At 60.4% G+C, this 56,874-nt stretch carries 52 protein-coding genes and 2 pseudogenes (1 of these 54 only partly in view); 31 read left to right on the top strand and 23 right to left on the bottom strand.

The features are described from left to right. Positions 1 to 1,824 carry the 3' portion of a hypothetical protein gene (locus HCK86_RS21510; protein WP_176086546.1) on the top strand. 1,335 nt of this gene lie to the left of the window's left edge, so the window shows 1,824 of its 3,159 coding nt (coding positions 1,336-3,159); the start codon falls outside the window, past its left edge; it ends in the stop codon at positions 1,822 to 1,824. A gap of 6 nt (positions 1,825 to 1,830) precedes the next feature. On the opposite strand, the gene HCK86_RS21505 is transcribed toward HCK86_RS21510, so the two are convergent. Beyond that, positions 1,831 to 3,078, bottom strand: a complete 1,248-nt coding sequence (locus tag HCK86_RS21505) for a HipA domain-containing protein (protein ID WP_176086545.1) — start codon at positions 3,076 to 3,078, stop codon at positions 1,831 to 1,833. Next, positions 3,071 to 3,379, bottom strand: a complete 309-nt coding sequence (locus HCK86_RS21500; RefSeq protein ID WP_176086544.1) for a helix-turn-helix transcriptional regulator — start codon at positions 3,377 to 3,379, stop codon at positions 3,071 to 3,073. The genes HCK86_RS21505 and HCK86_RS21500 overlap by 8 nt, the downstream gene beginning before the upstream one ends. A 238-nt stretch (positions 3,380 to 3,617) precedes the next feature. On the opposite strand from HCK86_RS21500, the gene HCK86_RS21495 reads away from it, so the two are divergent. After that, entirely contained in the window at positions 3,618 to 3,878 is a 261-nt protein-coding gene (locus HCK86_RS21495) for a hypothetical protein (protein ID WP_176086543.1), read from the top strand. Here the strand turns inward: HCK86_RS21495 and HCK86_RS21490 are convergent. Together HCK86_RS21490 and HCK86_RS21485 are read right to left on the bottom strand one after the other, a co-directional pair. Further along, entirely contained in the window at positions 3,849 to 6,968 is a 3,120-nt protein-coding gene (locus tag HCK86_RS21490; protein ID WP_176086584.1) for an efflux RND transporter permease subunit, read from the bottom strand. The two genes, HCK86_RS21495 and HCK86_RS21490, sit on opposite strands and share 30 nt — an antisense overlap. Before the next feature lie 5 nt (positions 6,969 to 6,973). Further along, positions 6,974 to 8,176 carry an efflux RND transporter periplasmic adaptor subunit gene (locus tag HCK86_RS21485; RefSeq protein WP_176086542.1) on the bottom strand — a complete coding sequence of 401 codons (1,203 nt, stop codon included), beginning with the start codon at positions 8,174 to 8,176 and terminating at the stop codon, positions 6,974 to 6,976. 186 nt (positions 8,177 to 8,362) lie between these two features. Between HCK86_RS21485 and HCK86_RS21480 the strand changes: the two genes are divergently transcribed. Together HCK86_RS21480 and HCK86_RS24145 are read left to right on the top strand one after the other, a co-directional pair. After that, entirely contained in the window at positions 8,363 to 8,992 is a 630-nt protein-coding gene (locus tag HCK86_RS21480) for a TetR/AcrR family transcriptional regulator (RefSeq protein WP_176086541.1), read from the top strand. Between the two features lie 114 nt (positions 8,993 to 9,106). Next, a pseudogene (locus HCK86_RS24145) lies at positions 9,107 to 9,211 on the top strand (IS6 family transposase); the annotation flags it as partial. 13 nt (positions 9,212 to 9,224) lie between these two features. Here HCK86_RS24145 and HCK86_RS21475 read toward each other — a convergent pair. After that, on the bottom strand, positions 9,225 to 9,716 hold the full coding sequence (locus HCK86_RS21475) for a hypothetical protein (RefSeq protein ID WP_176086540.1): 492 nt from the start codon (positions 9,714 to 9,716) through the stop codon (positions 9,225 to 9,227). Positions 9,717 to 10,241: 525 nt separating this feature from the next. Between HCK86_RS21475 and HCK86_RS21470 the strand changes: the two are divergent. From HCK86_RS21470 to folK, 12 genes and pseudogenes are all read left to right on the top strand, one after another. Then, a pseudogene (locus HCK86_RS21470) lies at positions 10,242 to 10,505 on the top strand (hypothetical protein); the annotation flags it as partial. A gap of 189 nt (positions 10,506 to 10,694) precedes the next feature. Then, a complete protein-coding gene (locus tag HCK86_RS21465) occupies positions 10,695 to 11,099 on the top strand; it encodes a type II toxin-antitoxin system VapC family toxin (protein WP_176086539.1) in 405 nt (134 codons plus the stop codon). Positions 11,100 to 11,462: 363 nt separating this feature from the next. Further along, positions 11,463 to 12,500 (top strand): ABC transporter substrate-binding protein, encoded by a 1,038-nt coding sequence (locus tag HCK86_RS21460; protein WP_176086538.1) that lies wholly within the window; start codon positions 11,463 to 11,465, stop codon positions 12,498 to 12,500. A gap of 11 nt (positions 12,501 to 12,511) precedes the next feature. Then, positions 12,512 to 13,372, top strand: a complete 861-nt coding sequence (locus tag HCK86_RS21455) for an ABC transporter permease (protein WP_246739723.1) — start codon at positions 12,512 to 12,514, stop codon at positions 13,370 to 13,372. After that, complete coding sequence (locus HCK86_RS21450) at positions 13,369 to 14,160, top strand: ABC transporter permease (RefSeq protein WP_176086537.1); 792 nt, start codon at positions 13,369 to 13,371, stop codon at positions 14,158 to 14,160. The genes HCK86_RS21455 and HCK86_RS21450 overlap by 4 nt, the downstream gene beginning before the upstream one ends. Before the next feature lie 8 nt (positions 14,161 to 14,168). Next, positions 14,169 to 15,245, top strand: a complete 1,077-nt coding sequence (locus HCK86_RS21445; RefSeq protein WP_176086536.1) for an ABC transporter ATP-binding protein — start codon at positions 14,169 to 14,171, stop codon at positions 15,243 to 15,245. Continuing rightward, complete coding sequence (locus HCK86_RS21440) at positions 15,242 to 16,174, top strand: N-carbamoyl-D-amino-acid hydrolase (protein ID WP_176086535.1); 933 nt, start codon at positions 15,242 to 15,244, stop codon at positions 16,172 to 16,174. The genes HCK86_RS21445 and HCK86_RS21440 overlap by 4 nt, the downstream gene beginning before the upstream one ends. Before the next feature lie 36 nt (positions 16,175 to 16,210). Continuing rightward, positions 16,211 to 16,843: an XRE family transcriptional regulator gene (locus HCK86_RS21435; protein ID WP_246739722.1), complete on the top strand. Its 633-nt coding sequence runs from the start codon at positions 16,211 to 16,213 to the stop codon at positions 16,841 to 16,843. A 2-nt stretch (positions 16,844 to 16,845) separates the two neighbouring features. Further along, a complete protein-coding gene (locus HCK86_RS21430; protein ID WP_176086534.1) occupies positions 16,846 to 18,687 on the top strand; it encodes an adenine deaminase C-terminal domain-containing protein in 1,842 nt (613 codons plus the stop codon). A gap of 3 nt (positions 18,688 to 18,690) precedes the next feature. Further along, positions 18,691 to 19,854, top strand: a complete 1,164-nt coding sequence (locus tag HCK86_RS21425) for an alanine racemase (protein WP_176086533.1) — start codon at positions 18,691 to 18,693, stop codon at positions 19,852 to 19,854. A 121-nt stretch (positions 19,855 to 19,975) separates the two neighbouring features. Then, positions 19,976 to 20,803, top strand: a complete 828-nt coding sequence (folP, locus tag HCK86_RS21420) for a dihydropteroate synthase (RefSeq protein ID WP_176086532.1) — start codon at positions 19,976 to 19,978, stop codon at positions 20,801 to 20,803. Further along, on the top strand, positions 20,800 to 21,651 hold the full coding sequence (folK, locus tag HCK86_RS21415; RefSeq protein WP_176086531.1) for a 2-amino-4-hydroxy-6-hydroxymethyldihydropteridine diphosphokinase: 852 nt from the start codon (positions 20,800 to 20,802) through the stop codon (positions 21,649 to 21,651). Before folP ends, folK begins: the two co-directional genes overlap by 4 nt. Before the next feature lie 13 nt (positions 21,652 to 21,664). On the opposite strand, the gene HCK86_RS21410 is transcribed toward folK, so the two are convergent. From HCK86_RS21410 to HCK86_RS21375, 8 genes are all read right to left on the bottom strand, one after another. Beyond that, a complete protein-coding gene (locus HCK86_RS21410; RefSeq protein ID WP_176086530.1) occupies positions 21,665 to 22,417 on the bottom strand; it encodes an ATP-binding cassette domain-containing protein in 753 nt (250 codons plus the stop codon). Positions 22,418 to 22,435: 18 nt separating this feature from the next. Beyond that, positions 22,436 to 23,287, bottom strand: coding sequence for a sulfate ABC transporter permease subunit CysW (gene cysW, locus HCK86_RS21405; RefSeq protein ID WP_176086529.1), 852 nt, complete (start codon positions 23,285 to 23,287; stop codon positions 22,436 to 22,438). Between the two features lie 2 nt (positions 23,288 to 23,289). Next, positions 23,290 to 24,135 (bottom strand): sulfate ABC transporter permease subunit CysT, encoded by an 846-nt coding sequence (gene cysT, locus HCK86_RS21400; protein ID WP_176086528.1) that lies wholly within the window; start codon positions 24,133 to 24,135, stop codon positions 23,290 to 23,292. Between the two features lie 134 nt (positions 24,136 to 24,269). Further along, positions 24,270 to 25,268 (bottom strand): thiosulfate ABC transporter substrate-binding protein CysP, encoded by a 999-nt coding sequence (gene cysP, locus HCK86_RS21395; protein ID WP_176086527.1) that lies wholly within the window; start codon positions 25,266 to 25,268, stop codon positions 24,270 to 24,272. Between the two features lie 172 nt (positions 25,269 to 25,440). Further along, on the bottom strand, positions 25,441 to 26,739 hold the full coding sequence (locus tag HCK86_RS21390; protein ID WP_176086526.1) for a TRAP transporter large permease: 1,299 nt from the start codon (positions 26,737 to 26,739) through the stop codon (positions 25,441 to 25,443). 4 nt (positions 26,740 to 26,743) lie between these two features. Then, on the bottom strand, positions 26,744 to 27,256 hold the full coding sequence (locus HCK86_RS21385) for a TRAP transporter small permease (RefSeq protein ID WP_176086525.1): 513 nt from the start codon (positions 27,254 to 27,256) through the stop codon (positions 26,744 to 26,746). 2 nt (positions 27,257 to 27,258) lie between these two features. After that, positions 27,259 to 28,236 carry a TRAP transporter substrate-binding protein gene (locus HCK86_RS21380; protein ID WP_176086524.1) on the bottom strand — a complete coding sequence of 326 codons (978 nt, stop codon included), beginning with the start codon at positions 28,234 to 28,236 and terminating at the stop codon, positions 27,259 to 27,261. A 49-nt stretch (positions 28,237 to 28,285) separates the two neighbouring features. After that, positions 28,286 to 29,410, bottom strand: a complete 1,125-nt coding sequence (locus tag HCK86_RS21375) for a glycoside hydrolase family 88 protein (protein ID WP_348641111.1) — start codon at positions 29,408 to 29,410, stop codon at positions 28,286 to 28,288. A gap of 205 nt (positions 29,411 to 29,615) precedes the next feature. Here HCK86_RS21375 and HCK86_RS21370 point away from each other — a divergent pair, with 205 nt between their 5' ends. Next, the gene (locus HCK86_RS21370) at positions 29,616 to 30,401 is read left to right on the top strand and encodes an IclR family transcriptional regulator C-terminal domain-containing protein (protein ID WP_176086523.1); all 786 of its coding nucleotides are present in this window, start codon (positions 29,616 to 29,618) and stop codon (positions 30,399 to 30,401) included. A gap of 364 nt (positions 30,402 to 30,765) precedes the next feature. Beyond that, the gene (locus HCK86_RS21365; RefSeq protein ID WP_176086522.1) at positions 30,766 to 31,422 is read left to right on the top strand and encodes a nucleoside/nucleotide kinase family protein; all 657 of its coding nucleotides are present in this window, start codon (positions 30,766 to 30,768) and stop codon (positions 31,420 to 31,422) included. 8 nt (positions 31,423 to 31,430) lie between these two features. Here HCK86_RS21365 and HCK86_RS21360 read toward each other — a convergent pair whose 3' ends face one another. Next, positions 31,431 to 32,438: a LacI family DNA-binding transcriptional regulator gene (locus tag HCK86_RS21360; protein ID WP_176086521.1), complete on the bottom strand. Its 1,008-nt coding sequence runs from the start codon at positions 32,436 to 32,438 to the stop codon at positions 31,431 to 31,433. A 305-nt stretch (positions 32,439 to 32,743) separates the two neighbouring features. Here HCK86_RS21360 and HCK86_RS21355 point away from each other — a divergent pair, with 305 nt between their 5' ends. The 6 genes from HCK86_RS21355 to HCK86_RS21330 all read left to right on the top strand — a co-directional run bounded on the left by HCK86_RS21355 (position 32,744) and on the right by HCK86_RS21330 (position 41,337). Next, entirely contained in the window at positions 32,744 to 34,033 is a 1,290-nt protein-coding gene (locus HCK86_RS21355) for a sugar ABC transporter substrate-binding protein (protein ID WP_176086520.1), read from the top strand. A gap of 76 nt (positions 34,034 to 34,109) precedes the next feature. Then, positions 34,110 to 34,991, top strand: a complete 882-nt coding sequence (locus tag HCK86_RS21350) for a sugar ABC transporter permease (protein WP_176086519.1) — start codon at positions 34,110 to 34,112, stop codon at positions 34,989 to 34,991. 10 nt (positions 34,992 to 35,001) lie between these two features. Beyond that, complete coding sequence (locus tag HCK86_RS21345; RefSeq protein WP_176086518.1) at positions 35,002 to 35,841, top strand: carbohydrate ABC transporter permease; 840 nt, start codon at positions 35,002 to 35,004, stop codon at positions 35,839 to 35,841. Positions 35,842 to 35,864: 23 nt separating this feature from the next. Beyond that, positions 35,865 to 36,959, top strand: a complete 1,095-nt coding sequence (ugpC, locus tag HCK86_RS21340; protein WP_176086517.1) for a sn-glycerol-3-phosphate ABC transporter ATP-binding protein UgpC — start codon at positions 35,865 to 35,867, stop codon at positions 36,957 to 36,959. Positions 36,960 to 37,044: 85 nt separating this feature from the next. Continuing rightward, entirely contained in the window at positions 37,045 to 38,985 is a 1,941-nt protein-coding gene (locus HCK86_RS21335; protein ID WP_176086516.1) for a heparinase II/III family protein, read from the top strand. Between the two features lie 81 nt (positions 38,986 to 39,066). Beyond that, positions 39,067 to 41,337, top strand: a complete 2,271-nt coding sequence (locus HCK86_RS21330; protein ID WP_176086515.1) for a glycoside hydrolase family 2 protein — start codon at positions 39,067 to 39,069, stop codon at positions 41,335 to 41,337. Positions 41,338 to 41,450: 113 nt separating this feature from the next. Here the strand turns inward: HCK86_RS21330 and HCK86_RS21325 are convergent, their stop codons facing one another. From HCK86_RS21325 to HCK86_RS21290, 8 genes are all read right to left on the bottom strand, one after another. Continuing rightward, the gene (locus HCK86_RS21325) at positions 41,451 to 42,860 is read right to left on the bottom strand and encodes an ABC transporter ATP-binding protein/permease (protein WP_176086514.1); all 1,410 of its coding nucleotides are present in this window, start codon (positions 42,858 to 42,860) and stop codon (positions 41,451 to 41,453) included. Positions 42,861 to 43,125: 265 nt separating this feature from the next. Beyond that, a complete protein-coding gene (locus HCK86_RS21320) occupies positions 43,126 to 43,851 on the bottom strand; it encodes a class I SAM-dependent methyltransferase (protein ID WP_176086513.1) in 726 nt (241 codons plus the stop codon). Beyond that, positions 43,848 to 45,809, bottom strand: coding sequence for a RiPP maturation radical SAM C-methyltransferase (locus HCK86_RS21315; RefSeq protein ID WP_176086512.1), 1,962 nt, complete (start codon positions 45,807 to 45,809; stop codon positions 43,848 to 43,850). The genes HCK86_RS21320 and HCK86_RS21315 overlap by 4 nt, the downstream gene beginning before the upstream one ends. Beyond that, positions 45,806 to 46,651: an HEXXH motif-containing putative peptide modification protein gene (locus HCK86_RS21310; RefSeq protein WP_176086511.1), complete on the bottom strand. Its 846-nt coding sequence runs from the start codon at positions 46,649 to 46,651 to the stop codon at positions 45,806 to 45,808. The genes HCK86_RS21315 and HCK86_RS21310 overlap by 4 nt, the downstream gene beginning before the upstream one ends. Positions 46,652 to 46,722: 71 nt before the next feature. Continuing rightward, entirely contained in the window at positions 46,723 to 46,866 is a 144-nt protein-coding gene (locus tag HCK86_RS21305) for a hypothetical protein (protein WP_176086510.1), read from the bottom strand. Between the two features lie 279 nt (positions 46,867 to 47,145). After that, positions 47,146 to 48,321, bottom strand: coding sequence for an acetyl-CoA C-acetyltransferase (locus HCK86_RS21300; protein ID WP_176086509.1), 1,176 nt, complete (start codon positions 48,319 to 48,321; stop codon positions 47,146 to 47,148). Beyond that, on the bottom strand, positions 48,318 to 48,977 hold the full coding sequence (locus HCK86_RS21295; RefSeq protein ID WP_176086508.1) for a 3-oxoacid CoA-transferase subunit B: 660 nt from the start codon (positions 48,975 to 48,977) through the stop codon (positions 48,318 to 48,320). Before HCK86_RS21295 ends, HCK86_RS21300 begins: the two co-directional genes overlap by 4 nt. Then, complete coding sequence (locus HCK86_RS21290) at positions 48,977 to 49,690, bottom strand: CoA transferase subunit A (RefSeq protein ID WP_176086507.1); 714 nt, start codon at positions 49,688 to 49,690, stop codon at positions 48,977 to 48,979. Before HCK86_RS21290 ends, HCK86_RS21295 begins: the two co-directional genes overlap by 1 nt. Before the next feature lie 82 nt (positions 49,691 to 49,772). Between HCK86_RS21290 and HCK86_RS21285 the strand changes: the two genes are divergently transcribed. Next, positions 49,773 to 50,336: a LuxR C-terminal-related transcriptional regulator gene (locus tag HCK86_RS21285; protein ID WP_246739721.1), complete on the top strand. Its 564-nt coding sequence runs from the start codon at positions 49,773 to 49,775 to the stop codon at positions 50,334 to 50,336. A gap of 7 nt (positions 50,337 to 50,343) precedes the next feature. Here HCK86_RS21285 and HCK86_RS21280 read toward each other — a convergent pair whose 3' ends face one another. Then, positions 50,344 to 50,940: a LuxR C-terminal-related transcriptional regulator gene (locus tag HCK86_RS21280; RefSeq protein WP_210259997.1), complete on the bottom strand. Its 597-nt coding sequence runs from the start codon at positions 50,938 to 50,940 to the stop codon at positions 50,344 to 50,346. Between the two features lie 105 nt (positions 50,941 to 51,045). On the opposite strand from HCK86_RS21280, the gene HCK86_RS21275 reads away from it, so the two are divergent. The 6 genes from HCK86_RS21275 to HCK86_RS21250 are packed head-to-tail and all read left to right on the top strand — an operon-like array spanning position 51,046 to position 56,653. Next, positions 51,046 to 52,248, top strand: coding sequence for a substrate-binding domain-containing protein (locus HCK86_RS21275; RefSeq protein ID WP_176086505.1), 1,203 nt, complete (start codon positions 51,046 to 51,048; stop codon positions 52,246 to 52,248). A gap of 13 nt (positions 52,249 to 52,261) precedes the next feature. Further along, positions 52,262 to 53,026 (top strand): ABC transporter ATP-binding protein, encoded by a 765-nt coding sequence (locus HCK86_RS21270; protein WP_348641113.1) that lies wholly within the window; start codon positions 52,262 to 52,264, stop codon positions 53,024 to 53,026. After that, positions 53,023 to 53,730, top strand: a complete 708-nt coding sequence (locus tag HCK86_RS21265) for an ABC transporter ATP-binding protein (RefSeq protein WP_176086503.1) — start codon at positions 53,023 to 53,025, stop codon at positions 53,728 to 53,730. The genes HCK86_RS21270 and HCK86_RS21265 overlap by 4 nt, the downstream gene beginning before the upstream one ends. A gap of 9 nt (positions 53,731 to 53,739) precedes the next feature. Next, positions 53,740 to 54,732 carry a branched-chain amino acid ABC transporter permease gene (locus tag HCK86_RS21260; RefSeq protein ID WP_176086502.1) on the top strand — a complete coding sequence of 331 codons (993 nt, stop codon included), beginning with the start codon at positions 53,740 to 53,742 and terminating at the stop codon, positions 54,730 to 54,732. Further along, positions 54,729 to 55,799 carry a branched-chain amino acid ABC transporter permease gene (locus tag HCK86_RS21255; RefSeq protein ID WP_176086501.1) on the top strand — a complete coding sequence of 357 codons (1,071 nt, stop codon included), beginning with the start codon at positions 54,729 to 54,731 and terminating at the stop codon, positions 55,797 to 55,799. The genes HCK86_RS21260 and HCK86_RS21255 overlap by 4 nt, the downstream gene beginning before the upstream one ends. After that, on the top strand, positions 55,796 to 56,653 hold the full coding sequence (locus HCK86_RS21250) for an alpha/beta hydrolase (protein ID WP_210259996.1): 858 nt from the start codon (positions 55,796 to 55,798) through the stop codon (positions 56,651 to 56,653). The genes HCK86_RS21255 and HCK86_RS21250 overlap by 4 nt, the downstream gene beginning before the upstream one ends. The last annotated feature ends 221 nt before the right edge of the window (positions 56,654 to 56,874 follow it).

Here is a 56,874-nt window from a genome sequence, read left to right as displayed (position 1 = left end):
ACGTCGGCCTTCGGACACCTGATGGGGGCATTTCCGCTCATGATCCGCTCGGCGCTGGATTTCGGCCAGCCCCTGGCGCCAGTGCTCGCGCCATCCTGCGAGCGTGTTCTTGGCTATATCGATGCCAGTGCCGAACCTTACCGGTCATTGGGGCTGGATGCATTGGCCCGTGCACTTCCTGCCGGCGCTGCGGCCGATCCTGTCGTCGACCAGATGCGCCAGTTCATTGAAGCACGCATGCCCGGCAATCCGGGCGGGCGATGTCTTTCGGCGGATGCTTTTTTCGGTGAAAATGGCCAGGCCGCCGACCATGCAGACTGGGTCAGGCTGCTGAAGAATGTCGCAGGTTTCATCGGCGATACGCATAGCCGCCGGGGACTGGACAATCTGCGGGCCGTGTTTGCGGCAGCGCCCCTCGAAGGCGATCGGCCCGATGTGCTGACGCGGGCGGAACGTCTGGAGATCCTGGCAAGGATCAGGCCAGGCTGCTTCTACCAGGAAATGAACGCAAATCCCTTCGATCAGGACATCAAGGATGGCCTCTTTGATGAGATGCTGGCGCTTTCTGACGATCTCAACAGGCCGGATTGCAGTGGGGAACCCGTGCAGGCATCGCCCTATCAGCCTCTGGCCGGGCGGCTGATCGAGCGTTGCGGCGACACGACGGTGCAGCCGCTGTTTACCGGCGCGACGCAAGAGGCGTGGTCCCGGTTCGACAGGCTGCATGATCGCGTTCTCGCCTCGCGGGGGGATAAAGGGGCGGCGCTCGAGGCGTTGCTCACCTATCTGCGGCCGCACGAGCGCGAGCGGACAGCCATGCCGCGCTTGAACCGGCAGGCTGACAGTCTGGCAGATCTGTCAGATGCCTGCTGCCGGACGGTTCTCCCCGATTTTGTCAGATCGCTCGGTCATGCAGAAGATCGCCTGGGTGCTGACATGTCGCCGGCATGGACGGCCGTGATGGCGCGCGTTGTCAGAATAGAGGATGACGAACAGCGCGATGCCATGTTGCGGTTGATGGCGCGCAGATGGAGCCCGACAGCTCTTCCGGGTCTCCAGCAAAGCAGGCGGCTCATCGATCAGAATGATTTCTGGCTGCAGGAAGCTGACCGTCAGTCAGCACCACGGCGTCATGACTGCCTCAAGCAGGCGGCGCGCAATATCAGCCATCTCGTCGGTCTCTACAGGCGGGAGAAGCAGCAGCTGAACCGGCTTGTGAACGACGGCACTCTGGCCGCAGCGGATGCGGTTTCCAGGCAGAAACACAGCGCGCGGCAGCTGGAGGAGCGCTATCTCGATGCACTGGATGACATCATAAAGAAGGCGGTGGAATTCAAATGGGCCGGCGACGAGGCGGTCATGGCCGATCTGTTCGATACGGTGCTGGCCGAGCTTGACGACAGATGGTGCCGGACGCTGTCTCAAAGCCATCCGTTTTCCGAGACCGGCATGCGTAAGATCCTTGATCGGGCGATAACCTGCCTCGGGCCGGTGACCGTTGCCAACCAGTCCGGTGCTGCCTACCGCGCCCGACGGGCGCTGATCCGGCTGCTGCCCGTCTATGTCGGTGCCTGCGACAAACCCCAGCAGGGTTTTGACGCCTTTTCACAGCGATTGCTGCAGATGGTTGCGGGCTCGGTCGGTCCCTTCCGGTCCGCGCTCAGTCTGGAAATCCTTGATCAGGAGAGGGCGCGGCCTGCGGGGCGTGGCGCCGGATCTGACGGCCGGATGGGCTTCGACCGCACGATCGACACGCGCGCTTATGTCGATGCCGCCCGTGCGCTCCGTGGCGCTGCCGCCGGTGATGCCATCACCAGCGCCTGAGCGGGATCACCGCCTGGCGCAGCCCTGCAAGATGGGCGTCATGGCTTCGACATGGGCATCGATACGACGGCGCACTCTTTCCGGGATGGCGGCGCGTTCGGGAAGGGTCCACCAGCAATCGTTGATCTGTTCCGCCATTTCGGCAACCGTCCGCAGCACGGCGGGTTCGGGCAGGCGGGCGCGATTGGCAAAGCTCTTCCAGCGTTCCACACTCAGCGCCCTGAAGCTGCGCTCGCCGCCCAGCGACAGGGCCAGCCGGTCTGCGGGAAGATAGGGCACGGTCGAAAGCACGTCATAGACCGGGGCCAGTTCCGGGCTTTTGCCTTCGCCGCGATAGATGAGGGACCAGTTTTTCAGATGCATGTCACCATTGCCGGTCAGTGCCATCATTGTCAGGCGGCGTACGAATTCCAGTCCGGCCTCCGGCGAAACCGCCATGCCGAGGGCGGCAGCGATGTCGTGATAGGCGGCGCCGTCATATTTCCGGTTGGGATAGATGCCGAAGACCTGGGCGAAATCCTCGATGTGAATGCGGTGTCCGTCGGCGCGATCAAAGCGCTTGACCAGCAGCACCCGCCCCTCCGACAAAGTGTTGAAATCCTCCGGAATGCCCTCGAAATCGGCTTGCTCCACCAGCTCGCAATCCGGCACTTCCATGCCAAGCCGGCGGGCAAGTGCCAGATTGGCATATTCATTTTCCGAGACACCGGGAAAGGCGGTGGACGGGAATTTGGCGATATATTCGCCCTCGCCATCGCCGAGCGGCACGGTCAGGCCGCCGCCCTTGCCGGTATTCTTCATCACCGAGAGCTTCATCTGGACGCCGGCCAGCGAGAAGCGGGCCCTGGGCCTTGCGGTCGCCACAGGATCCCTCACCATTGCCTCAGCTGGCAGGGCGCGGACCGCACCGGGGAGATCGGCGCCGAGGGCAGCCAGAAGATCGAAATCATTGCCCGGCCGCACGGCGCCGGCATGGTGGCGCTCCATCGCGTCACGTAGACGGTCTTCCGGCAAGAGATTGGCGAAAAACGGTGGCAGCGCACCCGCAAGCGGCTTCGGGTCTCGGCGCAGGCCGCCGGAGGCCGCGCGGAAGGACAGGCTGAGAACCGGGAAGCCGCCCGTTGCCCGGTAGCCGGCGTCGAAATTGAAGGCGTTGAAATCACCCGGCGTCCGAACGATGGTGCCGACCGGCAGTCCGTTGAGCGAGATGGTGAGCGCGCTGATGTCGCGTGCTGGCCTCGGCGTTTCAGCCATTGTCATCCTCGTCGGGCAAGGCAAGGAAGGCCGGGCGGTCGTTGTCGTCATCGGGCTCGATCAGGGCCAGGACAGCGGGGACGACAGCCTGCGGAACCAGCATCATCTCCAGCCCCAGCGCACGGGCGACATTGATCAGCGTCGTCGTCCGTGCCGCCGCAGAGCCCGTCTCGATATCGCGGTAGCGCGGGCGCGATATGCCAGCGCGGCTGGCCAGCGCTTCTTGCGTTAGTCCGGCCGCCAGCCGTGCTTGTCTCAGCGTCTCGCCGATGCTGTGAAGAACATCAGAATCTGTTTTCATGACGATACCTATAGGGATCATGAGGCAATGATATGATCCGCATACATATCATGCCATAATGGATAAACGTTGTGAAGATATGAAAACAGATCAATCATGCGAAAAATGATACGGAAACGGCCCTGTCGCAAAAAAACAGCTGGCAAAGAAGGTCCCTCGTTCTCTGCTGTCTGGCGTCATCAGTCGGACGATGGTGCGTGCGGCTGGCGCATCTCCGAGGACGGAGGAAGGCCGGGCCATGCGGCAGGAACGGTCGCAGCTCAACAGGGTGGCGGATATCGAGCGGCCGTTGCAGATCCTTCAGGGGGCCAATGATCCGCCTGTCAGGCAGGCGCAGTCCGATCGGTGGCTGAAACTGACGGAGGCACCGGGCCCGTCCGGGTCCGATGCCTCCGTGTCATTTGCGAAAGGCGCTGTTCAGGTGGGGGGCGAAGCCCGGCCCGTGGACAGGATCGGGCTTCGGCCCTCGTCAATCTCGCGGCTGGCGATCACGCTGTAACCGGCTGATCGTGACGAAGAACAGCGGTACAAAGTAGATGCCGAGGATGGTGGCCGCCAGCATGCCGCCGACAACACCGATGCCGATTGCGTTCTGTGCCGCGGAGCCTGCCCCGGTTGCCATGGCCAGCGGCAGTACGCCGAGAACGAAGGCAAGCGAGGTCATCACGATCGGACGCAGTCGCATGCGTGCGGCCCGTGTCACCGCTTCAACAATGCTTAGCCCCTGCTGCCTCAGGTCGCGGGCGAACTCGACGATCAGGATCGCGTTCTTCGCCGTCAGCCCCATCGTCATCAGCAGGCCGACCTTGAAATAGACGTCATTTTCCTGGCCGAACCCTTTGGCAAAGAGCAGCGCTCCGAAAATGCCGACCGGCACGGCGAGAATGACCGCAAACGGGATCGACCAGCTTTCATAAAGCGCCGCCAGGCACAGGAACACGACAACCAGCGATACAGCGTAGAGCAGCACTTCCTGAGAACCGGCCAGCCTTTCCTGATAGGACAGGCCGGACCACGAGGCGGTGTAGCCACCGTCCAGCTGGCTGACCAGCCGCTCGGCCTCATCCATTGCGTCGCCCGAACTGCTGCCATCGGCGGCAGAACCGTTGATGGCAATGGCGGCGGTTCCGTTGAAGCGCGCAAGGGAGGGTGAGCCCTGAACCCATTCGGTCGAGGTGAAGGCGGAGAAAGGCACCATCTCGCCATCGCTGTTCTTGGCCCACCAGAGATCGATGTCGCCTGGCTGCATCCGATAGGGCGCGTCGCCCTGAACATAGACCGGCTTGATCTCGCCATCATAGACAAAGTCATTGACGTCGGTTCCCGAAAACACCGTCGTCACCAGACTGTCGATGTCGGAGAGATCGACGCCAAGAGCGGTTGCCTTGTCTTCATCGACATTGATCTTCAGCTGGGATTCCAGTGTACGGGTGTTGCCGCGGATATTCTCGATAACCGCGTTGCCCTTAGCGTTGTCGGCCAGCTGATTGCCGGCAGCGCGCAGCGCGTCCCGCCCCTGATTGCCCGTATCCTCAAGATACATCGAGAAGCCATTGGTCTGGCCCAGCCCCTGAATAGCGGGCGGCGCCACGACGAATACATTGGCATCACGGATCTTGGCGAAAGCGGCCGAGGCACGCTGCATCACCGCCGAAGCCGAGAGGCTGTCATCCGTGCGCTGGTCGAAATCCTTGAGCCGGACAAAGGCCTGAGCCTGATTTTCCCCTGAACCGCCAAAGCCGAAACCAAGTGTCATAAACACGCTTGCGACGGCGTCGCTTTCCTCGTTCAGGAAGTAGTCCTCGACGGTCTTGATGACCGCTTCCGTGCGGGCGGCATTGGCGCCGTCGGGCAATGTGATCTGCGTCATCAGCACGCCCTGATCCTCTTCCGGGAAAAAGGAGGTCGGCAGTTCCCGGTAGAGCCCGAAGGCTGCGACCAGCAGAATGGCGAAGACCAGAAACATGCGCAGCGGACGAACGACAAGCTTCTCAACCGTTGTGGCATAGCGGCCGGTCAGGCGAGAAAAACCCCGGTCGAACCAGCCCAGCCAGCGGGCGAAGAAACCGTCATGGGTGGGGCGCAGCAGAAGTACGCAGAGGGCAGGGGTCAAGATGATCGCGACAAGCACCGAGAGCAGCATGGCGCTGGCGATCGTCACCGAGAACTGGCGGTAGATCACACCGACCGAGCCCGAGAAGAAGGCCATCGGAATGAAGACGGCGGTCAGGACCAGGGCGATTCCGATCAGCGCACCGGTAATCTCGCCCATGGATTTTTCCGTGGCTTCGCGCACCGGCAGCTTTTCATCACGCATGATGCGCTCGACATTTTCCACGACCACAATGGCGTCATCGACCAGGAGGCCGATTGCCAGAACCATGGCAAACATGGTGAGCATGTTGATGGAATAGCCGAGAAGGGCGAGAACCCCGAACGTGCCCATGAGCACGACGGGAACAGCGATCATCGGAATGAGGGTGGCCCGGAGATTCTGCAGGAACAGCAGCAGGACCAGAAAGACGAGGATGATGGCCTCAATCAGCGTGTGGACCACCTTCTCGATCGAAAGCTCGACGAAGGGCGTGGTCTCGTAGGAATAGGCGATTTCCACCCCTTCGGGAAGCGAGCCGGCAAGACTGTCGAGCTCTGCATGAACAAGCCCCGCCGTGGTGATGGCATTGGCGCCCGATGCAAGCTGAACGCCGAAACCAGCGGCCGGCATGCCGTTATAGGTCGAGCTCTGGCCATAGCTTTCCAGCCCCACCTCCACACGCGCCACATCGGCGAGCCGGACAATGGATCCGTCGGATTCCGTCTTGAGAATGATCCTTTCGAACTGATCGGCCGAGGTCATCTGCGTGCGGACAATGAGACTGGCCTTCAGCTGCTGCCCCTTGACCACCGGCGTCGAGCCGATCGAGCCTGCGGCAACCTGAATGTTCTGGGCGCTGATCGCCGATGTCACATCACTCGGCACCAGCTGATATTTCTGCAGCGCCTTGGGATCCAGCCATATCCGCATCGCATAGCCGGAGCCGAAGGACTGCACCGAACCGACGCCGTCCAGCCGCTCGATACGGTCCTCGATCTGGCTGGACATGATGTCCGCCAGCTGATCGGAAGAGTAACGGCCGTCGCGCGAGATGATGTTGCCGATCATCAGAATGCCGGAAGGCGAACGGTTGACAGAAACGCCGGCATCGATCACCGCATCGGGCAGCTGGCTTTCGACGCCGGAAACCTTGTTCTGAACCTGAACCTGCGCCAGATCCGGATCCACGCCGTTTTCAAAGGTGAGCGTGATCGATGCCGAGCCTGTGCTCGAGGTCGATTCCATGTAAAGAAGACCGTCGAGACCCGTCATGGCGCTTTCGATTTTCTTCGTGACCGAGTTTTCGACGGCTTCGGCCGTGGCACCGGAATAGGTGGCGCTGACGCGCACGGTTACCGGCGCGATGTCAGGATACTGGGAGATCGACAGCGAATAGATCGCCATGACGCCCGCCAGCATAGTGCTGATCGCCAGAACAATGGCGAAGACGGGGCGGGCAATGAAGAAGCTCGCAAGGGCATTGCGGCGGGACATCGGGTTCACTGCGCATTCTCCCCGGACGACCCGGCGGCATCGCTGCTGCCGTTCTGTTCGACGACGCCATCCTCATCGATCGTCACCTCGACAGGAGAAACAGCGGCACCTGCCGAGAATTTCTGAAAGCCGTCGACTATCAGCCTGTCGCCGTCCGTCAGGCCATCAACGACGATCCAGTCATTGTCCTGCGTGCCATTGGTCGTGATCGTGCGCTGCTCAGCCTTGTTGTCATCAGAGACCAGATAGACTGTCGCATTGCCGCTTTCGTCACGTGTCACCGCCCGCTGGGGAACGAGAAAGGCCCCGGGGATCAGCCCCATGTCGACACTTGCGGTGACAAACATGCCGGGGATCAGGACGTTGTCGGGGTTGTCGAATTTTGCGCGAACCGTGAACGTACCGGTCGTCTGGGAAACGACCATATCGGCAAAGGAGATCTCTCCCGTCTTTTCGTAGGCCTTGCCGTCATCCAGCGTCAGGGTGATCGGCAGGGGGCCATTGGGTCGCTGCTCCAGCTTCCCCGCCTCAACCCGATCCCGGATCCTGAGGAAATTGGTGCTGCTGTCGACCAGATCGACATAGACGGTATCGACCTTGCGGATCGTCGCCATGGCATCGGTCTGCTCACTCGTGATCAGTGCGCCGACGCTGACTTCTGACGCGCCGATCGAGCCGTCAAGCGGAGCCAGTATTTTCGTATTGTCGAGATCGATCTGGGCGGTATCGAGATCAGCCTGTGCTGCCGCTTCGGAAGCCTGGGCCTGCAACAGGTCGGACCGGGCATCGTCGAGTGTCTGCGTGCTGACCGCTTCCGTCTTTGACAGCTTCTCGTTCCGGTCATAGGTCGTCTGGGCACTCGTCGTCGCGGCCTGCGCCTTTTTCAGCGCGGCTTCGGCTGCGGCGTAAGCGGCTTTGAACTTCCGGTCGTCGATCTGGTAAAGCGCGTCGCCTTCGGCAACGGTTCCGCCTTCGGTGAACAGGATCTGGCGGACAATACCGTCGACCTGCGGGCGGACCTCAGCCACTGCCGAGGCGACAACACGCCCGTGAAGGCTTACGGTCAGGGGAACCGAACCGGATTGAAGCGTGACATAGCCAACCTCCGTGCTGGTGCCCGATGGTGCAGCGGCCTGGTCATCCTTCTGGCTGCAGGCCGCCAGCAAGGTCAGGCAGGCCATGATCGTCAAACCAAATCCCGATTTCATGAGATCTAGAAGCTCCTTGGTTTCGGCAGATTCCGGCCTTAGGCTCAGGCTGCGTGTCATTGATAGGCAGTATTTACAGTAATTACAATTACCCTAACTATAGGCAAGTCATTCATGGCCTTTTTGTGGTGATACATGGATCAGAATTCGGAAAAGAAAAGTCAGCATCCTCAAGGGCAGAACCAGATGCAAGCGCGGGGACGCGGCAGACCGAAACCGGCCTCCGATGAAATCCAGCGCGCGGCAATAGCCGATGTCGCGTCGAAATTCGTGCTCGACTGCGGTTACAAGAAAACGACGATGAAGGATGTGGCCGCCGCAGCACATGTTTCTCTCAGCACCATCTACCGGCTTTTCCCAGCCAAGCCGGAGCTCTTCGGTGCAATTGTCTCGCGTCATCGCGAGACCATCATTGCGCTGCCGGGGGACTACGATCACCTGCCTGTCTATAAGGCGCTGATGGCCATCTTTCGGGTCAATGCCACCCGAAGCGAGGAGCAGGAGCGTGCGACCCTGATGGCGCGGCTCCATCTGGAGAGCCAGCAGTTCCCGGAATTGCGCGCAGTGCTTGATCAGCATGGACCAACGCATTCGCGCACGCTTCTGTGTGGCTGGCTGGAAAGACAGCAACAGAAAGGCCGGATCAGACATGTTCCGGCGCCTGTTCTGGCGCAGATGCTGATGGATATTGTCTTCGGCGCCGCGAGCCTGAAATCGGGCCATGAGCCGGGATGGCCTGGTGGAGAAGACCGCGCGACCTATCTCGAATCGTGCCTGTCCGTTGTCGCCCACGGTATTGCGGTGGCTCAGAGCTGACCTGCATCACCTTTGTCGGCGCAAATCCCTCTTGTCGGAAATCTGAGGGATCGCCCGGTTTCCGACGCGGAAATCGGCGATGATCCGCAATGCAATGCCTGGGGCAGTGCTGGCTCCGTGAATGAGGGTCCGTTCACATCAGATGCCATCGCGCCGTTGAAGGCCGAAGGCAAATGCCCTGATGAACCGGTGCATCGGCAGGTCAAATACCTGAACAATGCCGCCCCCACAGCTACCCTGTCACCTGAACCCCCTGATCGGGAACCTTCAAGTAAGCCTGAAAGCGCATTGCACATCCGAGTAGTGCAGGCTGCTGTAGGAGATTGCCTGCTACGTCATCGGTCAATTGATGAGTTCTTTGGGTATTAAAATCAACGAACCAGGATTCGGGGGAAGCCGATGCTCCATTCTTGTGGAACCATAGGCCACTTGCCTCATTGCGCCGCAGGAAATGGTAGCCGACGTTATTCGCCAGCAATGCGACAAGATATGTACCATCCGTGAATCGTGGGGGCACAGGCATCGGTGATCCGCCAAAACGGACTATCTCGATATGAATATTCTGGGCTGCGCCGTCATTCACAACGCCCGCCGCAAAATTTCCTGTCGCAACAGGTTGTCCTGCAAATTTCCCCGGCCTGGCATTGCAGCCATAACCGCGAGGAGAAATACATTTCATCGCATAGGCATAGCAATTATGGTTGCTATTCCATAGTCCAGCCATATCATCTGCCGCGCCTCGCGGTGCACCACTCTGAACGGCGATGGCCGTGTCGGGACTGCTGCTCGGGCGCCGCCATTGAGCTTCGGTTTGCTCGCGTGTTTCGCCGGAAACGGTGCGGTTAGCGCGCCACGGTGGATTGGTAGGGGCGGGCATATCCGACCTGTTCGATAGTCCGGAAGTGGCCTGAGCATTGGCATGGTGCGCGGACAGAAGAGAACTTAGCGTTTGGTTTCTCTCCGGCGTGCTGGAGCCAACCACCCGGGCAGATTGTCGCGGAGAGGCGTTGCATGGCGAAGGAGAAACCGGGGGCGGAGTGCAACCAAGCGGGCTCCGTCTGTCTGCTTCCGGAGGAAGCGATCTTGATGAATTCACCATATTGGTTGGCCCGGATGCGATCGACTGTCCATTGAAGGCGTGTATCACCCTAGGGTTATCGAGACACTGATGAAGCTTACGCGGCGGCCCGGATTTTGTCGAGAGAGATCGCCGAAAGCTGACGACGCCGGATCAGGCGACGGTTTGAAGTTGGCACAGGCCGTCGCGGGGCATTGCCAAGCTGATTTGGGCTTCCCGCATGAGATTATCGCTTATGCCGCATGGGCCTTTGACCGGTTTGCAATGAGCATCGCCGCATGGGCCTTTGTGGCGGATCTTCTGGCTGAGCGCGGCGTCATCGTCAGCCGTGAAACGATCCGCCTCAGGGCGAACCGCTTTGGTCATCAATTTGCCGGCTGCATCAAATGTGACCGCCCCTTTTGCCGCGACAAATGGCACCTTGATGAAGTCGTGGCCATGATCAATGGCGTCAGGCTCTGGCCGGCCGGGCAGCAGGGTTGATTTCAAGCGCACCGAAGATGGCAGGATCTTGCTGACCACAGAAGCAACCGGTCTGGCAGAAAGCCCGCTGCGCAAGCTGCGCGGCCATGCCGGGGCCGGACTTGATACGGATGCGATCATGGCGTTGACGCGCGGCGAAGAATGACCCTCGTCGATACCAATGTGCTGCTCGATCTGGTGACCGATGATCCCGTCTGGGCTGACTGGTCGATCGATCAGCTGGAAACGGCCAGCCTTGCCGGGCCGCTTTTGATCAATGACGTGATCTATGCCGAACTTGCCGTCCGCTATCAGCAGATAGAGGCGCTTGATGCCTTCATTGATCGGGCCAGCATCCGCTTTCTTCCACTGTCGCGACCGTCTCTGTTTCTGGCGGGCAGGGTTTTCACGCGCTATCGCAGGGCAGGGGGAACACGCGCGGGGGTGCTGCCGGATTTTTTCATCGGCGCACAGGCCGCCGTTGAAAGGCTGCCACTGCTGACCCGCGACGGCGGTCGCTATCGAGGCTATTTTCCGACCGTCGATCTGATCACGCCCGGTCGATGATCCCGAAATGGCTGCAGGATGAGATTGCCGGGATGTGTCACGCCTGAAAGGCGAAAGGACGCGCCTTGCCACCTCGGGACTGATTTTCGAGATCCAGCATTGCGGTGCTCCTCAGGGACGGGCGGGCACCCGGGCGATCCTGGCGCCAACTGAAATCGCTCAGCAAAAGTCGCGCTGAAAATTGTCAGCACTCTTTCGGACAGCGGCAGAATTTTTGCAGCAGAGCCCGGAAACGGATCAATTCACCAGCAGAGATTGCCCACAGATTGTGCAAAAATCGCCTTGCATAAAATTTGACATAATTCGAAAAATTCTCTAGATGGAAAAAAGTTTTCCGATCCGAGATCTAGAGGATTATACTGCATGTCGCAAATGTCCCGCCTTGCTCGTGCAACAGCCGTTGCCGCGCTTCTCACCCTGCCGGCGCTTTCGGCCGAAGCCCAGGATACTTTTGTCGTTTCCAACTGGGGTTATTCGAACGATTTCTATCAGCCCTACATTTTCGAGCCCTTCGAGAAGGCGCATGACGTCAAGATCGTGGTCGAGACCGGCGGTGCGCCGGAGCGGCTCAACAAGGCCCGCATCCGTGGCGGCGTCGATGTCATCCTGCTGACCGACAAGTTCTCCCAGATCGGCATCGATCAGGGCGCCTTCGAGAAGATCGATTCCTCGAAAATGAGCAATTTCGACGAGCTTTACGAATCCGCGCAGCATCCGCAGGGCGATTACGGCCCGGCCTATACATTCGGCCGCTATGGCATTGTCTATGACAAGACCCGCACCGATAAGCCGATCACCTCCTGGTGCGATCTGTGGCGTCCGGAATTCGCCAATGCCATCGCCATGCCGGCCTTCAATACCACCGGCGGACCGCTGACGGTGATGATGGCGGCCAAATGCGCCGGCTCCGATGCCTTTGAAGATCCCGACACCGCCTTCAAGAAGATGGGCGAGCTGAAGCCGAACATCGTCAAGACCTTCTCCTCCGGTTCTGAACTCACCAATCTCCTGTCCACGGGCGAGGCCTATATCGGTCTTGCACAGGACTATGCCTTTCCTGCGATCCAGGCGGCCAATCCGAATATCGGCTGGGCGGAGCTTTCCGAAGGCGACTTCCGGATGATGAACACCTACAACATCCCGAAAAATGCCAAGCACAAGGATCTGGCGCTGGCCTTTATCGATTTCTCAATCTCGCAGCAGGCGCAGAAGGATGCATCGGTTCAGCTTGGCGGCGGCTCCGGCCCGGTCAACAAGCTGGTCGAGCTGACGCCGGAACAGTCATCCAAGCTCGTCTATGGCGAAAAGGCCGTCCTCAGCCTGCAGCCGACGCCCTATGACAAGCTTCTGAAGGTCAATGATGACTGGGAACGTCGCTGGAACGACGTCTTCGGTCACTGACGGATCCGACATTGAAGGCCCGTCTCTCCTTTGCGCAGCGTCTGGCGGCGCTTGGCCCGTGGTTGCTGGTTCTACCGGCAACCGCGGTGCTTCTGTTCATTCTGGTGGTACCTGTCGCCGGCACGCTGGCGGAAAGTTTTGCAAACCCGGCCGGCTATTTCGCCAATTACCGGGATTTCTTCGCTGACAGCTATAATCGCACGGTGATGATCCGTTCCTTCCGCATCGCCTTTCTATCAACGGTCACATCGCTCATTTTAGGCTTCGGCGGCGCCTATATGATCGCCAATGCATCGCTTGGGCTGAAGCGTGTGCTTCTGATCCTGTCCGTCTTCCCGCTCCTCACCAGTGTTGTGGTGCGGTCCTTTTCCTTCATGGCGATCCTTGGCCGCAACGGTGTGGTGAATTCGCTGCTGATCAAGGCCGGGATTATCGATCAGCCGCTGGAAATGCTGTTCACGCAGGGCGCGGTGATTGCCGGTCTTGCCTATCTCTTCACGCCGCTGATGATCCTGTCGCTGGTCGGCGTCCTGGAAAATATCGAGGACGATCTTTATCTGGCTGCCGGTTCGCTCGGGGCTTCGCCGGTTGCCGTCTTCTTCCAGGTGACGCTGCCGCTTGCCGTGCCGGGCATGATGGTCGGCTCGATCCTGGTCTTCACCGGCTCGCTGGCGACCTTTGTCACTCCGACGCTTCTGGGCGGCGAACCGCAGATGACGCTTGCGACGCTGCTGTACCAGAAGGCGATGATCTCCTTTGACTGGGGTGTCGCCAACACGATTGCCGCCATCATGATGGCCACGGCGATCTTCTGTGTTGTCGTGCTCGGCACCATTGCCGGCAGGCTTTCGGCACGGAGGACCATCCATTGACCGGACGTTCCATTCATCCGCTCTCCCGCCTGTTCGGCTGGCTTGTCATCCTGTTTCTCGCCGGGCCGATTGTCATCGTCATCGGCACCTCGATCAGCAATACGCCCTATCTCGCCTTTCCGCCGCAGGGCTTCACGCTGAAATGGTATGCCAATGTTTTCAATCATTCGGGCTTCCTCGATACCTTCATCATCTCGATGGAAGTGGCGCTCGGCGGGACGCTGATCGCACTGGTCACCGGGCTAGCCGCGGCCTATGCGCTGACACGTTACAAGATGAAGATTCCCGGCTGGTATGGCTCGGTCTTCTTCCTGCCTTTCTTCATCCCGGAAATCGTGTTCGGTTTTTCGCTTCTGAAAACCCTGATCGTGCAGCTGCAGCTGCCGATCCTGCCGTCACTGATCCTCGGCCATGCCATCCTGTGTCTGCCCTATATGGTACGGGTCATCGGCGCCTCTCTCTCAGGCTTTGATTTCTCGATCCAGGAGGCGGCCGTCAGCCTCGGCATGCATCCGGTCAAGGCGTTCTGGACCATCGTCCTGCCGAATATCCGCTCCGGTGTGATTGCCGGCATGGTGCTGGCCTTCATCACCTCGCTGAACGACATGGCGGTGGCGCTGTTCCTGACCGGACCGGGTATCTCGACGCTGCCGATCGAAGTCTTCACCTATGTGCAGCAATTCTTCGACCCGACGGTGAGTGCCGTTTCGGTGCTGCTGATGGGCGTTACCATTCTCGTCATGGTGCTGATCGAACGCAGCCTTGGTCTCAGCAAGACCGTTCAATAGGAGTTCCAATGGCTGAAAACGCCGTCATCTTGAACAATGTGACCGCCCATTACGGGGCAACCCAGGTCCTGCATGGTCTGAACCTTTCCGTCGGCGAGGGCGAGCTTGTGTCATTGCTGGGCTCATCCGGTTGCGGCAAGACCACGACGCTGCGCCTTTTGGCGGGTTTTCTGCAGCCGACCGGCGGCACGATTTCAGTGGCCGGGCGCGATGTCACCGGCCTGCCGCCGCACAAGCGCGATGCCGGCATCGTGTTTCAGAACTATGCGCTGTTTCCACATCTGACCGTCGCCGAAAATGTCGGTTTCGGGCTGAAACAGCGAAATGTGGGGGCCGCCGAACGTCAGAAGCGGGTGAGCGATATGCTGGCCCGCGTCGGGCTTTCAGCCTTTGCCGACCGCTTGCCGGCTGCCCTTTCCGGCGGCCAGCGCCAGCGTGTCGCCGTTGCCCGGGCGCTGGCCATCGACCCGCCGCTTCTGATGTTCGATGAGCCGCTGTCCAATCTTGATGCCAAATTGCGCGTCGACATGCGGGTGGAAATCCGCGAGCTGCAGAAGGCAAACGGCCGCACTGCAATCTATGTCACCCATGACCAGGAAGAGGCCTTTTCGATTTCTGACCGGGTGGCGATCATGAATGCCGGCAATATCGTCCAGCTCGATACGCCGGAAGTGCTGTATACGCGGCCGGTCAACGCTTTCGTCGCCCGCTTTGTCGGTTTCGACAATCTGATCGCGATGCATGTTTGCGCAAGGGCGGGCGGCAAGGTCACGGCGCGGCTCGACGACGGGACCGAGATCGTGCTGGATGAGGCCGAGACCGGTGCCCTGCCGGATCGCTTTGTCATCGGTGCGCGGCCAGAGGGCCTGCGGCTGGCCGGTGCGGGAGAGGCCAATACCATTGCCGGGGCGGCGCTGATGCGCTCCTATCTCGGTCGTGCCTACCAGTATAAGGTTGAAACGGCGGCCGGGGTGCTGATTGCAAATGGCGCGCTGCAGAACCCGATTGCCACGGGAGAGAATGTCGGACTGGCGTTCGATTTTGGCCAATGCTGCATTCTGAAGGATGAAGGAACGAAATTATGAGCCGGACAATTGTTGCCGCCGCCGCGCAGATGGGCCCGATCGCGCGTTCAGATACGCGCCCGGCGGTTGTCAAGCGGCTGATCGCGCTTCTGGGCGAAGCGGCATCGCGCGGCGCCGAACTGGTTGTCTTTCCTGAGCTGACGCTGACGACCTTTTTCCCGCGCTGGCATATGACCGACCCGGCGGAGATCGACGCGTTCTACGAAACCGAAATGCCGGGCGCCGAAACGCAGCCGCTCTTTGATGCGGCAAAGCGGCTGAAGATCGGCTTTTATCTCGGCTATGCCGAGCTGGTGGTTGAAGACGGCATCCGGCATCGCTTCAACACATCTGTTCTGGTGGATCGTGATGGCGAAATTGTCGGCAAATACCGCAAGATCCACCTGCCGGGCTGGGACAGGCCGCAGCCGGATCTCGCGGCTCAGCATCTGGAGAAATATTATTTCGAGCCGGGCAATCTTGGCTTCAACGTGTTCAAGACCATGGGCACGCGGATCGGCATGGCGATCTGCAACGATCGCCGCTGGCCGGAAACCTATCGGGTCATGGCGCTGAAGGGCTCGGAAATGATCCTGGTTGGCTACAACACGCCGGATGACCATACCGGCAATTTCGATTTCGACAGCCTGACCCAGTTTCACAATCAGCTGTCGATTCAGGCCGGTGCCTACCAGAATTCCAACTGGGTGGTGGCAACAGCCAAGGCCGGCCATGAAGAAGGTTCGAACCTGATCGGCCAGTCGATGATTGTCGCGCCGTCCGGCCAGATTGTTGCCATGGCGGTCTCGACGGCGGATGAAGTCGTTGTTGCCCGATGCGATCTCGATATGGCAGCCCTTTATCGCCGGACCATTTTCGATTTTGCCCGCCATCGCGAGCCGGATCACTATAGACTGATCGTCGAGACCAGGGGACCGGTGACGGAGTGAGATGTTGATACGGGGCATTCAAAAGGGGATGAGTTCATGAGCCAGCCGGACGCGATGCGCGAAAGCGAGGCAAACGAGGGCGGCTCCATAGCCCGCATCCTCTCCGAACTGCGCCGGGAAAATGGCTGGACGCTGGCCGAGGTCTCGAAAAGAACCGGGGTTTCGATCTCGGCGCTGTCGAAGATCGAGAACGGTCAGAGCCAGCCGGCCTATTCCGTGCTCACCCGGCTTTCCGCCGGCCTGGGGCTGGATTTCGCCGATCTGCTTGAAGGCAGGGGGCAAAGGGCAAGCTTTGCCAGGGCGGCGCGGGCTGTCACCCGTGCGGGTGAGGGCAAACGGCTCACCAATGAGATGGGGCTCTACCGTGTGCTGTCGACCGAACTCGCCGCCAAGGCGCTGACGCCGATGGTGATAGAAGTGCCGCCGCGCGCGGAAGGGGTGGAACCAGCCCGCAGCGCTCATTCCGGCGAGGAGTTTGTCTATGTGCTGTCCGGCGAAGTGGTGTTCGAAATGGCGCCATATGCGCCGATGACGCTTTCGACCGGTGACACGGTCTATTTCGATGCTGCCTCCGAACATGGCTTTTACTCTGCCGGTTCCGGCAAGGCGCAAATCCTTTCCATCTGCTATTCCGGTTCCGGTGAAGCGCCGGACCATCTGACGGTGTGATCATGATCGATGCTAAATCCGAAGTCCGGCTGCGCCAGCAGCTGACCCTTGTCGCGCTCGGCAAGCAACCCGCAGACCGGATCTTGAGGGTCGGGCGGCTGCTCGATACGGCGACACGCACATGGAGCGATAATGCCGAGATCGTCATCAAGGGTGCGCGGATCGCCTATGTCGGGCCGGCCGGCTCCTGGCCCGGCGACTGCGAGATCATTGATGAGCGGCCTGATCTGATGGCCATTCCCGGCCTTGGCGAAGTCCACAAGCATATCGAAAGCTCGCATCTGACACCGGAATGGGAAGCGGCTCTGGTCATGCCGCGCGGAAATACCTGGACCTGCGAGGCAAGCCACGAATTTTCCAATGTGCGCGGGTCGAGGACGCTGGATTTCTGGATGACAGCCCGTCAGCATGGCTCGCCGCTGAAGATTTTCCCGCTGCCGGGCTCTGCCGTGCCGCCAACGGCCTATGAACATGGCGGCGGCTATCTGGGCTATGATGAGCAGCGCGATTTCCTCGCCGGCAGCCTGATGGTGGCAGGCCTGGACGAGGTGATGGACTGGCCGGCCGTCTGGAATCCGGACAATGCCTCCCACGACCGGCTCTGGGGCATGATCGAGGCGACCTTTGCCGCACGCGGCGTCGTCGAAGGCCACGCGGCGGGCCTGAAGGATCTGCCGACCATCAACGCCTTCGCGGCGGCCGGGCTTGCCTCCGACCATGAAGCATGGACGGCAGAGGAGTTCTGGGACAAGCTCACCCATGGCCTTTTCGCCGAGCTGCGGCCGCATTCCATGCCGGATGTCATCAAGGGACTGCTGCAGCGTGGCCTTGCCGACTGGTCGCAGATCGCCTTTGCCACCGATGATCGCAGTGCATCGGAAACGCTGTCCAAGGGCGCGACGGATTACAATGTCCGCCTCGCTATCCAGTCCGGCTTGCAGCCGGAAATCGCCATTCAGTGTGTCACCATCAATCCGGCGCGCCACATGCGGCTCACCCCCTGGGTCGGCACGATCGCGCCAGGCCGGTTTGCCGATGTCGTGCTCCTGTCCGATCTCGAAACATTCACCATCGCCGAGGTCTGGGCGGATGGCAGGCAGGTCTCGAAGGGTAGCGATTATATCCTGCCCGTGCCCGAGATTGACTGGCCCGACTGGGCACGCGATACCGTGCAGACGGGCGGTGCCTTCAACGCGGCGGACTTCGCCATTGCCGCCGAACCGGGCCGGGCAATGATGACGGCGGCCGTCCTGCGCCCCTTCCACTGGGAGGACGATTTCCTCACTTATGAACTGCCGGTCGCAGACGGGCAGGTTCAGCGCGATACGTCACGTAACATCACCAAATTCGCCATTGTCGACCGCTTTTCGGGCAAAAAATCCGTCTCGAAAATGTTCTGGGCTGGCACGGGACCAAAGACGCCCAATTGTGCGCTGGCAAGTTCGCTGGCCCATGACAAGCACAATATCTGGTGCGTCGGCTCTTCTGACGAGGCCATGGCCGAAGCGGTCAATGCGCTTCGCAAGATCGGTGGCGGCTGGGCGCTGGTCAATGACAACAAGGTGGTTGCCACGGTGCGTTACGAGATTGCCGGGCTGATGTCACAACGTTCGGCCGAGGCGCTCGATGCCGACATGCGCGCGCTCTATGCCGAGGGCGAGAAGATCGAGTGGATGTTTGAGCCATCCTCCTCGCCGCGCTGGTGGGCGGGTTTTCCCGAGCGGCTTGCCTTCGCGACACTGACCTGTGCGCCCTGGCGCTGGGTGCTCGTGGCGCCCTCCGACTATGCCCCCGAAGGCCTCGTCAATGTCGCCACCGGTGCAACACATAAGGTGGTCTGGTAGGCGATGACGATTCATCCTGAAATGCCGTCACAACCCGGTTTTGCCGGTGCAGACGCGCTTGAAACGCCCTGTGTCGTCGTCGATACCGCAAGGCTCACCGCCAACATCGCTGCGGTTCAGGCGATTGCCGATGCCGGCAATGTCGCCATGCATCCGCATATCAAGACACACAAATCGCTCGCCATTGCCGGCATGCAGCGCGATGCCGGCGCGCGCGGCGTGACGGCCTCGCATCCGGGTGAAGCGGCCGTCTTCATCCGCGCCGGCTTTTCGCCGGTCACGCTCGCCTATCCGCTGGTGCACCCGGAGCCGGTGGCGGCATTGCTACGGCTCGGGCAGGACCATGGGGTTGCCGTGCGCTTTATCGCCGACAGTGCTGTCGGTCTGGAGGCGCTGGAGCGCGGGGCCATTGCTGCCGGAATTGCGCCGGACGTCTTCATCAAGGTCGATGTCGGCCTGCACCGTTGCGGCGTTGATCCGCTGGCCGCCGGAAGCGTTGCACTGGTTGTGCGGCTGGCCGCCTCGTCGCTCGGCTTTGCCGGCCTGCTGTCGCATGCCGGCCATGCCTATGCCGCAGGCACGGCTGAAACCGTGCGCGCGGTGGCCGAAGATGAGCGACGCTTGCTTCTCGACTTTCGCGAGATCCTCAGGCGGCAGGGCGTCGACGTGCCGAAAATCTCGGTTGGCAGCACGCCATCGCTGATTGCCAATGCCGGCTTCGACGGCCTCGACGAGGTGCGGCCGGGTAATTACGTGTTTTTCGATATGACGGCGGTCAGGCTGGGTATCGCAACCCGCGATCAGCTTGCGCTGGCCGTTTCGGCAACGATCATTTCGAAAAACAGCGATTTCTACATCATCGATGCCGGGTCCAAGACATTGAGTTCCGACCTTGGCGCGCACAGTGTCGGCACGGGCGCAGGCTTCGGCGAAGCATGGAGCAGCAGGCTCGAAGCGCCGCTGAGCGTCGCCAAGCTCTCCGAGGAGCACGGCATGGTCCGGCGTGACGGCAGCGATCTGGCAATCGGCGAGCGGCTGCTCATCTATCCCAACCATGCCTGCGTCGTTGTCAATCTGGCACCGCATCTTGCCTTCCTTGGCGATGGCAGGGCGACCCGGCTTGGCGTCGATGCAGCCGATATGGTGACGCGAAACAGGATCGGCTGACGGGCAAGCCCTGCCCGGCCATCAAAGGCATTGTCTCCGGTTTACAACGTGTTCCAGGGGTCGCCAACGGCTGCGAACTGTGGTTCAAGGCTTTCTCCGGGCAAGCAGGGAAGGGCTTTTGATGACTGACCGTCTGGCAAAACGTGACCGGTTTCTGGATGCGGTGAAGGCCGGTCCCGTGGTGATGGGGATCCTCAATATCACGCCGGATTCCTTCTCCGATGGCGGGCGCTTCAACGGGCCGGACGACGCTGTCGCGCGGGCCGCGGCGATTGCGAGCGCCGGGGCCGCGGTGGTCGACGTCGGCGCGGAATCGACGCGGCCGGGCGCCGATCCGGTTTCGCTGGAAGACGAGCTGGCCCGGGTGGAGCCGGTTTTGGCTGCAATCTGTGCCGCAAGCCCGGTCGCCATTTCTGTCGATACCTACAAGGCGCCGGTCGCGCGGCGATCGGCTGAGCTCGGTGCAGCCATCATCAACGATATCTGGGGTCTGCAGGGCGATCCGGCGATGGCGGCGGTGGCGGCGGCCAGCCAGTGCGCGGTGATCGTCATGCACAACCGGCATGATATTGACGCAGATCGCGACATCATCGATGACATTCTGCGCTTCTTTGAGCAAAGCCTTACGATTGCCCGAAAGGCGGGTATCGCTGAGCATCATGTCATTCTCGATCCGGGTATCGGTTTTGCCAAGACGCCGGAGCAGAATTATGCCGTTCTCGCCCGGCTTGAGAGGCTCAGCTGCTTCGACCGGCCGATCCTTCTCGGCCTGTCGCGCAAGCGCATGATTGGTGAGGCAACCGGCCGTCCGACCGATCAGCGCGTGGCCGGGACGCTTGCCGCCAATATGCTCGGCCTTTGTGGCGGCGCTAATATCATCCGGGTTCACGATGTTGCTGAGCACGTGGATGCCGTCAGGATTTTCAGCAGGACAGCGAGTGCCCGATGAGCGACTGGATCAATATCAAGAACCTCTGTGTCTATGGTTTCCATGGCGTTTTGCCCGAGGAGACCCGGCTGGGACAGCGTTTTTACATCGATCTCGATTGTGCGCTCGATATGACGGATTGCGCTGCCAATGATGAATATGAAAAATCCGTCTGCTATGGTGCCCTGTCCCGCCGGGCGATCGAAATTGCCAGCGGCGCGCCGTTCAAGCTGATCGAGACGCTGGCCTCGCGCATTGCCGATGCCGCGCTTCAGGAATTCCCGCGGCTGGAGCGGGTGGTGGTCCGGGTGCGCAAGCCTTCCGCGCCGGTTGCCGCAGATTTTGATCATGTCGGCGTTTCGGTCGACAGACGGCGCCAGTACCGGGTTGCCATGTCGCTCGGCACGAATATCGGCGACAAGGCGGTCAATCTGAAGACAGCGCTCGCTCATCTTGCCACCGAGGATGATTTCGAGATCACGGCGGTATCGCGCTTCTATCGCACCGCGCCCTGGGGCAACGAGGATCAGGACTGGTTTCTCAATACCTGTGCGATTGCCCGCACAACACGCGCACCGCTCGACCTTCTGAAGGCCTTCAAACGGATCGAGCTGCGCATGGAGCGCGTGCCGGCCGAGCGCTGGGGGCCGCGGCTGATCGATATCGATCTGCTTTACGCCAATGACAGGGTCATCAACTCACCACAACTTTCCTTGCCGCATCCGCAGATGTTCGAACGCGCCTTCGTGCTGGTGCCGCTCGCTGAAATTGCGGGGGATGACGTGGTTCTGGGACGCAAGATCGACGATGCCGTCGCCGCGCTCGACATCGCCGCCGATGACGTCTATCCGGCTGACGAGCCGCGATAGGCGAGGGCAAAGGTCAGATCCCGGCGCCCTGGCTCTGGTAGTTGGCCATGCCTTCGAGGAATTCGGCGACGAAAGGCGTTGCCGGCCGGCGTAGCAATTCATCAGCCGTACCCACCTGTTCGATCCGTCCCTCCGACATCACCGCGATCCGGTCGGCAATCTCGAATGCCTCCTCCTGATCGTGGGTCACAAGAATGGCGGAGATGCCGACCCGCTTCTGCATGTCGCGGAGCGCACCGCGCAGGCCCTTGCGGATCTTGGCGTCGAGTGCGCTGAAGGGTTCGTCAAGCAGCAGCATGCGCGGCTCGATCGCAAGGGCGCGGGCAAGCGCGACGCGCTGGCGCTGCCCGCCGGAAAGCTGGGACGGATAGCGCTTGGCGAGATGGCCGATTTCGGCAAGTTCCAGCAAGTCACGGGCTTTCGCTGCGATGGCCGGCCGTGCTGGCCGAGTGGCGCGCGGGCGCATTTTCAGACCGAAAGCAACATTGGCTTCAACGCTCATATGTTCGAACAGCGCGTAGCTCTGAAACACCATGCCGAAACGGCGCAGGCGTGCCTCAACGCCGGTAATATCCTCGCCGTCGAATAGAAGTCGCCCGGCCTCGGCATATTGCAGGCCGGCAATAATGCGCAGAAGCGTGGTCTTGCCGGAACCGGAGGGGCCGAGAAGGGCAACAAACTCACCGGCGGCGATGTCAAGGCGGACATCGTTCAGGACCGGGTTGCCGCCATAGGATTTCGAGATGTTTTCAATGTTGAGGGCCATTGTGGTCGTCCTTGAAACTCAGTGCGTGGCGGGATGCCGTGCCTCGATCACCGAGCGGAGAATGAGGGTGATGACAGCAATCACGGTCAGAATGGTGGCGGCAGCAAAGGCGCCGGTAACGTTGTAATCGTCATAGAGGAGCTGCACCTGCAGCGGCAGGGTCATGGTCTCGCCGCGGATATTGCCGGATACGACGCTGACGGCGCCGAACTCACCGATGACACGGGCATTGGCGAGGATGGCGCCATAAAGCAGCGCCCAGCGGATATTCGGCAGGGTGACGAAGAAGAAGGTCTGCCAACCGGTGGCGCCGAGCGTCAGCGCGGCCTCTTCCTGGTCCTGCCCGCTCACCTCCATCAGGGGAATAACCTCGCGGGCGACGAAGGGGCAGGTGACGAACAGCGATACCAGCACGATGCCGGTGAGGTTGAACATCAGCTGGATGCCGTAAAGATCGGCATATTGGCCGACAAGCCCGGTCGCGCCATAGACCAGCAGATAGCACAGACCGGCAACGATCGGGGAGATCGAAAAGGGCAGTTCGATCACGGTCATCAGGATGCGCCGGCCGGGAAAGCGGAAGCGGGTCACCGCCCAGGCGGCGGACAGGCCGAAGGCAATATTGATCGGCAGGGCGATCAGCGCCGTCAGCACGGTGAGCTTGATGGCATGCAGCGTTTCCGGCTCGGAGATCGCAGCGCCATAGGTCGAGAGCCCTTGCGAAAAGGCGCGGACGAAAATGGCAAGGCTCGGCAGGCCCATGACGAGGGCGGCAAACAGGATGGCGATCAGGACAAGGGCCAGCCTCTTGGCCCGCTGGCGCCGGATAAGCGCCTTGACACCGGGATGGGTGACGGTCTGGTGTGTCATGGTCAGGCTCCCCGGTTCAGGTGACGTGCGGCCCTTGCCTGGGCGATATTGGCGGCAATCAGCACGATGAGCGCCAGTGCCAGGATCGTTCCTGCAATCGCGCTTGCCGCGGGGAAATCATATTCATCCAGGCGGATCATGATCAGCAGCGATGCAATCTCGGTCTTGTAGGGCATATTGCCGGCAATGAAGATGACGGCGCCGAACTCACCAAGCGAGCGGGCGAAGGCCAGCGAGGCCCCCATGATGAAGCTTGGGAAAAGCTGCGGGAAGATGATGGTGCGAAACACCTGAAAATCGCTCGCGCCCAGGGTGCGGGCCGCCTCTTCGCGATCAGTCTCAAGGCTTTCCAGCACTGGCTGGACGGTGCGAACGCCGAAGGGAACGGAGGTGAAGGTCATGGCGAGCGCAATCCCCCACCAGGTATAGGCGACCTTGATGTTGACCTCGGACAGGAGCATGCCCATCCAGCCATTGCGGTCATAAAGCGCCACCAGCGCGATACCGGCAACGGCGGTCGGCAGTGCGAAGGGCAGGTCGATCAGCGCATCGATCAGCCGCTTGCCGGGGAAGGTGTAGCGCGTGATCACATAGGCAAGCAGCAGGCCGAAACAGGCGTTGAAGACCGTGGCAAGGGCTGCGGCCGAGATCGTCACCCGGAAGGCGGCGAGCGTGCGGTCATTGGAGATGATACGCCAGTAGTCGGCCGGACCGAGCTGACCGATCTGGAAGAACAGCGCGCTGAGCGGCAGCAGGATGATCAGCGCCACGAAGAGAAGCGTGATGCCGAGTGTCAGGCCGAAACCCGGCATGACGCTGCGGCTGGCACGGCGCGCTGCTGATGGCATGAAAAGGCTCATATCAACCCTTGGTGTGAAAGCGCGGTTAAAACAGATGATCCTCCGCCATGACCAGGCGGAGGAACGGCCGTCGAAGACGATCTGCTGCGGGATGGCGGCGGGCCGCGATCTCCCCGGCAGTGTTATTTTGCCAGAAGCTGGTCCAGCACGCCGCCGTCGGCGAAGTGGGTTTCATTGGCCTTTTCCCAGCCGCCGAAGACATCCTCGACGGTGACAAGCTTCACATCCGGGAACTTGTCGGCATATTTTGCCACCACTTCCGGGTTATGGACGCGGTTGTTGAAGGAGGCGAGGATCTCCTGACCGGGCTCGCTGTAGAGATATTCGAGATAGGCCTTGGAAATCTCTTCCGTGCCGCGTTCCTTGGCAACCTTGTCGACAACGGCGACCGGGAATTCTGCAAGCAGCGACATGGACGGCACGACGCGTTCATATTCGTCCTCGCCATACTCCTTGCGGATATTTTCCACTTCGGCCTCGAAGGTGATCAGCACGTCGCCGATGCCGCGTTCGACAAAGGTGGTGGTGGCGCCGCGCCCGCCGGTATCGAAGACGGCGACATTGCCGAGCATCTTGGCTACGAAATCGCGCGCCTTGGCGTCATCGCCGCCATTCTGCTCCAGCGCATAGGCGTAGGCGGCGAGATAGGTATAGCGGGCATTGCCGGAGGTTTTCGGATTCGGGAACACGAGCTGGACATCGTCGCGGGCGAGGTCGCTCCAGTCCTTGATACCCTTGGGATTGCCCTTGCGCACCAGAAAGGCCGGCAGCGAATAGTAGGGCGAAGCATTGTTCGGGAGCGCCTGCTGCCAGTCCTTGGCGACAAAGCCGTTATCGGCCAGAACCTGAACGTCAAGCACCTGGTTGAAGGTGACGAGATCGGCCTTCAGCCCCTGCATGATGGCGCGGGCCTGTTTGGAGGAGCCGGCATGCGACTGCTTGATGGTCACATCCTGCCCCGTCTCGCCCTTCCAGTATTCGGCGAAGGCCGGGTTGATCGTCGCGTAGAGTTCGCGCGCAATATCATAGGAAACGTTGAGAATTTCCACCTGATCGTCGGCCCTGGCGGGCGCGATCATCAAGAGGGCGGCGCCGATGGCGGCGAGGAGGGTCTTTTTCATCGATGAACCGATCTGTTGGCTGTCCTAAAACAGCCACAATCTAGAAAAGTCGATGATTGCAACCAAGAAAACGTTTCGCCGGAATGCGGATTGGAAGAAAAATTTAATTCAATCTTTGGCGGAAATTCGCGTTTTATGCTCTGCGCCATAGTTTGATAGCGCAGAACATATTTTACAGACCTGCGTGACGCGGCAGCCAGAGCGTGAGCGCCGGCCAGTAGGTGACCAGCATCAGCAGAGCGAACAGCAGGATGTAATAGGGGCCGAGGGCGCGGATGCAGCGTTCGACTTTCACCTTGGCGACGCTGGCGCCGACGAAAAGCCCGGTGCCTACCGGTGGCGTGATCGTTCCGATCGCCAGATTGAACACCATGATCACCCCGAAATGGATCGGATCGCCGCCCATCTTGACGAAGATCGGCAGCAGGATCGGGGTGAAGATCAGGATCGCCGGGCCGATATCCATGAAGCAGCCGATCACCAGAAGCAGGGCATTGATGATCAGGAAAACGATGATCGGATTGTCGGACACGCCGAGGATCAGCGCTGTAACGGCGGCGGGAATGCCGGTGAAGGCCATGGTGAAGGAAAGGGCCGCCGAAGCCGCCAGCAGCAGCATGATCGTGCCGGTCATCTGCGCCGTCTCGACCAGAAAGGCGAAGAAGGCCTTCGGCGGACGGGTGCGATGGATGACGAAGGTCAGCAGCATCGTATAGATGACGGCGATGCCGGAGGCCTCCACGGCGGTAAAGATCCCGCTCATGATGCCGCCGATAATGATAACGATCAGCATCAGGCTCGGCAGTGCCTCGATTGTGATCTGCCAGGCGGCGCGCATGCCGACCCAGCCGGATGTCCTGTAGCCGCGCTTCCAGGCGATGAGGCCGGTCAGCGTCATCATGCCAAGCCCCCAGGCGGTACCGGCGACAGCGCCAGCCAGGAAAAGCGCCGCAATCGAGGTGCCGCCGGAAACCAGCGAATAGATGATGAAAGCCGTCGTCGGCGGGATCAGCATGCCGGTCGGCGCCGAGGCGATGTTGACGGCGGCGGCGAAATCACGGTCATAGCCTTCCTCCGCCTGCATCGGCACCATGACGCCGCCGATTGACGTGGAGGCGGCGATCGCCGAGCCGGAAATGCAGCCGAACAGCATATTGCCGGCGATATTGGTCTGGGCAAGCGAGCCGGGAATGCGGCCGGCGATCAGCTTGGCGAAGTTGACGAGGCGCACGGCGATGCCGCCGGAATTCATCATCACGCCGGACAGGATGAAAAAGGGTACGGCCAGCAGCGAGAAGCTGTCGAGGCTGGCGAGCATCTTCTGCGCCGAGGTGAACAGCGCCATGTCGAAGGGGGCGATGAGGACGACGGCCGAAAGGGCGGCGGCCACAAGCGAAACGGCAAGCGGAATGCCGAGAAGGGCCAGAACGCCGAAGACGGCAATCAGGATAAGGCTGGCGGGTCCGGCCATGATATCAGTCTCCCGCGGTCACGGCCCTGTCGATCGTATCCGGCAGGGACCGTTTCCCGGTCATGAGGTCAACGAGGTTTAGCAGGCTGTAGATCAGCATCAGCACGCCGGAGACCGGCAGGCTGGCATAGATGAGGCCCATCGGCACGCCCAGCACCGGGCTGGTCTGATGCGCGGCGATATTGACGCCGCGCATGCCGCCGATGATCAGCACCAGCACCGAGAAGATGATGAAGGACACCGGTACCAGCGCCATCAGCGCCGCCTTTGTCCTGCCATGGGCCATCTCGGTCAGGAGGTCGATGGCCATATGGGTGCCGCGGCCGGTGGAAAAGGCCGCGCCCAGAAGTGAGAGCCAGATCACGCCGAACCGCAGAAACTCTTCCGAAAAGGTCGAGGGTGCATTCAGCACATAGCGGCTGAATACCTGCCAGGCGAGAACCGCCACCATGGCGGAGAGCAGGATAGCCATGGCCGACGCCACGATGCCATCCAGGATCCGACGGATGATCCGCATCTTTACTTACCCGCGTCCGCGCGGATCTCCTCATAAACCTTGTACTTTTCCGGATCCGATTTCAGATCGTCATACATCGGCTGCACCGCTGCCTGGAATTCGGAAACGTCCGGGTAATAATAGGTGACACCGAACTTGTCGGCGGCTTCTTGCTTGGTGGCAGCAACGGCCTCGCCCCAGACGCCCTTCTGGAATTCGGTTGATTCCTTGGCCGCCTCTACCACAGCCTTCTGCTCATCCGGCGTCAGGCTGTCGAAGGTCTTCTTGGAGATCAGCATGATATCCGGAATGCGGGTATGCATGTCATAGGAGTAGTTCTTGGCCACTTCGCCGTGGCGGGCGATGGTGAGCGCGAATTCATTGTTCTCGGCTCCATCGAGAACGCCCTGCTGAATAGAGGTATAGACCTCATCCTGGGCCATGGCGATCGGCGAACCGCCCAGCATTTCGACCATCTTGATTGAGGTCGGGCTCTGCAGCACGCGAATTTTCAGGCCCTTCAGGTCCGCGACATGCTGAACCGGCACCTTGGAGGTATAGAAGGACCGGGCGCCGCTGTCATAATAGGTCAGGCCCAGCATGCCCTGGCTGGCGGTCGACTGGTAGATCGGGTCCATGATCGCCGCATCATCCATCGCCTTGTAGAAATGATCCTGATTGTCGAACAGATAGGGCATGGAGAATACGCCGTAGACCGGTGAGAAGCTCTCCATCAGGCCGCCCGACACTTTGGTCATGTCCAGCAGGCCGGACTGCACCATCTCGACCAGCTCGCGTTCGCCGCCGAGCTGACCATCGGGAAAATATTCCACCGTCAGTTCGCCATTGGTTTTTTCCGATAGAAGCTCGCCGAATTTTTCCATCGCCTGAACGGTCGGCGTGGCGTTGCTCGCATAGGCGAAGCGCAGGCTTCTTGCCTCTGCCGCCGACACGCTTGCCAATATGCTGACGGTTGCCAGCAATGCTATTGTCTTGATCATCTCAGTCCTCCCAGCATGATCAATTGGAATAAGGGTGGTGCTGCGGGCCTCAGATGAAGGCGCGCAGATATTCAGACAGGCAGAACATCGCCATCGCCTGCCCATAGGGCATGGAGGTCAGTTTGATCTGCCGGTAATAGTCGAGATCGGCCCCCATGGCGGTTCCGAAGGAGACGTTTTTCAGCTCGCCGTCTTCGCTGATATTGGCAATGACGGCGCGGACCGCCGTTTCGGCCGTCTCACGATAGTCCTCGCTTAAGAGCCGCATTCTGAGACCCTTCATCAATCCATAGGCGAAACCGGCGGTGGCCGAGGTTTCGACATAGCTTGACGGGTCATCGATCAGTGTGTGCCAGAGGCCGCTTTCATCCTGCGTTTCCTTCAGTGTTTTTGCCTGCCGGGCAAAGGTGGAGACGAGGTGGCGGCGGATCGGGTCATTGTCCGCCGGCTGCAGGAGATCAAGAAATTCGGGAATGGCGATGGTGATCCAGGAATTGCCGCGTGCCCACAGCGCTTTGGCGAAGTTGTGGTTCCCGTCAAAGCTCCAGCCGTGATACCAGAGGCCGGTCGCGCGGTCGGCGAGATAATGGGTGTGGATCAGGAACTGGTATTTTGCTTCCTCGATATAGTCCGGCCGGTTGAGAACCTGGCCGATCTTGGTCAGCGGCAGCACGCTCATCATCAGCGTGTCGTCCCACATCTGCTGATCGTTGACGCTGTTGTAGACGATGTGCTGGATGCCCTGCTCGCGGGTCTTGGGCATTTCATGCATGACCCATTCCGCCCAGGTTTCCAGATAGGGCTTCCACACCGGATTGGGGTTCTGCTCGTAAAGGAAGGCCAGCGTCAGGAACGGCGCAACGGTATTGACATTCTTCGTCGGCGTCCCTTCGGCAAGACGCGCCGAGAACCAGTCCGTGATGATCTTAAAGGCAGCCTTGTTGCCGGTGAGCTGCCAGTATTTGAACAGCCCATAAAGGCCGATGCCATGGGTCCATTCCCAGCCCGCCCAGCCCTTGGTGTCGATCACCCTTCCATCATCGAGGCGCAACAGGAAGTCCCCCGTTTCATCCTTGATGTGGACGAGATTGTCGGCAAGCCGGTCGATCAGGCCGCAGACTGCGTCCCGGGTGATGAAGTGTTCTTTTTGACGCAGAAGCGGGTGCATCACCATTCTGGCCTCCCAGACCGAAAAAAATGAAATTCAATTCCGTTTTTTATGTGATCACAATTCGAAACGCCATGCAACCCATTTCTGTGATGGAATTTCAAATTGATTTTTGTTTATTTTTCAGTGTGTTAAACTTTCATTCCAAAAGTATTGACATTGTCTTCTTCATTTTTCAGAATGCTATTCCAAAAAAGATGGAACACAAAAAATGGCACAAGCGCCGTCCAAAACGGAAAATGTCGCAGCGGTTCTGAAAGTTTTTGCCGTGCTCGAAACGCTGGCGGAAAATCGCGCAAGCGGTCTTGCCGAAGTCGCGCAATGCGCCATGACCTCGAAAAGCACGACCCATCGTCTCCTTCAGACCATGATTGACCTCGGTTATGTCGAGCAGGACCCTGATACCGAGAAATACGCGCTGTCGCTGCGGCTTTTCAGTCTTGCCGCGCGATCACTCAAGAGCCAGGCCGATATCCTGCGGGTTGCCGACAAGGTGATGGGCAAGCTGTCGCGGGTGACGGGTGAATCGCTCAATCTCGGTGTGCTGGACGGGCGCGAACAGCGCGTCGTCTATATCCACCAATATGATTCGACCTATAGCCTTTCGATGAATTCGACGCTTGGCATGCGCAATCCGCTGCATTCGACCTCGCTTGGCAAGGCGTTGCTGGCGTTCCGGGATGATGACGAGATTGCCGAGCGGATGGCAAAGATGGCCATGGAGCCTGCCGCGCCGAATACCATCCGCGACAAACAGGTCCTTCTTGATCAGCTGCATCAGGCCCGGCTGAACGGCTATGCCGAGGAAATCGAGGAAAGCGAGGCAGGTGTGCGATGCATTGCCGCGCCGATCCTCAACCATGTTGGCCATTCCGTCGCCGCCGTCAGCATTTCCTTCCCGCTGTTCCGCTTCGATGAGGCAAAGAAGGCGGATTACATCGCGGCGCTGAAGAAGGCGACGGGCGAGGCCTCGCAGGCGCTCGACTATCTTGATTGACGGTTGCGGGCACTGCTCTTTCTGGCGCCGCGAAAAGGGTGCGGGCCTGATACCGTCATTGCAAGCCCGAGGTGGTCTGCTACCAGCGCTGGCCTACCGGGGTGTAAATTTTGCCTGTCAATAATAACTTCATAATGAATTATTATTGACAGGCCGGTGCTGCTGGTTTCTTCTGCTGAGCGGAACAGACGGCCCGGCCGTTAACCGCAGGATGTCGGTTTCTGGCGGCGGGCGATCAGGCGTGCGGTTCATGTCTCGGGCAAGGGGCCTGTGTTGCGTGGCGGTCCCAAAGGGCCAAATCTGAGGAAAGGATAGGGGCGGGCCTGAGCATTCCGACGGGATGCCGGCCGGGGCCGAACGGATGATGAGCGCATATGCTGAACAACACGCGGCGGTCGATGATCTCGCCGAGCGGATAAGGGTGCTGGCGGATGGCCGGTCGCGGCTTCTTGTCGCGATTGCCGGGGCGCCGGGAAGCGGCAAGTCAACCTTGAGTAGCCGTCTGTGTGACCGGCTCAATGGCGCGGCAGCGAAGACCCCGGCGGCAGCGGTCGTGCCGATGGATGGTTTCCATCTGGACGACACCGTGCTGACGCAACAGGGCATGCTGGCGCGCAAGGGTGCGCCGTTCACCTTTGATTTCGGCGGCCTCGATGCCCTGCTCGGCCGACTTGCCCGCAACGATGAGGATGCAATTGCCGTACCGCTGTTTGATCGTGATCTGGAGATTGCGCGCGCCGGGGCGCGGCTGATCAGCCGCAACTGCCCGATCATTCTGGTCGAGGGGAATTATCTGCTTCTGGATCAGGCGCCCTGGTCGGCGATCCGGCGGCATTTCGATCTGACGGTGGCGCTTGATGTTCCCTTGGCGGTTCTGGAAGACCGGTTGGTGGCGCGCTGGCTGGAGCAGGGTTTCACCCTGGCGGCGGCGCAACGGCGGGCGCGTGAGAATGATCTCGTCAATGCCAGACTGGTACGCCAGTCCGGCATTGACGCCGATCTTGTTGTCGCTGTCAGCTGAGGCTGGTTCTACCGGTTGTCGGGAGCCTTGCGCTGTGTCGAATCGCGGATGATCAGCGCCGGTTCGAGAACCAGGTCATCCGGCGGGGGAAGATCCTCGATCAGCGCCATGATTTTCTTCATCACCACTTCGCCGGTTGCCTGGCTGCAGACATCGACCGTGGTCAGGGGCGGCGAGACGTAGCGGCTGATCGGAATATTGTCGATGCCGGCAAAGGCGACGTCGTCCGGTACCTTGAAGCCAAGGGCCGTGGCTTCGCTCATCACGCCGATGGCGACGAGATCATTGCAGCCGATGATGACTTCCGGCCGGTCCGGGCGCAGAAGGATCCGCGCGGCGGCGCGTTCTCCGGCCTCGCTGGTCGGCTCCTCGACATCGAATACCATCAGCTTGGCACCGGCGGGCTCGAGCACGCGCCGCAATCCGCGCAGGCGCTCGACATTCCATGCGGCGCGGGAATAGCCGACATAGCCGAAGCGGGTGAAACCCTGGCGGACCAGGTAATTGGCAAGCAGGGCCGCAACCTCGACACTGTCCGTCCCGACGGTCAGCACGTTTTCGTGCTCGGGCTGGCCGAGAAAGGCGACCGGCTTGTCGAGACCTGCGAGCCAGTCTGCCACCTCGGCGGGAATGCGGGCGCTGACGATCAGTCCGTCCGTGCGCGGCGTCAGGGCCTCGAGCAGGGGCCGGGCGGCGGCAATGCTTTCCTCCATGTCCACAACAAAGAGATTATAGCCATTGGCCAGCGCCACGCGGTTGGCGCCTTTTACCACATTGGCATAATGCGGGTTGGCGATATCCATGACGGCCAGCCCGATCGCCGTTGTCCGCCCCGTCACCATCGAGCGGGCCAGCGGGTTCTGGCTGTAGCCAAGGGCGTCGATCGCCAGGCGCAGCTTGTCTTCGACAGGTTTGGAAAAGGATTGCTGGCCGTTGACATATTTCGACACGGTCGCGATGGAGACGCCGGCCTTGGCGGCGACATCCCGGATCGTGGCTCTTCTTGGGCGGCTCATCTAAAGTAAACGCTTTCCTGAACGCAATCAAATTTCTGCCAGACCGGGAAGGGAGTCGAAACTGCAACCCGCGCGAAAAGTCGCTGCAAACCCGTCTTTAATTCGATTTCGCGATCTGGTTGTCGAAATCTATCATAAAATGTGTTCGCAGGCACCAGATTATTTTAGGTAAACGTTTTCTTGATTCAGGAAACAAACTGTGTCTATAGTCGACGCGTCCAATTACAGGACACCCCGCCGAGAATCGCAGTTAGAACGCATTCTGGAGGCGTGCGGGGTAGAACGTCGCTTTGAGGAGGATTCCGATGAGAATCATTGGCGCGCTGGTTTCCGCAGCGCTGGTAAGTACGGCCATGGCTTCCACGGCCTATGCCGCCGACACAATCAATGTCTGGATGCGTTATGGCGATGCCGAACGGCCGACCATTGAGCGTATCATCGATGGTTTTACGGCCGAAACGGGCATCAAGGTCGACCTGTTTCTGGCCAATATCGATTTTGAAACGCGGCTTGCCCGCGCGGCTGCCGGCGGCGACCTGCCGGATATGATCATCAATGACGCCACGTCCATGGGTCAGCTTCAGGACATGGGCATCGTCAAGCAGATCGACCGTGCTTCGGTCAAGGGCGGTGATCAGCTGCATGATATTGCCTGGCAGAGTGTCGAGGCTCCGGATGGTAATTATTATGGCGTGCCGACATCGGCGCAGGCCTTTGCCGTCTTCATCCGCAAGGACTGGCGCGAGAAGCTGGGCTATGACGTGCCGAAAACCTGGGACGACCTCTATAATCTGGCCAAGGCCTTTACCGAAGATGACCCCGATGGCGACGGCAAGGCTGACACCTATGGCTATGTCATGCCGCTTTCGTCAACACGCGGCTATACCGCCTGGTTCATGTCGGATCTGATCTGGCAGGCTGGCGGCTCATTCCTTGAAAAGCAGGGCGATGGCTACAAGGCATCACTGGCCACGCCGGAAACAGCGAAAGCCATTGATTTTGCCCGCAAGATGATCTGCGATGGCTATGCCCAGCCTGCGGCCATCACCTCGACCACGGGCGACGCCACACCGGTGTTCTCCTCGGGGCAGGCCGGTATCTACCGCTCCGGTCCCTATCACATTGCCGCTTTCGTCCGTGAACCGGGCCGTGACAAGTTCGAAGTTGTCGCCCCGCCATCCGGTCCCGCCGGCCAGGCAGAGCTGGCAGAAGGCGAAGCCGCCTTCATCATGTCCACCTCCGAGCATGCCGCCGAGGCGCAGCAATTCATCGAATATCTGATCTCGCCCGAGGGGCAGGAAACCGGCATGGCTGCCGGGACCGGCGACAACGCCATCGTGCGTCTGTCGGTCAACAAGAATGTCGATGTGACCAAGATCCAGCCCGATCCGGCCTGGGGCACCTTTGCCGATCTCTATGGCACGACGGCCCGCTATTTCCCGCGGGTTCCGAACTGGAAGCCGATCCGTCAGGCGGCGTCCGACGGGCTCAACACGGTTCTGTCGAGCTGCGATTCAGACGTGATGTCCGGTCTTGAAGATACTGACACGCTGATCGATGCGGAGCTTTCAAGCCAGGGCGTGCTTGCGAAATAAGCTTCAACCGCGCCGGTAAGGCACCGGCATCATCTTTCGCATGAGATGCCGGTGCCTGCCATGACAGGAGGAACACATGCGTGTTCAATCAAAAAACGCCAGATGGCTCATTCCCTGGCTGTTTCTGGCGCCTGCCCTGATCGTCTTCACCTGGTTCAAGTTCATCCCCATCATCAAGGGGCTGATCATGAGCTTTTACAAGGTGAAGTTCGTCGGAGCAGATCAATGGGTCGGGCTGGCCAATTTCGAGCGTGCCTTCTCCGATACGGCGCTGCATGCCGCCGTGCTCAACACTCTGATTTACGTGATCACGACAACGCTGGTCGGCGGCATCTTCGCCTTTGCCGTGGCGCTGGCGCTTGAAGGCCAGGCGCGCCATATCCGCCTGATCCGCACGGCGATCTTTTTCCCCGCCGTGACCTCCATTGCGGTTCTGGCGGAGATCTGGCGCATCTTGTTTTATCCTGGTGCCGATGGTGTCGTGAACCAGATTCTCGGTGTCTTTGGCGTGGCGCCGCAGGGCTTCATGTCCAATCCCGATCAGGCGCTTTATATCGTCATCCTGCTGCAGATCTGGAAGAATGTCCCCTACAACATGGTGATCTTCATTGCAGGCCTCGCCGGCATCAATCGCGAACTCTACGATGCGGCTGCCGTTGATGGCGCAAGTGCCTTTCGCAAGCTCTGGCATGTCACCATTCCGGGCCTGGTTCCGGCCTTCTCCGTGGTCATCATGCTCTCGCTTATCCGCGGTTTCCGCGTCTTCACAGAGATCTACACCACAACCGGCGGCGGCCCTGCCAATGCGACCGAAGTCATCATGACCAGCATCTTCAAAACCGGTTTCGAGAAATTCGATTACGGCTATGCCGCAGCGGTTTCCTTCATGCTGTTTGCCTTCACCGTGTGCCTGACCATCCTGCATGTCACCGTGAAGAACCGCATCGACAGGACGTAAGGAGGATCCGATGAAAATCACGCTTCCGCAAATGATCGCGCGCGGCATCGTCTATGCGCTGCTGGTCATTGTCTTCTGCGGTCCCTTCTGGGGCATTCTCGCCACGGCCTTCACCAAGAATACGGTGCAGCCCGGACAGCTGGTGCTCTGGCCAAGTGAGCCGACCCTCGACCACTTCGCCTATGCCTGGACCAAGGTCAGGGTGTGGGTCTATCTGTTCAACTCGCTCTTTGTCGTCGTCATCGGCACGGTGTTGCAGACACTGGTGAGCGCACTTGCCGCCTATGCACTGGCGCGCAAGAAGTTCCGTGGTGCCGCGATTGTCAGCCTGGCGATCCTGTCGACCATGATGCTGCCGGATGAGGTGATTGCAATCCCGCTCTACCTGATCCTGCATGCCAAGCTGCCGGTTCTGCACACCACGCTTTACAACACCTATGCGGCGATGATCCTGCCGGTGGTTGGCTGGGCCTTCTCGGTCTTCCTGCTGACGGAATTCATGAAGGCGATCCCGCGCGATCTGGAGGACGCCGCCCGTGTCGACGGAGCCAACGAATTCCAGATCTTCTGGCGGGTGGTTCTGCCGCTGGTCAAGCCGGCGCTCGGCACGGCAACGATCTTCGGCTTCCTGATGATCTGGGATCAGTATCTGCTGCCGCTGATCGCTGTCGATGATCGCAATCTCTACACATTGCCGGTGGTGCTGCGCTCGCTGCGCGTCGACGAAATCATGCAGCAGAACATCTTCATCGCCGTCACGGTTATCGCCACGGTGCCCTGCATCGTCGTCTATCTCCTGCTTCAGAAACAGTTCAACCGCGGGCTGATGTCCGGCGCGGTCAAGGGTTAAAGCGAAAGGTTCGGGTTAAGACCATGGGTTCAGTAAGCCTTAGCAACGTCAACAAATCCTTCGGCGCGGTCGATGTCATCCACGACGTGTCGCTGGAAATCGAAGATGGCGAATTCTGCGTCCTGATCGGCCCTTCCGGGTCGGGCAAGTCAACACTGTTACGCATTATCGCCGGTCTGGAAGAGGTCACGAGCGGGGTCGTCTCGATTGCCGGGAAGGATGTGACCGATCTGCCGCCCAAACAGCGTGATATCGCCATGGTGTTCCAGACCTATGCGCTCTATCCGCAGATGACGGTGGCGGAAAATATGGGCTTCGCGCTGAAGCTTGCCGGCATGCCGAAGGCTAAAATCGCCGAAAAGGTCCAGCAGACGGCGCGCATGCTCGAACTGGAGCCGCTGCTTGAACGCCTGCCCAAGGCGCTTTCCGGCGGCCAGCGCCAGCGTGTTTCCATGGGCCGGGCGATCGTCCGCGATCCGTCGGTTTTCCTGTTCGACGAACCGCTGTCAAATCTTGATGCCAAGCTGCGCGTTCAGGTGCGCGGCGAGATCGCCGATCTTCACAAGCGCCTCGGCACCACGTCGATCTATGTCACCCACGACCAGGTCGAAGCGATGACGCTTGGTCAGAAGATCGTCGTGCTGCGCGATGGCCGCGTCGAACAGGCCGGCGCGCCGCTGAAGCTCTATGACGATCCGGTCAACACCTTTGTCGCCAGTTTCCTCGGCACGCCGTCGATCAATCTGATCGCGGCGACGGTCGAGGGGGCGAATGGTGAAGCCGCGGCCAGGCTTGTCGACGGCACGCTGCTGCCGCTCGGCGCGGGCCATGGCTTCGCTCCGGGACAGCAGATCCTCTACGGCATCCGGCCCGAACATGTCCGGGTGCTCGATGGACGTCAGGCGGGTGGCGTCAGCGCCACCATCCACGCGGTCGAAAATACCGGTTCCGACATGGTGATCCTGTCGGATGCGGACGGTTTCCGGATGACGGCGGCGTTCAAGGAACAGCGCCCGCTTGCCGCCGGCCAGGACATCACCATCGTTCCCGATCCGTCAAAGGTGCGTGTTTTTGATGCTGAGAGCGGGAAACGCATCCGCCGCAGCGAAGACAGCTGAGACGCGAAGAGAAGAAATGAAACAGATGCGCAGCTGCCGGCCGGCGTGCCGGTGGCCTGTGCCAGAATGTGGAAAATTGTAAGCCATGTTTAACGAAGCGTTTAAGGTCGAACAGCTTCTCGAAGGCTTGAAGCAAAGGCCGGACTGGAAACCCTTTCCCGGTATCGAAGAGCGGACGCGCTGGGACGCGATCGCCGCTGATCCGAACCTTGCTCTGCCTGTGAAAGGCATTCTGGCGGTCGCCGACAGTATTCTGGACGAGGAAATCGATCCTCTGACCGGCTCCATGTACATGAATTTCATGACCAATGGAGACCGCGTCTTCTACGAGGAGAATTATTTCCGGCGCCGCTATGAACTCTCTCATCTCGTCATGGCCGAATGTCTGACGGCGAAGGGAACCTATGTCGCCAAGATCATCGATTATATCTGGGACATTCTCGGCGAGGTCAGCTGGTGCGTGCCGGCGCATAATTTCGCCGGCCAGCATGACATGGTGATGTTCAAAGCGCCCAATCCGTGGAAAGCGGATGATCCGCTGCCCGTTCCCGGCGATGACTATCTCGATCTCTTCGCCTGCGAGACGGCGGCAACGCTTGCGGAAAGCTGCTATCTGCTGAAAAGCCTGCTGCTTGAAACGGTTCCCTCGCTTTATTATCGCATCCATGGCGAGATCGACCGCCGGGTGCTGAGCCTCCTGGAGGGACCGAAGCTTTACGGCTGGTATCTTGGCCGCAACAACTGGACCGCCTGGTGCTCTCATAATCTGCTTTTGACCGCCTGCTATGTCGTCGATGATCCGCAGCGGCTGGCCAGTATCGCGCTGAAGCTGATGGTGCCGATGCAGCGTTTCTTTGACACGATCGAACCGTCAGGGGCGTGCATTGAGGGACCCGGCTACTGGGTCGTCAGCGCCGGCCGGCTTGCCGGTTTCGTCAGCCTGGTTCAGGAGCGTTTCGGCCTCGATCTTAAGCCCGGCGAAAATGAGAAGTTCCGCAATTTCGGCGAACATATCCTGCCGCTCAACATCGGCAGCAACCTGTTCGTCAACTTCGCCGATGGCGGCCTGAAGATCGATCTCGATCAGGGCCTGATCAGCCGCTATGCGCAACTGATCGGTTCAGCCCAGCTTGCCAGTCTGGTGCGCGAGGATGTCGACCGGATCGCTGCCCGCAAGATCGCCAGTCCCGGCCGCGCGCGTGGCCGCAATGACTATGCCCGCCAGTTTCTGGTTCATCTGACGCGGCTGTTGTACTGGACGCCGGACAAGGATGCGATTTCGCCGCGGGTCTGCGAAAAAAGCGTCTTCCTTGCCGACATGCAGATGCTGATCGCCCGCTCGGACACGACCCCCGGCAAGGGGCTGATGCTGAGTGCGATTGCCGGAAGCAACGATCCGCATGTCAATCACCACTCCCATAATGATGTCGGCCATTTCAGCGTCTGTCTTGACGGCGAGCCGCTGCTGATCGATCTCGGTCAGGGCGCCTATTCCCGCGCTACCTTTACCGAAACCCGCTATGATATGTGGCATATCAGCTCCAGGGGACATAATGTTCCTGCCGTCAACGGCATGCTGCAATTTGCCGGCGTCGGAGCTGAAGCGCGTGATGTCGTCTACCGTCATGACGGGGCGATGAGCCTTCTGTCGCTTGATGCCAGCCCTGCCTATTTCCGTGAACCGCGCGATAATCGCTTCTTCCGCCAGATCAGTTTCGATCATCAGGCGGCAACCATCGATATCCGCGACGAGATTACGCTTGGCGAAGCGCTGACGGACTTCCAATTGCCGCTGAATGTCTCCGACCGCGACATCCTCGTCAACGCGGATGGGAGCGTGAGGATTGCCGGTCGGGAAGGCGGATTGCTGATCAGGCCCGACAATCTGAAAGTCACCGGCGTCGACCCGGTCGAAATCACCGATCCGCGTCATCTGGAAGTCTGGGGACCACGGGTCTTCACGATCCGTCTTGAGGCCATTGACCTCAGCCATCCGGTCTTCGGACTGAAGATCAGCATCGTCTGACGCTTTCGAAGACCATTCTTGCCCGGCCGGTTCCTCCCGACCGGCCGGGCGCTTCAATGATCCGCTCCGCAAGGTGAACCAATGCGCAAAATTGTCTCTTTCAACCGGGACTGGACCTTCTCGCCCGGCTTTCACGCCGCTGCTGCCGGCACGGATTGCCAGGGCTCAGCCGTTACCCTGCCGCATAATGCGGTCGATCTGCCCTTTTCCTATCTCGACGAGACGTCGTACTGGAAGGCATTCACCTATCAGAAGCGTTTCACGGCAGATGCGGACTGGGCGGGCCGGGAGGTGGTGCTGGTTTTTGATGGCGCCATGGCCAACAGCGTGGTCTATCTGAATGGCGTTGAGATTGCAGCGCATCCGGATGGCTATACGCCCTTCGAAGCGCGGCTGACGGAGCACCTCATCGTCGGCGACAACCTGCTCACCGTCAAGGTCGACGGCTCGGAAAACAAGGCCATACCGCCTTTCGGTGCGCGGATCGATTATCTCACCTATGCCGGCATCTACCGCGATGTCTGGCTGGAAGTCCGGGCACCGGTATCGATCGCCAACTGCAAGGTCGAGACGCCGGATGCGCTGGCACCGTCAAAACGCGTTCACATGGTGGTTTCGATCGCCAATCCTCAGACCCGCCCGCTGGATGGCGCCCGGCTCGAGGCGGTGATCGAGACGATGGCAGGCGTGGCGATTGCGACCGGGTCTCTGCCGGTCTCTGGCGAAGAGGTGACGCTGGATTTTGACGGGCTTGATGATGTGGCACTCTGGGATATCGACAGCCCGGTGCTTTACCGCGTGGCGCTGAAACTGACGACGGCGAGCGGTGAAGACGTCAGATCGGTGCGCTTCGGTTTCCGCGCTATCGCCTTCGAAGCCGAAGGTTTCAGCCTGAACGGCAGACCGCTGAAACTGCGTGGGCTCAATCGCCACCAGTCCTTCCCCCATATCGGCTATGCGCTCGGCCGTGCGGCCCAGATCCGCGATGCCGAGATCCTGAAGCATGAGCTGAAGCTCAATATCGTCCGCACCTCGCATTATCCTCAGTCCAGCTGGTTTCTCGACCGCTGTGATGAGATCGGCCTGCTGGTGTTCGAGGAAATCCCCGGCTGGCAGCATGTCGGCGACGATGCCTGGCAGGCGGCGGCGGTGGACAATGTCGCTGCCATGATCCGGCGCGACTGGAACCACCCCTCGATCATCATCTGGGGCGTGCGCATCAATGAAAGCCGCGACGTGCATGACTTCTACACCGAAACCAACCGCGTCGCCCATGCGCTGGACAGCACCCGTCCGACCACCGGCGTGCGTTGCATCACCGACAGCGAGCTTCTGGAAGACGTCTATTCGATGAATGATTTCATCCTCAATATGGAGGAAATCAGCGGCCAGCGACCGCGCACGGCGCTCAGGCCACGCCGAGAAGTGACGGGGCTGGACCGGCCGGTGCCCTATCTGATCACCGAGTTCAATGGCCATATGTATCCGACCAAGGTCTACGATCAGGAGCAGCGGCAGGCAGAACATGTCACCCGCCATCTTGAGGTTCTGGATGCCGCCTATGGCGATCCGGAGATTGCGGGCGCGATCGGCTGGTGTGCCTTCGACTACAATACCCACAAGGATTTCGGCTCCGGCGACCGGATCTGCCATCATGGCGTCATGGATATGAATCGCGAGCCGAAATTCGCAGCCTATGTCTATGCCAGCCAATGCGACCCGCAGGAGGGTGTCACGCTGATGCCGGTGACCTACTGGACGCGCGGCGACCGCAATCATGGCGGTGTTCTGCCACTGATCATCCTGACCAATTGCGATGAGGTGGAACTCGATTTCGCCGGTCATCCGCCACGCCGCTTCACGCCTGACCGCGCGCTCTACAAGCATCTGCCGCACGCGCCGGTGATCATCCGTCGCGAGGATTATCCCGGGCCGGAATTCGGACATTGGGGCATGGGCTGGCAGGATGTCACCTTCACCGGCTATGTCGATGGCGCACCGGTCAAGACCGCCCGCTACATATCCAATCCGCTGCCGAGCGACCTGTCGGTGACGCCCGATGCGGCGGCCATCGGCGAAGATGACTGCGTCCGGGTGATGGTGCGGGTGCTGGATCAGGCCGGCAACAGGCTGCCCTATCTGTTCGAGCCGATCTCGGTCAGCATCGAGGGACCGGGCGCACTTGCCGGTCCCGCTCAGCGGTCGCTGAATGGCGGAACGGCCGGGTTCTGGGTCACGGCCCGCGGTCCTGGCGTCATCACCATCGCCGTCTCCCATGCGGGGCTCGGAACGAAACGGGTGAGGGTAACGGCAGGCGGGGCTGAGGCAGAGACCGGCGGGATCACCCGGTAGAGCGCCGGGCGTCCTTTTGGACGCACCTGGACGCTCCATCTTATTGAATCTACGCGCCGGTCCGATGGCGCCAGACCGGCACTCACGGGCGCAGCCATGCACGGGCGGCCGTCTCAGCGCGGGTGCCGCACCTCGATCACGGTCACCCGTTCGGCAAGGCGGTCAAGGGCGTGCTCAATGGTCCGGCGCGCATTGGCGTCGAGATTGGCGTCCCATTCATCCAGGAAGATCAGGTCAACCGTATCGTCGTCCAGCATCTCATTGATCAGGCGGAGCATGATCTCGCCGGTGGAGCCGGTTGCATCCGGTTCGGCAAGGGCGGCAGGCGCTGCGGGTATGAACACATAGGGCTTCTTCCCCGCCCGCGCCGCGAGCAGGGCAAGCAGGGTCGACTTGCCGCAGCCATTCGGCCCTTCGATCAGATGGCGCCCGTGCGCAAACCGGGTGGCATCTATGGTTTCGAGATCGCCGGCGAGCGGTACATGGTTGATGGTGATGCGGTCGGCACTGATGCGGCGGCTGACATTCTTCTCCGTTTGCGACGGCAGGTCGTCGAGATCGATATTGCGGATCTCTTCAAGCAGCCGTGGCGCGGAAAAGCAAAGCTGAGCCACGCCGATGATCTGCGAAATGATCTGGATATGGCGGGGAAAGCTGGCGATCAGCACGCTGAGAAAGGCGATGTCGCCGGCATGGGTTGAAAACAGCCTGAAGGTGATGGTGAGGATCAGTGCCAGCGCCAGCGCACCGACAAGACTTGTGCCGGCGGCAATCCGGCGTTCGCGGGCGCAAAAGCGTCGTTCGGCGTCGTTCAGCGCGGCGTTCATGCGCTGCGCGGCAGCCTGGCGCTGGCGCTGCGAGCCGATGGTCAGCCGCGTCCAGCTGCTGCGAATGCCCCTGTCGAGTGCGACGCGGGCCTCCTGGGCGGCCCGGGAACAGACGCGGATATCGCGATGCAGAATGCGGAATGTGACGAGCGAAATCACGGCCGTCATCGCATAGGCGAGAAAATATTTCGCATCAACAAAGATCAGGATCGGCACGATGGTGAAGAGCGCATTGAAGAAGCTGCTCAGGAAACCCTCGACAATCGTCACGGTTGACTGGGCGACGACATAGGCCTCGGACGCCGCCGCCGCGAGCGCGCGGTCGCGCACCGGTCCGTTGGCATAATCGAGCGGCTGCCGGGCAAAGCGCCTGGAATAGCGCTGCACCTGGCCGACCATGATGGCGACCTGCCATCGCGCCTGGGTCGGCTGAATGAAATAGGCCGGTAGATGCGGCAGCAGAAACAGGCAGGCGGTCAATATCAGCATTGGCCATGGGTTCTGTCCGCCAGCAACATTTTTGACCACAGCGGCCAGTGAATAGACCGTTCCGCCGACAAGCGATTGCTGCACGAGTGTCAGTCCAAGCAGGACGAAGAAATGCGGTGATCCGAACCGGGCAAAGGTAAAGATCGCGGAATAGCGGTGTTCGGGCAGGTGGTCCTGAGCCGGCAAGGATTGCGTGAGAAATGTCATGGCTTACCCCTCGATGCTTGCCAGGCTGCAGATCTGCTGCCGGGCATCGGATTCAAATTGCCTTTGGCTGCAGATGACGGGCTTTGTCTGCCTGTCTGCTGCAGAGAAGATCGGGCGTGCCAGCGCTCTGGCGGCGCCCTTTCATGAACGCAATGCGTCAGGGGGGTGTCAGATCAAATCCGGGCAGATTGCTGGCGGTGCCATCGCCGTGGCCATGGCATTGCCGGTACCGGCGCAATCCGGGCAGCCGTTTCTGTTTCATCATTCAGTCCGCCCTCAGTTCTGCGAGCCATGGCCCCTTTTCGACATCCTGCCATTGTTCTTCGATGGTCCAGCCGGTTTGAATGGCCAGGGTCTGAAGCTCGTCGAGCGACAGAAACAGCCAGCCCTCGGCGAGCGAGAGCCTCGAATTGTACTGAAGGCGCGAAATGGTGAGCCCCGGCGGTCGCCCGGCGGCGATGTTGCGGCGGGCATAGTCGCGGCTCCGTGTCAGGGCGGGGGCACAGATGTCGATGGAATCGCACCAGAGCCGCGCACCGGGGGCAGCCGCAAGACGCAGTCGCTCCAGCAGCCTGAGCGCACCGCTCCATGAGCCGGCCAGACCGATATTGTTGCCGAACAGCATGAAGCTGTCGACCTGGCGGGGGGCGAGCGGGGCATTGAGGATATCAAGCCGGACGGCATTGGCAGCGCCACGTGCCCGCGAGACGGCGATCGCCTCTTGCGAACAGTCGATCCCGGTTGCGGCAATGCCGCGCTCGGCGAGCGCAAGCAGGGTGCGACCGGCGCCGCAGCCAATATCCCACACGCGGCCGGATGCGCGGCTGAGGGCGTGATATTCAAAGCCGGCCGGCTCCTTGTCGAAATATTGCGCCATGTCATATTGCTGCGTAAAGCCGTCTTCGCGATGGATGATCAGCTTTTCATCGGTATTGCCGGCGAAATAGCCGGCAATGGCCGCGCCGAAGACCCGGTTCATACTCTCTCTCATGCGGAAAGCCTCTGGCCTTGCGAAGCTGCGATCTCGGGAAAGGCCTTGTAGAAGGCATCCCGCTTGAAGGTTCTGAGCGCCGGCATGGCCTGGCGCCCGCCAATGGCATAGGCATCGACATCAACCGGCAGAAAAATATTTTGCCCGGAAACATGAGCCATCATGTTGCGCGCGGTCAGCGTTTCCAGAGCTGTCTCGATCTCGGATCTTGACAGCACACCATTCAGTTTCTCGAAGAGTTTTTCGGGCGTTGCGCCCTCTCGGGTGGCACGGGCGACGGTTGCGGTCGCCGGGTCAAGGCGATGGCGCAGCGTTTTGGCGCAATCGCGGGTGTCGAGCACCAGAAGCGCGCCCTGTCCGTCTTCTCCCGCCATCAGGATCGTATAGTGATAGGCCTTCTTCCACTGTGCGACAGCGTCGTAGAGCCGTGCAAACAATGGTTTGAGCAGATCGGCATCGACCTCGTCATGTTCGAAGGTGAAGTAATAGGCGAGATCATTGAGCTGCCGGTCGTCGAGCGCATAGACATGCCGGTATGCCGGATCGGGCGCGATGTTTCTGACACCGTAATTGGCGCTGCGTTCAAAATAGGGGCTGAAGCGCAGCAGCACGAAACGGGTGAAATCGGCTGGCGGCGGCAGGTGGCTCAGTAGCGGCAGCAGCGCCAGTGTCCGCTGATAGGCGGGGGCGCGTTCGCCGGGAAAGCCGAACAGCAGGTTCCAGTTGCACTCAAGGGCTTCCTCGTCACAGCCCTTCAGAAGCCGCACATGCTGACCGGCATGAGCGCCCTTGTCGACCAGAGCGAGGATGTCGTCGTCAAGCGCTTCAATGCCCGGCTGGATCGACAGGATCCCGGCCTTGCGGAAACTTGCCAGATAGTGCCGCTTGAGGTTGGATTTCAGCTCATAATAGATGTCGAGATCAAGCCCGGCCTCGGCGAGCATCGGCACGAATGTTTCGAGATATTTCACATCCATGATGTTGTCAGAGGTGAAGATCCGGGCCGGGCGATGGGCTGTAACGGCGTTTTTGATCTGCCTGAGCGCCGTTTCCGGCGACTTGGCGCGGAATGCCATGCGTTCAGAATTGATGCCGCAAAAGGTGCAGTGGTGCTTTGCCCCCCACCAGCATCCGCGCGACGTCTCGAAGACGAGGCTTGGCTGCAGCGTTTCGGCCAGGCCGCGCGCGGTGAGGTCATGATAAAGATCGCGATAGACCGGCTCGGGCAGATCGTCGAGGCAGGTGATCGCCTGCGCTGGAACGGCGCGGCCGGGCGCTGTCTCGCGTGTGATGCAGCCTGGAATACTGGCGATTTCCGACCGCTTGTCTGCAAGGAAGGCGCATACGATCTCAGGCAAGGCAAGGTCGCCTTCGCCATTGACGACCACATCGATAACGCCGAAAGCGTCGATCAGCACGCGGCCGGCCGGTCCCTCGCAATTGGCGCCGCCGAAGACAATCAGACAGTCCGGCACGCGCTGTTTCAGCGCCCGGGCAATCGCAATGCCGGCGAGGGCCTGCTGGAAGACATTGGAGAAGGCAAAAATGCGCGCGCCAGAAGCAGCCAGCGCGTCGGCCCAGCGCGCGATCATGGCCGGTATATCGCCCCGCAGTGCCAGGGCGCGGTTCAAAAGTGCTTGTGGAAGCCGGGTTACCGTCCGGTCGGCCCGGTCAGGCTGGCGGGCATAGGCAAAAAAGGCTTCGTCACGCGCAGCATCCGCCCCGAACACCGCTTCGGCAAAGATCCAGTCGCCGAGAAAGAAGGAAACACCGGGCAGCTCACCGATTTTCAGATAATGTTCAACACCGAGCCGTTCGACAAGATCGAGATAGAGGCTGAACTGGCGGGCACGATAGCCCCGGTCCTCCAGGCCGCCCTGAAGCAGGCCAAGCGCAAGCGAGGAATGGAGCGCCGGCCAGAAGGGCGGGTTTACCAGTGCGATATCAATGCGGCTCATGCAGCCTCGTGCTCCCTTTCGAGCCGTGCAAAGGCCGCTTCGAGTTCTCCGAGACGGGCTGCGCCATGGGCGGTCAAGCCCGCTTCCTGCGCACGCGTTGCCTCAAGGCAGCGGCGCGTCGTATCCAGATATTCAAGCACCTGGCCGGACGTGTGGAGCCGGTGGCGCATCAGGATATAGGCGACGAATGCAGAGTGATACGCCTTGTCGAGCGGGCGCTCGCGGTTGAGGATCGCCGAACGGGCAGGATAATTCTCGAGCACCTTCATCGAATAGCGGAAGATCCGGTGGCAGAGATCATCGATGAACAGGCATTGATGCATATATTCGTGCAGGATCAGCTCGATATAGTCATCAACGTCGGCGGCCGGATTGTGCATGCCGCACCAGATAACGCCGATCGCATCCGACGAGGTGCCGCCGCCATAGCCCTTGACGCGGGCGAAGACGAAGGCGCCGACCACGGCGGTGATCCCGCGATAGGTTTCGGGATAGAGGATCGCAATCTGATCCAGTGCATCGTTGATCCGCGCCTTCAGCAGGCGGACCTCGTTGTCTTCGAAAAGAACGGTGGCAATATCGGCGTCCGATCCCTTGCCCATCAGAGCATGCAGAAGTTTTTCCTCGTCCTGCGTGTTGGGCCGGGCGATCAGAAGCGGCCGCTCATGGATGGGATCGTGCGGGACAGGAACCTTGAGGACCCTGTTGAGAAAAGCAAAAAAGCGGGCACGTTGCGTCTGCCCACCCGTTCTGTCCGGGTCGACGACGCTAAGAAGTGCGTCAATGGAAGAAAGAACCGTCTCCGTCTTATAGACGGGCAGCTGAAAAGGATCGCCGTTCATGGGTTGGTCCGCCTGAATTGAAGACAGATGCGCCGCCGCATCAAAGCGTGCGGCGGCGCATGGCCACATCCTTACTGATGGATGATCATGTTGCTGGGATTTGCCTCGAGCACGTGGCTCTCGAGATAGGCCTCGACATTTTTGCGCAATTCTTCGCGAATGTCGTCCATCACTTCGTTTTCAAGAATATCGTTGTTTTCGATTTGCTCTTTCATAACTTCCTCACTGTTCCTGGAAGTCTATATGCATATCGATGTTTTGCGGTGGATCAATTATATAAGAGAAATAATATTCATTTTCAAAATATGAAATAAATCTTCAGTTATGAATTCTGGTATTTATTTATCAGAAGATAAATAATATTAAATACTAAATGATTTATTGTTCGATTTAGAGGCCGAAAAGATGAATCTGGCCACAAGGTCCAGTCAGCTATTGTTCTGAGCGCGGAAATCATACGCGACCGCAGGGCCGCGTATGACTGCTGTGGAAAATCAGCCCCGCTCGACGCACATGGCAACGCCCATGCCGCCGCCGATGCACAGCGTTGCCAGACCTTTCCGCACGTTCCGCCGCTTCATTTCGTGCAAGAGCGTGACGAGAACGCGCGCGCCCGAAGCGCCGATCGGATGGCCGAGCGCGATGGCCCCGCCATTGACATTGACCTTCGCCGGATCAAGGCCGAGCTCGCTGTTGACGGCGCAGGCCTGGGCGGCAAAGGCCTCATTGGCCTCGACCAGATCAATATCATCAATCGACCATCCGGCACGCTCGAGCGCCTTCAGCGAGGCATTGACCGGGCCGATGCCCATGATCGCCGGGTCGACGCCGGCGGTGGCGAAGGCAGCAATGCGGGCCATCGGCTGAATGCCGCGCAGATCGGCCTCGGTCGCGGACATCAGCACCATCGCGGCAGCGCCGTCGTTCAGCCCCGAGGCATTGCCGGCCGTCACCGTGCCGTTCTCATCAAAGGCAGGGCGAAGCTTGGCCAATGTGGTTTCGTCGGCATCCGGACGGATCTGTTCATCGCGGTCAAAGATCACTTCACTGCGCCGGCTTTTCACGGAAAAAGGCACGATCTCGTCAACAAAGCGGTTTTCACGATCGGCTTCAGCTGCCTTGTGGTGGCTGGCGAGCGCAAAGGCATCCTGCTGTGCCCGGCTGATCTGATAGCGGCTGGCAATGTTTTCCGCGGTGATCCCCATGTGGAAATCGCCGAAGGCATCCATCAGCCCGTCATTCAGCATGGTGTCGACCATGGTGGCATTGCCCATCTTGGTGCCGCCGCGCAGATGCTGGCAATGGGGCGAAAGCGACATGTTCTCCTGGCCGCCTGCGACCATGATCCGGGCTTCGCCGGTAATGATCTGCTGCATGCCAAGGGCAACGGCGCGCAGGCCCGAACCGCAGACCTGGTTGATGCCGAAGGCGGTGGCGGATTCGGAAATCCCGGCCTTCATCGCAGCTTGCCGGGCCGGGTTCTGCCCCTGACCGGCGGTGAGCACCTGGCCCAGAATGACTTCGTCCACCTCATGGCCCGAGACATTTGAGCGGGACAGCGCTTCGCGGATCACGGCAGCACCCAGTTCGTGGGCGGGCACCGTTGACAGCGACCGCATGAAACCGCCGACGGCGGTGCGGCAGGCGCCGGCAATGACGATATCACTCATGCCAGTTCTCCCGCCGTCAGAGCGACATCGAAATCGGCTTCGGTCTTCGCCCTGATTTCTTCAAGGCTCACCCCATCGGCAAGCTCGATCAGCGTCAGTTTTGCCGGTCCATGGCGGGCGACGGTGAAGACGCCGAGATCGGTGATGATGAGATCGGTGACGCGGCTGCCGGTCAAGGGCAGATCGCACTGTTTCAGCAGTTTCGATTTGCCCTTGGCCTCATGCTCCATGACGACGACGACACGCTTGACGCCGGCGACGAGGTCCATCGCTCCGCCCATGCCCTTGACCATCTTGCCGGGGATCATCCAGTTGGCGAGGTCGCCATTTTGCGCCACCTGCATGGCACCGAGGATCGACAGATCGATATGGCCGCCGCGGATCATGGCGAAACTGTCGGCACTGGAAAAATAGCTTGTCTCCGGCAGCGCCGTCACCGTCTGCTTGCCGGCATTGATCAGGTCGGCATCTTCCTCGCCCTCGAAGGGGAAGGGGCCCATGGCCATCATGCCGTTCTCGCTCTGCAGGCGGACATCCATGCCCTCGGGAATGTAATTGGCCACCAGCGTCGGAATGCCGATGCCGAGATTGACATAGAAGCCATCCTGCAGTTCACGCGCCGCGCGGGCCGCCATCTGTTCACGTGTCCAGGCCATCAGACTGCCTCCTCGGTGCGGCTGCGGGTGGTGCGCTGCTCGATATGCTTCTTCGGGTTCGGCACCTCGACGATACGCGAGACGAAAATGCCGGGCGTGTGGATATGGTCGGGATCGATGGTGCCGGCGGGCACCAGATGCTCGACCTCCGCCACTGTCAGCTTCGCCGCGGTTGCCATCATCGGATTGAAGTTGCGCGCGGTCTTGCGGTAGACAAGATTGCCTTCGCTATCGCCCTTATAGGCATGGACCAGTGCGATATCGGCAAACAGCGAGCGCTCCATCAGATAGTCTTCGCCGTCAAATGTCCGGACTTCCTTGCCCTCGGCAATCATGGTTCCGACACCCGTTTTGGTGAAGAAGGCAGGAATACCGGCGCCACCGGCGCGGATGCGCTCCGCCAGCGTGCCCTGCGGGTTGAATTCCAGCTCCAGCGCGCCGGAGAGAAACTGTTCGGCAAACAGCTTGTTCTCGCCGACATAGGACGAGATCATCTTGCGGATCTGCTTTGTCGCCAGCAGCCGGCCAAGGCCGATCCCGTCAACGCCGGCATTATTGGAAATCACTGTCAGATCCCGCGCGCCAGAGGCCTCGACGGCCTCGATCAGTGCCTCGGGGATACCGCACAGGCCGAAGCCGCCCGACATGATCACCATGCCGTCCCTGATCTCGCCGGCCAGCGCCTCCGCCGCAGACGAAAATTGCTTTTTCATGATGTCTCCTCCCGGTTTCCAACCGTTTCTGAAGACTAAAATAGGCTTGATATTTGTCAGGCGTTAGTCGTATTTCTACGATATGGCCACACCGCAAACCGCACCATACCGCTTCCCGCTCGCCGATATCCCGGTGCCCATGGTCTATGCCACGCATCGCATTATCCGCGATTGCAACGCCGAATTTGCCGCCGTTTTCGGCTATGAGCGCGAAAGCCTGATCGACCGCAGTTTCTCGCGTCTCTATCCGGGGCTGGAGGATTTCGTCCGCACCGGCGAGATGTGGCGGGTGAACCTGCCGGAACACGCCATCTATTATGACGAGCGGATCATGGCCGCCAGTTCAGGCCAGCGCTTCTGGTGCCGGGTGCGCGGCCGCTCCTATGATCTCACGGATCCCTTCGCTGCAGCGCTCTACTGTTTCGAACCGATGACCCGACCGGTGACAGGTGCCACGATGAAGCTGACGGGACGGCAGCGGCAGATCCTGACGCTGGTCTCGCAGGGCAAGACCAATGCGGCGATCGCTGCCGAGATCGGGCTGTCGGCCCGCACTGTTGAAGCGCACCGGCTGCGACTGACCCGCGCCCTCGGCCTTGCCAACAGCGCCGAGCTTTTGACATGGTTCCTCAACAGCGAGCAGTGAGGTTCATTCAGCCGCGTTCGACGATATGGGCAGCTTCGGCATCGCCCAGCGCCTGCAGCAGGGCGCTGGTATTGGCAACGCCGAACTTCTTCAGCATCCGGGCGCGATAGACCTCGACCGTGCGGTGGGAGAGCTCGATCCTTTGCGCAATTTCCTTGCTGGTCAGTCCTTCCGACAGCAATGAGACGATCTCACGCTCGCGCCGGGTAAGCGCATGATAGGGGCGGGAGATGGAGAGGTCGGCAAAGCTCCAGACCGCGCGCTGCAACGGTTCGTCGGGTGTGAAGGAATGGCCGCGTACCCGGCACCAGAACAGCGTGCCGTCCTTTTTCGCCATGATCCGCTCATCCCAGTAGCTGTTGCCCTGTTTCAGCTGTTCGACGCCACGATCGCGGATATTCACGAATTCGGCTTCGGATGGATAGAGCAGGGAGAAGGTCTGTTCCTTCAGGGCATCGCGCTCATAGCCGAACATGCGGGCAAAGGTCAGGTTGCAGTCGCGGATCACCCGGTTTTCGGTAACAACAAGACCGACCGGCGCATAGGTAAAGGCAAGTTCGGCAAAGTCGCCATCGCGAAAGGCGTCCTCAATACGTATTCTCACAATATTCCCCAAGCCTGCCGGTCTCATGTAGTCTTCCCGCCGGAGGATATGTCAGGGCAAGCGTGCCGACAACTGTCGTGCTTGCCCTTCATGGAGGAGACAATCATGACCAATCTGTCGCGGCTCTTCGGGCCGCTTGTTCTTGGCGTGGCTCTGGCGACGGGCGCCCATGCCGGTGATCCGATCAAGATCGCCCTGGTGCACGGGCTTTCCGGCAGCACGTTTGAGACTTTTTCCAAGCAGAGCGAGACCGGTTTCGAGCTCGGGCTGGAATATGCCACCAACGGCACCAACGAAATCAATGGCCATCCGATCGAGATCATCCACAAGGATACGCAGTTCAAGCCGGACGTTGCCCGCGCAGTGCTGGCGGAAGCCTATGGCGATGACGATGTCCTGCTGGCCGTCGGGGCAACATCATCCGGTGTCACGGCGGCCATGCTGCCGGTCGCCGAAGAATATGAAAAGCTGCTGATCGTCGAGCCGGCCGTTGCCGACAGCCTGACCGGGCCCGACAGCAACCGCTATGTGTTCAAGACCTCGCGCAATTCGTCTATGGACATGCAGGCCCAGGCGCTGGCGCTGAAGCCGGACGAAAACCTTTATGTCGCAACGCTGGCGGAAGATTATGCCTTCGGCCGTGACGGCATCACCGCCTTCAAGACTGCACTGGATGGCTCCGGCGCCACGGTCGTTGATGAGGAATATGTGCCGCAGGGCACCACCGATTTCACCGCTGCCACCGAACGCATGTTCAACGCGCTGAAAGACAAGCCGGGCCGCAAAGTCATTCTCGTCTATGTCGCCGGCGGCGGTGACCCGATGGGCAAGATCCTCGCCATGGAGCCGGACCGCTATGGCATCGAATTGTCGACCACCGGCAATATTCTCTCGGTGCTGCCGACGTATAAGCGCGTGCCCGGCATGGAAGGTGCGGTCTATTACTATTACGAGGACTACGACAATCCGATCAATGACTGGCTGGTGAAGACCCATGAGGCGCGCTATGGCACGCCGCCGGATTTCTTCACCGCTGGCGGCATGGCGGCGGCGCTTGCCGTGGTCAAGGCGATCGAAACGGCCAAAACGCTTGATACCGAAGGTCTGATCACGGCCATGGAAGGCATGAGCTTTGATACGCCCAAGGGCGAAATGACCTTCCGTCCGGAAGACCATCAGGCGCTGCAGTCGATGATCCACTTCAAGATCAAGGTTGATCCGAATGTCGACTGGGCAATTCCCGAACTGGTCCGTATCATTCAGCCCGACGAGATGAATATCCCGATCGGCCGCAACAACCAGAAATGACGGTAGTTTCGTGATACATCCCTCTCTTGTTACCGAGGATCTGACGATCCGGTTCGGCGGCCATGTGGCCGTCGACCAGGTGAGCTGCGCTTTCAGGCCCGGCGAGCTGACCGTGATCGTCGGCCCCAACGGCGCCGGCAAGACCACCTTCTTCAACCTGATTTCCGGCCAGCTGAAAGCGACGTCGGGCCGGGTGATGAAGGACGGCGCCGATATCACCCGGCTGTCACCCTCGGCGCGCGCGCGCCATGGTGTCGGCCGCGCCTTTCAGCTCACCAATCTGTTTCCGGCATTGTCGGTGCTGGAAAATATCCGCCTCGCCGTGCAGGCCCGCGAAGGGGCCGGATGGCATATGTTCAGAAGCGTCGGCTCCTTCCGCGACATCAATGCACGGGCCGAACGCTATCTCGAAGCCGTGCGGCTGACCGAAGCGGCCCACAAGCCCGCTGCCTCGCTGCCGCATGGCGATCAGCGCAAGCTGGAAGTGGCGCTGTTGATGGCCATGGAGCCGGATATCTACATGTTTGATGAACCGACCGCCGGCATGTCGCTCGACCACGCGCCCGATGTGCTCGATCTGATTGCCGAGATCAAGCATGACCATTCCAAGACCGTGCTGCTGGTGGAGCACAAGATGGAGGTGGTGCGTGCGCTTGCCGACCGTATCATCGTTCTGCATAACGGCGCGCTTCTGGCCGATGGTCCGCCAGCGGAGATGATGGCAAGCCAGATCGTCCGCGATGTCTATCTCGGCAAATCCGGGGAGGCGGCGGCATGAGCGCGCTTCTGACGGTTCAGAACATGAAGACCGATATCGGCCAGTATAAGGTCCTGCATGATGTCTCCTTTGCCGTGCCGGAGGAGGGCGTTTTCGTTCTGCTGGGACGCAATGGTGCCGGCAAGACCACGACGCTGCGCTCGATCATGGGCCTGTGGCAGCCATCACCCGGCTCGGTCCTGTTTCGTGGGACCGACATTACCGGGCTGCACACAGCCGATATCGCCCGGCTCGGCATCGCCTATGTGCCCGAGGATATGGGCATTTTCGGCGGTCTCACCGTGGCGGAGAATCTGGTGCTGGCAACGGCAACGGGTGTGCCGGACGACACCCGTCTTGGCCGCATTTTCGAACTCTTCCCGGCCATCGAAAAATTCTGGTCCAGACCGGCGCGCGCGCTTTCGGGCGGACAGAAGCAGATGCTGGCGGTGGCCCGCGCCATTATCGAGCCGCGCGCGCTGATATTGATCGACGAGCCGACCAAGGGGCTGGCGCCGGCGATCATCGACGCCATGGCCGATGCTTTTGCCGAGGTCGCCGCAACAACACCGATCCTGCTGGTCGAGCAGAACTTCCATTTCGCCCGCCGGCTCGGCCGGAACGTTGCCGTGATCGAGGACGGTCAGGTCGTCCATCAGGGCACGATGGCTGATTTCACCGCCGACCGGGATCTGCAGGAACGGCTCTTGAGCCTTTCTGCCTGAGGGAAAGCTATGTCTGAACTGATGAAATTCTTCGAACGGCTTGGCGGGGTCAATCTGTTGCCGGTTATCCTGGCAGTCATTGCCTTCGCGCTGATCGGCCAGCCGTCGTCCTTCGCGACGCTCACGATTGCGGGGCTGGCCATGGGGATGATGGTATTCCTGATGGCCTCCGGCCTGTCGCTGGTCTTCGGCATGATGGATGTGCTGAATTTCGGCCACGCCGCCTTCATCTCCTTCGGCGCCTTCATCGCCGCAAGTGTTCTGGCCGGCCTCAATGGCTGGCTCGGCGCCGACAGCGTGTTTCTGTCCGGCCTTGCCTTTGCGCTTGCCTTCGTCGCGGCCCTCACCTTTGGCCTGGCTGCGGGCTGGTTCTTCGAAACCGTGGTGATCAAGCCGGTCTATCGTGATCATCTGCGCCAGATCCTCATCACCATGGGCGCGATGATCGTCGAGGAGCAGATCATTCTGGCAATCTGGGGCGGCACGCCGATCGCCGTCCCGAGGCCGCATTTTCTCGAGGGCGCCTGGATCATCGGTGATGTGTCGATCGAGATCTATCGCGTCTTCGCCTTTCTGCTTGGCCTGATCGCCTTCGTCGGTCTCTACATGGCGCTGAACCATACCCGCATCGGCCTGCTGATCCGCGCCGGTGTCGAGAACCGCGAAATGGTCGAGACGCTCGGCTTTCGCGTCGACCGGCTGTTCGTTGCCGTCTTCATGGTCGGCTCGGCACTGGCAGCACTCGGCGGCGCCATGTGGGGCGGCTATCAGACGCTGATCACGCCGGCCCTTGGCAGCCAGATGATGATCATCGTCTTCATCGTCGTCATCATCGGCGGGCTTGGTTCCATCGGCGGCACGCTGCTCGGCGCCATCACGGTCGGGCTCGTCACCAATTATGTCGGTTTCCTGGCGCCGAAAATGGCGCTGGCGTCGAACATGATCCTGATGACGGCGATCCTGCTGTGGCGCCCCAACGGATTGAGGCCTGCTGTCAAATGATGAACCGGATCACCTATGGCGCGCTCGGCGTCAAGATTGCAGCCCTGCTGATCTGGGCCGTCCTGCTCTTCGCGCCCTTTCTGTTTCAGGATGTGCGCGCGCTCGAAGTTGCCGCCCGCGTGCTGATCTTCATCGCGCTTGTGGCAAGCTATGATCTCCTCATCGGCTATACCGGCATCGTCTCCTTTGCCCACACCATGTTCTTCGGCTTCGGCGCCTATGGTGTGGCAATCGCACTCAAGCATTATGGTCCCGGCTGGGCAGAGGTGGCCCTTGGCGCTCTGGCAGGTCTTGTCGTCTCGGCGATTGTGGCGGCGGCCATCGGCCTGCTGAGTTTACGCGTCAAGGCGATCTTCTTTGCCATGATCACCCTTGCTGCCGGTTCCGTCGTGCTGGTGCTGGCCTCGCAGATGTCGCAATTTACCGGCGGCGAGGACGGTATGACCTATGCCGCGCCGGCGCTGTTCAAACCGGCGACCAAGCTCCTCATCGATGCCCATGGCAAGGTGGTGAGCCTGTTCGGCGTGAAGCTCAATGGCAAGCTGGCGGCCTATTATTTCGTCTTCGTGTTTTCAGGCCTCGTCTTCGCCGCCATGCTGCGGCTGGTGCTCTCTCCGCTTGGTACCGTGTTGAAGGCGATCCGCGAGAATGAGGGCCGGGCCGAGGCCATCGGCTACCGGGTGGTGGCCTATCGCACCTTCGTCTTCACGATCTCCGCCGTTGCTGCCTCGCTGATCGGCTCGGTCTATGCGGTCTGGCTGAAATATACCGGGCCGGATACCACGCTCTCCTTCGCCATCATGGTCGATATCCTGCTGATGGTCGTCATTGGCGGCATGGGGACGATGTGGGGCGCGGTGATCGGTGCGGCGCTCTTGGTCGTGGCCCAGTTCTATCTGCGCGACATCATGGAAGCGGCCGCCACGGCACTTGCGCCAATACCGCCGGCCGCTGCGCTGATGAACCCGGACCGCTGGCTGCTCTGGCTCGGCCTGCTCTTCATTCTCCTCGTCTACTTCTTCCCCAAGGGCATTGCCGGAACGGCGATGGAAAAGGGCAAACGATGATGCAGCAACCGCGTTTTTCCTTTGTGCCCGTTGGCCGCCACGAGCTTCATGTCACCGAATGGGGCGCGCGGGATGCGCCGGCCATCGTGCTCTGGCATGGCCTCGCCCGCACCGGCCGCGATTTCGACGAACTGGCGGCAGCACTTTCGCAGGACCATTTCGTTCTCTGCCCGGATACGATCGGGCGTGGCCTGTCCAGCTGGGCGCCGGCGCCGGAGACCGACTATTCGCTGAAATCCTACGCCAATCTGGCCATCGGCATGCTGGATCACTATCAGATCGCCCGTGCCGGCTGGCTCGGTACATCCATGGGCGGGCTGATCGGCATGCGGATCGCCTCCGGCGCCTATGCCGCCCGGCTATCCTTTCTGGTGGTCAACGACATCGGGCCGGAACTGCCGCAGTCGGCGGTCGATCGCATCATCGCCTATGCCGGCAGCGCGCCGGTCTTCGCCTATCTGCACGAGGCCGAAAACTGGTTCCGCACCGCCTATCTGCCCTTCGGACCGGCGCCGGCGCCGTTCTGGACGCGTATGACCCGCACCTCACTGCGCCGGTGCAGCGATGGCAGGCTGACGACCCATTATGATCCTGAGATCGTGGTGCAGTTCACCGCATCGGCCAGCGAATTGACGAGCTGGGAGCGCTATCGCCGGATCACATTGCCAACCCATCTGATCTGGGGCACGCAATCTGATCTTCTCACGGCCGACATCGTCGCAAGAATGAGCGCCCAAGGCCCGAGACCTGACGTTACCGCCTTTGCCGATTGCGGCCATGCGCCCTCATTGGCGCAGCCCGAGGCTATCGCTGAAGTCAGACGGCAGATCAGCCGCCTGGAAGATCTCTGCTGAATGCATATCATCGGTCATTCGTCGGTTTTGCCCGCAGTTTCTGCCTAATTTGTGTGCACCCTACATGTCTGCCATCTGCCTGTGCAGACGGCAAAGCCGCGTCGATCCTGAAACCGCAATCCATCGAAAATTTGAAAAATGATCAAAAGAACCAGTGTGTTATGAGATTTTTGGGAAAAAGGGGAGAAATAGCGTTGACGGTATTGGTTAGGTAGGTCTAT

Source organism: Martelella sp. HB161492, assembly GCF_013184775.1.
In the GTDB taxonomy this organism is placed as follows: Bacteria; Pseudomonadota; Alphaproteobacteria; order Rhizobiales; family Rhizobiaceae; genus Martelella.
This window is presented reverse-complemented; position numbering and strand designations above follow the sequence as displayed.

Bases quoted from the DNA above. Each gene is read 5' to 3' on its own strand.
- HCK86_RS21505 (WP_176086545.1), bottom strand. From the start codon at position 3,078: ATGGCTGAAACGCCGAGGCCAGCACGCGACATCAGCGCGCTCACCATC.
- HCK86_RS21500 (WP_176086544.1), bottom strand. From the start codon at position 3,379: ATGAAAACAGATTCTGATGTTCTTCACAGCATCGGCGAGACGCTGAGA.
- HCK86_RS21495 (WP_176086543.1), top strand. From the start codon at position 3,618: ATGCGGCAGGAACGGTCGCAGCTCAACAGGGTGGCGGATATCGAGCGG.
- HCK86_RS21490 (WP_176086584.1), bottom strand. From the start codon at position 6,968: ATGTCCCGCCGCAATGCCCTTGCGAGCTTCTTCATTGCCCGCCCCGTC.
- HCK86_RS21485 (WP_176086542.1), bottom strand. From the start codon at position 8,176: ATGAAATCGGGATTTGGTTTGACGATCATGGCCTGCCTGACCTTGCTG.
- HCK86_RS21480 (WP_176086541.1), top strand. From the start codon at position 8,363: ATGCAAGCGCGGGGACGCGGCAGACCGAAACCGGCCTCCGATGAAATC.
- HCK86_RS21475 (WP_176086540.1), bottom strand. From the start codon at position 9,716: ATGGCTGGACTATGGAATAGCAACCATAATTGCTATGCCTATGCGATG.
- HCK86_RS21465 (WP_176086539.1), top strand. From the start codon at position 10,695: ATGACCCTCGTCGATACCAATGTGCTGCTCGATCTGGTGACCGATGAT.
- HCK86_RS21460 (WP_176086538.1), top strand. From the start codon at position 11,463: ATGTCGCAAATGTCCCGCCTTGCTCGTGCAACAGCCGTTGCCGCGCTT.
- HCK86_RS21445 (WP_176086536.1), top strand. From the start codon at position 14,169: ATGGCTGAAAACGCCGTCATCTTGAACAATGTGACCGCCCATTACGGG.
- HCK86_RS21440 (WP_176086535.1), top strand. From the start codon at position 15,242: ATGAGCCGGACAATTGTTGCCGCCGCCGCGCAGATGGGCCCGATCGCG.
- HCK86_RS21435 (WP_246739722.1), top strand. From the start codon at position 16,211: ATGAGCCAGCCGGACGCGATGCGCGAAAGCGAGGCAAACGAGGGCGGC.
- HCK86_RS21430 (WP_176086534.1), top strand. From the start codon at position 16,846: ATGATCGATGCTAAATCCGAAGTCCGGCTGCGCCAGCAGCTGACCCTT.
- HCK86_RS21425 (WP_176086533.1), top strand. From the start codon at position 18,691: ATGACGATTCATCCTGAAATGCCGTCACAACCCGGTTTTGCCGGTGCA.
- folP (WP_176086532.1), top strand. From the start codon at position 19,976: ATGACTGACCGTCTGGCAAAACGTGACCGGTTTCTGGATGCGGTGAAG.
- folK (WP_176086531.1), top strand. From the start codon at position 20,800: ATGAGCGACTGGATCAATATCAAGAACCTCTGTGTCTATGGTTTCCAT.
- HCK86_RS21410 (WP_176086530.1), bottom strand. From the start codon at position 22,417: ATGGCCCTCAACATTGAAAACATCTCGAAATCCTATGGCGGCAACCCG.
- cysW (WP_176086529.1), bottom strand. From the start codon at position 23,287: ATGACACACCAGACCGTCACCCATCCCGGTGTCAAGGCGCTTATCCGG.
- cysT (WP_176086528.1), bottom strand. From the start codon at position 24,135: ATGCCATCAGCAGCGCGCCGTGCCAGCCGCAGCGTCATGCCGGGTTTC.
- cysP (WP_176086527.1), bottom strand. From the start codon at position 25,268: ATGAAAAAGACCCTCCTCGCCGCCATCGGCGCCGCCCTCTTGATGATC.
- HCK86_RS21390 (WP_176086526.1), bottom strand. From the start codon at position 26,739: ATGGCCGGACCCGCCAGCCTTATCCTGATTGCCGTCTTCGGCGTTCTG.
- HCK86_RS21385 (WP_176086525.1), bottom strand. From the start codon at position 27,256: ATGCGGATCATCCGTCGGATCCTGGATGGCATCGTGGCGTCGGCCATG.
- HCK86_RS21380 (WP_176086524.1), bottom strand. From the start codon at position 28,236: ATGATCAAGACAATAGCATTGCTGGCAACCGTCAGCATATTGGCAAGC.
- HCK86_RS21375 (WP_348641111.1), bottom strand. From the start codon at position 29,410: ATGGTGATGCACCCGCTTCTGCGTCAAAAAGAACACTTCATCACCCGG.
- HCK86_RS21370 (WP_176086523.1), top strand. From the start codon at position 29,616: ATGGCACAAGCGCCGTCCAAAACGGAAAATGTCGCAGCGGTTCTGAAA.
- HCK86_RS21365 (WP_176086522.1), top strand. From the start codon at position 30,766: ATGAGCGCATATGCTGAACAACACGCGGCGGTCGATGATCTCGCCGAG.
- HCK86_RS21360 (WP_176086521.1), bottom strand. From the start codon at position 32,438: ATGAGCCGCCCAAGAAGAGCCACGATCCGGGATGTCGCCGCCAAGGCC.
- HCK86_RS21355 (WP_176086520.1), top strand. From the start codon at position 32,744: ATGAGAATCATTGGCGCGCTGGTTTCCGCAGCGCTGGTAAGTACGGCC.
- HCK86_RS21350 (WP_176086519.1), top strand. From the start codon at position 34,110: ATGCGTGTTCAATCAAAAAACGCCAGATGGCTCATTCCCTGGCTGTTT.
- HCK86_RS21345 (WP_176086518.1), top strand. From the start codon at position 35,002: ATGAAAATCACGCTTCCGCAAATGATCGCGCGCGGCATCGTCTATGCG.
- ugpC (WP_176086517.1), top strand. From the start codon at position 35,865: ATGGGTTCAGTAAGCCTTAGCAACGTCAACAAATCCTTCGGCGCGGTC.
- HCK86_RS21335 (WP_176086516.1), top strand. From the start codon at position 37,045: ATGTTTAACGAAGCGTTTAAGGTCGAACAGCTTCTCGAAGGCTTGAAG.
- HCK86_RS21330 (WP_176086515.1), top strand. From the start codon at position 39,067: ATGCGCAAAATTGTCTCTTTCAACCGGGACTGGACCTTCTCGCCCGGC.
- HCK86_RS21325 (WP_176086514.1), bottom strand. From the start codon at position 42,860: ATGACATTTCTCACGCAATCCTTGCCGGCTCAGGACCACCTGCCCGAA.
- HCK86_RS21320 (WP_176086513.1), bottom strand. From the start codon at position 43,851: ATGAGAGAGAGTATGAACCGGGTCTTCGGCGCGGCCATTGCCGGCTAT.
- HCK86_RS21315 (WP_176086512.1), bottom strand. From the start codon at position 45,809: ATGAGCCGCATTGATATCGCACTGGTAAACCCGCCCTTCTGGCCGGCG.
- HCK86_RS21310 (WP_176086511.1), bottom strand. From the start codon at position 46,651: ATGAACGGCGATCCTTTTCAGCTGCCCGTCTATAAGACGGAGACGGTT.
- HCK86_RS21305 (WP_176086510.1), bottom strand. From the start codon at position 46,866: ATGAAAGAGCAAATCGAAAACAACGATATTCTTGAAAACGAAGTGATG.
- HCK86_RS21300 (WP_176086509.1), bottom strand. From the start codon at position 48,321: ATGAGTGATATCGTCATTGCCGGCGCCTGCCGCACCGCCGTCGGCGGT.
- HCK86_RS21295 (WP_176086508.1), bottom strand. From the start codon at position 48,977: ATGGCCTGGACACGTGAACAGATGGCGGCCCGCGCGGCGCGTGAACTG.
- HCK86_RS21290 (WP_176086507.1), bottom strand. From the start codon at position 49,690: ATGAAAAAGCAATTTTCGTCTGCGGCGGAGGCGCTGGCCGGCGAGATC.
- HCK86_RS21285 (WP_246739721.1), top strand. From the start codon at position 49,773: ATGGCCACACCGCAAACCGCACCATACCGCTTCCCGCTCGCCGATATC.
- HCK86_RS21275 (WP_176086505.1), top strand. From the start codon at position 51,046: ATGACCAATCTGTCGCGGCTCTTCGGGCCGCTTGTTCTTGGCGTGGCT.
- HCK86_RS21265 (WP_176086503.1), top strand. From the start codon at position 53,023: ATGAGCGCGCTTCTGACGGTTCAGAACATGAAGACCGATATCGGCCAG.
- HCK86_RS21260 (WP_176086502.1), top strand. From the start codon at position 53,740: ATGTCTGAACTGATGAAATTCTTCGAACGGCTTGGCGGGGTCAATCTG.
- HCK86_RS21255 (WP_176086501.1), top strand. From the start codon at position 54,729: ATGATGAACCGGATCACCTATGGCGCGCTCGGCGTCAAGATTGCAGCC.
- HCK86_RS21250 (WP_210259996.1), top strand. From the start codon at position 55,796: ATGATGCAGCAACCGCGTTTTTCCTTTGTGCCCGTTGGCCGCCACGAG.